This window comes from Streptomyces sp. SID5464, assembly GCF_009862985.1.
Classification (GTDB): Bacteria; Actinomycetota; Actinomycetes; order Streptomycetales; family Streptomycetaceae; genus Streptomyces; species Streptomyces chartreusis_D.
Map to the genome: position 1 here is coordinate 193,907 of NZ_WWIQ01000020.1, position 57,671 is coordinate 251,577.

Below are 57,671 nucleotides of genomic sequence, written 5' to 3' on the forward strand. Positions count from 1 at the left end.
TCATGGAGTGGCCCATGACGTCGCCGACGACCAGGGCGACCCGGCTGCCCGGCAGCGGGATGGCGTCGTACCAGTCGCCGCCCACCCGGGCCGATTCGGCGGCGGGCAGGTAGCGGGCGGCGAGACGGATGCCGGGTGGGCTGGGCAGGGTCTCGGGCAGCATCGTGCGCTGGAGTTCGTCGGCTATGTGGGCCTCGCGGCCGTAGAGCACGGCCTTGTCGATGCCGAGGGCGCTGTGGGTGGCGAGTTGCGCGGCGACGAGGAGGTCGTTGATCTCGAAGGGCCTGCTCTCGGGGCGGCGCAGGAACAGGGCCGCGCCGATGACGCGGCGCCGGCCGCGCAGTGGGGCGAGGATCGCGCGCTGCCCGTCCGGCAGGGCGAACGCGCCGCCGTCGCCGACCAGTTCGGACAGTGCGCCGCGGCCGGCGGGGGAGTCGGTGAACACCGGGCGCACGCCCCGCAGCACCTCGGCGAGATCGCTGCCCGGCCGGACCTCGCACAGTTCGGGCGCGGGCAGTCCCGGCTCGGAGGACGGGAGGGCGCCCGTGTCCTCCTCCGCCGGGGCGCGGTCGGCCCGGTGCAGCCGCAGGACCAACGGGCCGGTGGGCCGCTCGTCGCCGACCGGCAGCGGCTCGCGCAGACAGACGAGGATCCCGTCCGAGAAGCTGGGCAGGACGGCCCGGCACAGGCCCGCCACGATCTCGTCCAGATCCATGGCACGGCTGATCCGCCGCGTCGCGGCGCCCACGAACCGCAGCCGGTCCGCGTCCTGCCGCACCGGTCCGGCGGCGGCTCGCGAGGCCGGGGGCGGCGCCGGGTGCGGGACCGGCGATGCCCCGCGCACGCCGAGCGCGGCATGAGCCGACAGCTCGCCGAGCACCTGCCGGTCCTCCGCACGGAAGACGTCCCGTTCGGGACGCCGCAGGAACAGGGCGGCGCCCACCGTGCCGTCGGGTCCGACCAGCGGGACGAGGAGAACCCGGTCCCCCCGCGGCACCCGGGAGTCCGGCCCCAGCAGCTCGCGCAGGGCAGGATCCAGATCACCGGAGTCCCTGCCCAGCGCCTCACCGGCGTCCAGGACCTTCGCCAGGACACCGGACGGCGCCATCGGGACGGTGACCGGCGCCGGCCCGCCCAGCACTCCGCCGAGCCCGTCCTGCGGGCCGGGATGCCACAGCGCACCGGTGTCGTCCGGCCGGCCGTCCACCGGGGACGAGGCCGGGCCGGAGGGCTGGGCGGGGATGGGGGACCGGCGCAACCCGGTCCCGCTCAGCCGCAGTTGCGCCTGCGAGGCCGTCGGGTCCGCGGGGCCCGGCGCGGCGTCGAGATACACGACGAGGGCGTCCGCGACGGACGGCACCGTCGCCCCGCAGAGCTCCTCCAGTACCTGCGCCGGATGCTCGGCGCGCGCGACGCGACGGACCGCGTGGGTGAGAAAGCGCTTGGGGTCGGGCCGCATCGCCCACATCCTCCGCGAGGCCCCGGGTTCTGTCCAGCCGCACGCGGCAGCAGCCGAGGAAGTCGCACAGCCCGAGCGCCGTGCGCGGGGAAACCGGCTCCGTCCGGACCATTGACGCGGCGGTGGAGCGCCCCGACACTGGCGTGACTACGTAGTCATACCCGGCCCGTTCATCCACGGTGCCGTCCCTGACTACGTAGTCCACCCCCTTGTCACTCCCGGGAGCGCGCATGACCACGAGCGGAGCCGAAGGCCAACCGGCCGCCGGTGGGCGCCGGCGACGCGGCCCCGGGATGACCGAGGTCGCGCGGGCCGCCGGGGTGTCGCAGAAGACCGTGTCGCGGGTCGTCAACGGCGAACCGCACGTCAGCCCGGAGGTGCGCGACCGCGTCCTGAGGGCCATCCGCGACCTGGCCTACCGTCCCAACACCGCCGCCCGGGCCCTGCTCCTCGGCCGCTACCGCCGGATCGGAGTGGTCTCGCTGGGCAGTTCGCTCTACGGCCCCTCGACCCTGCTCATCGCCCTGGAGCGGGCGATGCAGCGCGCCGGCTACTCCGTCGCCCTGGCCAGCACCCTGGAGGGGCAGAGAGTCTCGGTCGCCGTGGACGCGTTGCTCGAGCAGGGCGTGGACGGGATCGTGCTGTCCGAGCCCATCGACGACGGCACGCCGCTCAAGCTGAGCGCGGACGTGCCGGTGGTCAGCCTCGGCGAGGGCGTCGAGCTGACGCCCGGGACCAGTGCCGTGGTCGGCGGCGACGGTGTCGCGGCGGCCCGGATCGCCACCGAGCACCTGCTCTCCCTGGGGCACCGCACCGTCTGGCACCTGCCCGGCCCGCAGAACTGGTGGGCCGCCCGCGACCGCCTGCGCGGCTGGCGCGAGGCCCTCGCCGCCGCCGGCGCACCCGAACCGCCCCTGCCGTCACCGGGCGACTGGAGCCCGGCCTCCGGCTACGCCGCGGGACGGCAGCTCGCCCGACTCTCCGACGTCACGGCCGTGTTCGCCGCCAACGACGACATGGCCATCGGCGCTCTGCGCGCGTTCGCCGACGCGGGCCGCGCCGTCCCCGGCGACGTGAGTGTCGTCGGCTATGACGACATTCCCGCCGCCGCCTACCTCGCCCCGCCGCTGACCACCGTCCGGCAGAACTTCGCCGCCGTCGCCGACCGCGCCGTCGACGTACTGATCGCCCTGATCGAGGGCCGCCCCGCCCCGGCCGGACAGCCGGGCCAGGCAGTCGAGTTGACCGTACGGGCCTCCACCGGGCCGGTACGCGACCAGGGGCCCGCGCACGCCCGCCCGTAGCCGCACCACGTGAGGAGTCACGTGTGTACACCCCCATGCCCCCCAGCCCTCCGACCCGCCGCGCCCTGCTGCGCGGTGCCCTCGGCCTCGGTACGGCCGCCGCACTCTCCGCCTGCGGCGGCGCCGGCACCACGCCCCGCACCTCCGGCGACGTCACCCTCTCCCTGTGGACCCACGACCCGGGCTACGAGGAGTTCTTCGTCAAGGGCGTCCCGGAGGCCGACCGCGCCACCGACTTCCGCTACCACCTGAAGGTGACCCGCTCCGGCCCCCCGGACATCGTCACCAAGCTGCTCGCCCAGGCCGTCGCCGGACGCGGCACCCCCGATCTGGTGGGCTTCGAGATCGGCAGCTTCCCGCGCATGCTGCGCGGCGACATCTCCGAACGGCTGCTGCACGACCTCACCGCCGACGTCGAGGCCGTCCCCGGCCTCAAGGACGACCTGCTGCCGGCCCGCACCGCCCCCTTCAGCAAGGACGGCCGCCTCTACGCCTTCGACTCGGACACCCCGATGGTCGTCTACTTCTACCGCGACGACCTCTTCGCCGCATACGACCTCCCCGCGGACGCGGCGACCTGGGAGGAGTTCGCCGAGGCCGGGGCCCGGGTGTACCGGGACCACCGCGCCTCGCTGTGCGTCGTCTCCACGGCGGGCAGCGACCCGACCCAGGTCGTGCAGTCCTTCCAGATGCTGCTCTACCAGCGCGGCGGCGCGTTCTTCGACGCCGACGGGAAGCTGCTCCTCGACTCGCCGGAGGCCGAGGAGGTGCTGCGGTTCCTCTGCGAGGGGCTGCGCAGCGGCTTCGTCATCGACGTGTCCGACTACTACGGGGCCGCCATGCAGGCCGCTCTGAAACGAGGCCGGGTCATCGGCCTGCCCATGGCCATCTGGTACAAGAACTACGGCCTGGCGCCCAACGTGCCCGAGCAGAAGGGCAGGTGGCGGGTGCGCGACCTGCCCCGGTTCAGCAAGGGCGGCGGGGTGACCGCCGCGCTCGGCGGCACCGGCTTCGGCGTCGTCAAGGACAAGGCCAACACCCGCGCGGCCACCGAGTTCCTCTTCAAGACCTGGCTCACCCACGACGGCCAGGTCCGCCGCTTCACCGAGACCGGCTACCTGCCCACCCGCCGGTCCGTCTACGAGGATCCGCGCCTGGGCGCCTACACGGACGACTTCTGCGGCGGGCAGCGGCTCTTCGGCCTCTACCGCTCCCTGCTGCCGGACGTACCGCCGTTCCACCAGAGCCCGGACCAGTCGATCCTCTACGACGTCCTCGCCGGCAACCTGCTGCGCGCCTACCGCGGCGGCATCACGCCGCGTCAGGCCCTGAAGCAGACCGCGGCGGACTACCGCGACCAGGCCGGCCGATAGGAGTGCGACCGACATGACCACCACCGTCGCCGGCCCACCCGGGACGACCCGCGACCACACCGGCCCGGACCGGGAAGCACGGCGCCCCCACCGGACCTGGGCGCCCTACCTCTTCATCTCGCCCTTCTACCTCCTCTACGTCCTGTTCCTGCTGATCCCGGTCGGCGCCTCGCTGTGGCTGAGCCTCACCGAGTGGGTGGGGCTCGGCACCCCGCGCTGGGTGGGGCTGCGGAACTACCGGCTGCTCGCCACCGACATCAGCTTCCACCGGGCCCTCGGCAACACCGCCGTGTTCGTGCTGGTCGCGGTGTGTGTCGTCGTTCCCCTGGCGCTGCTGATCGCCCAGGCCCTCAACACCCGGGGCCTGCGCGTACGGGACCTGTGGCGCACCGCCTACTTCGTGCCGATCGTGGTCTCGCCCATCCTCGTCGCCCTCGTCTTCGGCCTGATCTTCGACCGGCAGTTCGGGCTCGCGAACGCGGTGCTGCGCGCCCTGTTCGGCACCGGCGGCGTCGACTGGCTCGGCGATCCGAGCCTGGCGAAAGCGAGCATCGCCCTGGTGATGCTGTGGCGCTGGACCGGCTACCTCACCGTCTTCTTCCTCGCCGGGCTCCAGAACGTGCCCCGGGAGCTGTACGAGGCCGCCGCCCTCGACGGCGCCGGGCGGCTGCGCATCTTCACCACCGTCACCCTGCCGGCGCTGAAGCCGGTGACGGCGTTCGTCGTCGTCACGTCCTTCATCGGCGCGGCCCAGATCTTCGAGGAGCCGTACCTGCTGACCGGCGGCGGGCCGGCCGAGTCCACCCTCTCCGTGACCATGTTCATCTACCGGGCGGCCTTCCAGCGCCAGCAGTTCGGCTACGCCGCCGCCGCGGCCGTCGTCCTCTTCGTCCTCGTCTTCGGCCTCAGCCGGCTCTTCAACCGTCTCCTCGGCATCGGGAGGGCCGCCTCATGACCCGCACCCGCGCACCTCTCTACGGCGCACTCGTCCTGCTGCTCCTGGGCTTCCTCGCCCCGCTGCTGTGGGCGCTGAGCGGCTCGTTCAAACCGCGCGGCGACATCTTCGGCTACCCGCCGGAGTTCGTCCCCGACCCGTTCACCCTCGACAACTACCGGACCCTGCTCACCGACCAGCCCTTCGGCCGCTGGTTCCTGATGAGCACGGTCGTCGCCGTCGTCGCCACCACCGTGTCCGTCTTCGTGTGCGCGCTGGCCGGCTACGGCTTCGCCAAGTTCCGCTTCGCCGGCAAGCGGCTGCTGTTCGACGTCATGTTCAGCTCGTTGTCGATCCCGTTCGCGGTGATCCTCGTGCCGCTCTTCGTGGTCCTGGTCAAGACCGGGCTCGGCAGTCCGTGGTTCGCGCTGATCGTGCCGTGGGTCGCGCCCGCGTTCGGGATCTTCATGATGCAGCAGTACATCGTGCAGTCCATCCCGGACTCGGTGCTGGAGGCCGCCCGGATCGACGGGGCGAGCGAGTTCGGCATCTTCCGGACCATCGTGCTGCCGCTGCTGCGGCCCGCGCTGGGCGCCCTGGCCGTCTGGCAGTTCCTCCAGAGCTACAACAGCTTCCTGTGGCCGCTGGTGCTGGTCTCCGACAGCTCCCAGTACACCCTGCCGCTCGGCCTGCAGACCCTGTTCGTGTCGGAGCAACGGCAGTACGACCTCGTGCTCGCCGGAGCCGTCCTCGCCGTCCTGCCCGCCGTCGCCCTCTTCGTGCTGCTGCGCAAACAGCTGCTCGAAGGCCTGTCCACGGGCGCGGTCAAGGGCTGACGCCCGCTCGGTCCAGCTGAAGGAGAAGAATGTTCGAGCTGCCTCGGCGCGTCCTGTTCGGCGCCGCCTACTACCACGAGTACCAGCCCTGCGATCGCCTCAAGGACGACCTCGACCTGATGGCCGAGGCCCGCTTCTCGGTGATCCGCGTCGGCGAGTCCGTCTGGTCCACCTGGGAGCCCGAGAACGGCCGCTTCGACCTCGACTGGCTCCAGCCGATCCTGGACGGCGCCCACGAGCGGGGCATCTCCGTCATCCTCGGGACGCCCACGTACGCGGTACCGCCCTGGCTGGCCCGGCAGTACCCGGAGATCGCCGGGGAGAGCCGCACCGGTGAGCGCATCGGCTGGGGCGCCCGGCAGGAGGTCGACTTCACCCACCCGGCGTTCCGCTTCCACGCCGAGCGGATCATCCGCAGGATCACCGAACGGTACGCCGACCACCCGGCGGTCATCGGCTACCAGGTCGACAACGAACCCGGCCTGCACCTCTTCCACAACCACGGCGTCTTCCAGCGCTTCACCGACGAACTGCGTGAGCAGTACGGCGACGTGGAGACCCTGAACCGCGAGTGGGGCCTGGTCTACTGGTCGCACCGGCTGTCCACCTGGGCGGACCTGTGGACCCCGGACGGCAACGCCCAGCCGCAGTACGACCTGGCGTGGCGGCGCTTCCAGGCCCGGCTCACCACCGAGTTCATCGCCTGGCAGGCCGACATCGTCCGCGAGTACGCCCTCCCCGGCCAGTTCGTCACGACCTGCATCTCCTACGACCGCCAGGGCGTCGAGGACGACCGGCTCACCGACCGCCTCGACGTCACCGCGGGCAACCCGTACTACACGATGCAGGACGCCCTCGCGCTGCCCGACCCGGGCGGCGCCGGGCAGAACTGGACGACCAACGGCACCTGGGCGCTGTACCGCAGCGCCGACCGCATGTACTCCTCACGCCAGGAGCCGTTCCTGGTCACCGAGACCAACGCGCAGGCCATCAGCGGGCCGTGGGACAACCGCCCGGCCTACGACGGCCAGTGGCGGCAGGCCGCCTGGGCGCTGATCTCCCGCGGCGCCTCGATGATCGAGTACTGGCACTGGCACACCCTGCACTTCGGCACCGAGACCTACTGGGGCGGCATCCTCCCGCACAACGGGCGGCCCGGCCGCGTCTACCGCGAACTGGCGGCGCTGGGCGGGGAGCTGGAGAAGGCCGGCGACCTCGTCGCGTCCCTCACCCCGGACGCGGACGTGGCCTTCCTCTACGACGGGCCCAGCAAGTGGGCGCTCCAGGGCCAGCCGCCGCTGGCCGGTCCCGACGGGGGCCCGGACGGGCGGTCGTACGAGAGGATCTTCGACGCCTTCTACCGCGGTGCCTTCGACGCGGGCCTCCAGGCGCGCGTCCTGCACCCCGGGCAGCTCCCGGACGCCGATCTGCCGCCGCTCCTGGTCGTCCCCGCCTACTACGCCGCCGACGACACCGTCCTGGACCGGCTCCGTGCCTACGCCGAGGCCGGCGGCCATCTCGTGCTCGGGCCCCGCACCGGTTACGGCGACACCGAGGCCAGGGCCCGCACCGACCTCCAGCCCGGCCGGCTGGCCGAGGCGGCCGGGGTGACGTACGACGAGTTCAGCAACCTCGGCGATCCGCTGCCCGTCACCGGCACGGAATCCCTCCCCCTCCCGGCCGACGCGCACGCCCTGCACTGGGCGGACGGGCTGCAGCCGCAGGGCGCCGAGACGCTGGCGGCGTACGTGCATCCGCACTTCGGACGCTGGCCCGCGGTCACCACGCACCGCCACGGCGCCGGGCGCGTCACCTACGTCGGCACCGTCCCCGACCCGGTCTTCGCCCGGGCCCTGTTCGACCGGTACGCCCCGGAGGGCGCCTGGCGCCCCGCACACCCGAGCGTCACGGCCACCTCGGCGACCGCCCGGGACGGCCGCCGGGTGCGCTTCCTGCACAACTGGTCGTGGGAGGAGGTGTCCGTGCCGGTGCCCACCGCCCTGCGGGAGGTGCTGTCGGAGACGGTGTACGGCGACGCGGTACCGCTCGGACCCTGGGACGTGAAGGTGCTGGTGGAGGAGGCGGTGCTGACGGACAGCTGACCGCCCGGGGGCCGTCCCCGGGTGCCGCCGGGGCACCTTGCCGTCAGAGGATCCTGCGGTGCACGAGGGTCGACAGGACGAGGGCGCCCGGCAGGAGCGGGAGCCACACCGTCAGAACGCGGTAGCCGATGACGGTGGCCGTGGCCGTGGCCACGGGGGCGCCGAACGCGGCCATGGTGAAGACGAGCGCGGCGTCCACGGGGCCGATACCGCCCGGCGCGGGCACGGCCCCGACCGCGGTGCCGGCCACCAGCAGCGCGAGGATCACCTGCGTCCACGACAGGGGCAGCCCGAGCGAGAAACCGACCGTGGCGATCACACTGCCCTGGAGCAGCGGGGTGGCGGCCGCTCCGCCCCACAGGGCGAGCACACGGCCGGGCCGGGTGTGCAGCTCGCGGGCGTCGGTCAGCGCGGTGCGCAGGAAGCCGACGACGGGGCGGCGCAGCGCCCGTACGGTCACGAGCGTCACGGCGGTCGCGGCCAGCGCGAGCAGCGCGCCGCCCGCCGCGAGGAGCAGGGTGTGGTCGTCCGGGACGAGTGCACCGAGCCGCAGTACGTCCGGGAACGCCACCAGGAACGTGAACAGCACCACCGTCCTGGCGACCGGTTTGGCCAGGGAGTACAGGGCGAGGGAGGCGGTGGCCCGGGGGAGGGGGATGCCGCGGCGCTGGAGGAAGCGCAGGGTGACGGCGTGCGCGCCGAGGCCCGCCGGCAGCACCTGGTTCGCGGCACCGGCGGCGAACTGCGAGGCCACCAGCAGCCCGGGCGGCAGCCGCTCCGGCAGGGCGCCCTGCCGGACACAGGCGGCGGCCACCCACGTCAGACACGTGCAGGCGAACGCGGCGAGCAGCCACCAGGGATCGGCCGAGGCCAGCCGGGCAGCGCCCTGGAGCGCCGCCCGCCGGTCGGTCAGGGCCCACCCCCCGACCAGCAGCAGCGGAAGCAGGGCCAGGGCGGGCCGGACGAGCCGCGCGGCGGCGGGGGAGCGGCGGGGCGGTGCGACGGGGAGCGGGGCGGGGAGCGTTTCGAGCCGAAGCCGGGACACGGCGTACGTCGTCCTTCCGCGTCACGCCCGGGGACGGGGCGGACGATGCAGGGCGAGTCAGGGGACGCCGGAAACGTGCCCGGCCGGCGTGACGCCCCGGTGTCAGGCAGCGGAAGCGAGAGGGGCGGGAGAACGACAGGGCCGATTCCGCGACAGCGGAGCCGCCTACGCGGCGACGGCCCCCGTCCCGGCCACCGGGAACCCCGGGCTCCGCAGTACGCGCCCGGCCGCGTCCACCGCGAACACCTCGCAGTTCTCGCGGGCCGCCGCCCACTCGACGCCCTGGGTGCCCAGGGCGAACGCCGCGGTCGCGACCGTGTCCGCCTGGGTCAGGGTGGGGGCCACGACGGTCATGCTGAGGAGACCGGTCGCCGGCCGGCCCGTGCGGGCGTCGAAGATGTGGTCGCCGCGTTCGTAGCGGGCGGAGGTCGCGACGGCCCCGTCCGTGAGGTCCAGGACCGTGCAGAGCCGGTCGGCGCGCTCGGGGTGGCGTACGCCGACGCGCCAGGGGCCGCCGGAGGCGATCACGTCGCCGCCCGCGTTGAGGCAGAAGCGCCGCGCCCCGGCCGTCCGCAGCAGCTCCGCTCCCTTCTGCACCGACCAGCCCTTCACCACGGCGCAGGGGTCGAGGCCGCGGCCGGGCAGCCGGACGTCGAAGGCGCCCCCGGTCGCGATCCGGTACTCCTCGCACAGGTCCAGGACCTCGCGGAGCGCAGGACTGGGGTCCGGGACCTCGCCCCGGTCCAGCCGTGCCACCTCGCTGTCCGGGCGGAACGGGCTGAACCGCGCGTCCACCTCGCGCAGCCAGGCGAAGAAGCCGTCCACGGGCGCCCCGGGGAAGCCCTCGTCGTCGATCCGTACCGACACCGGGAACCCCATGACGTGCTCGACGCGCCGCATGCCGTCAGCCCCTCGCGTCGATCGCGGCCTGGAGCGACTCCTTGTAGCCGTCGCTGGTGATGGTGGCACCGGACACCGCGTCGATGTCGGCGCTCTGCGCCTGGAGCGTCTCCTCGATCAGCTTCGGCACGGCGGCCCTGGTCTGCGGATGGTTCGGCTGCTGGAGCATCCGCACCGAGGCGATCCGGTCGCCGGAGAAGGTGACCTGGACCTGCACCGGACCCTTCTCGGTGTCGAGCGTCGAGCCCGACACGACCGTGGTCGTGGTGCCGCCCGACGAGGAGACCGAGGGGGTCGACGCGGGCGCGGCGGCCTCCGTGGTGGACGACGACCCGGTGTCGTGCGACGGCGCGTACCGCCAGACGGGGATCAGGCCCGCGACGCTCAGGACGAGGACGGGTAGGGCTCGCTTCACGGTGTTCTCCTCGTTCCCGTCAGCCGGCCAGGCTGAAGCGCTCGAAGTGGGTCTGCGTCCTGGGCACGCCCAGCTCGCGCAGGCTGCCGAGCACCGCGTTCATCATCGGCGGCGGGCCGCACAGGTACACGTCCCGGTCGGCGATGTCCGGCACCAGACGCGCCAGCTCCCGCGGCGCCAGCCGGTCGGGCACCGGAGGCCCGGTGACCAGGTGCAGCTCGGCACCCTTGGCGAGCGCGAGTTCGCGCAGTTCGTCGTAGAGGACGGCGTCCCGGTCCGTGGCCACCCGGTAGATCACGACCGCGTGGCCGTGCAGTTCCTCCAGCAGGGCCCGGATCGGGGTGACACCGACACCACCGGCGATGAGCAGGGCGTCCGGGCGGGTGCGGTGCAGGGTGGTGAAGGCGCCGTAGGGCCCCTCGGCGAACACCCGCGTGCCGGCCTTGAGGTGCCGCAGGGCCGCGCTGCCGTCGCCGGCCCGCTTGACGGTCAGGCGCAGCGTACGGCCGTCCGGCGCGGCGGACAGCGAGAACGGGTTGGCCTGCCACCAGCGGTCCCTGGTCAGGAACCGCCACAGGAAGAACTGTCCGGCGCGGGCGGGCAGCCGGTCCAGGTCGCGGCCCGTGACGTAGACCGAGACGACGTCGTCGTTCTCGGGGACGACGGCCGTGACCCGGAGCCGGTGGCGGAGGTTGCGCCACAGCGGCAGCACCAGCCGGCCCGCGAACACCGAGGCGAGGGCCACGCCCCACACGGCGTACCAGTAGGTCCTCGCCACCGACGACGAGGTGAACGTCGTGCCCGCCGCGACCTGGTGCGTGAACGCCAGCACCACCGCGACGTAGGTGTACAGGTGGATGAAGTGCCAGGTCTCGTACGCCAGCCGGCGCCGGGCGTAGCGGGCCGAGACCACGCCGACCACGATGATGATCGCCAGGGCGGTGATCGCGCGCAGCACGCCCTCGACGGTCTCCGCGAGATCCACCAGCTGGTTCACCGGGTCCAGGGACGAGGACTGCGCGTAGCCGAAGACGATGAACACGACGTGGGCCAGCAGCAGCCACAGCACCGAGAAGCCCGTCCAGCGGTGCCAGGACGTCAGCCGGTCCATGCCGATCCGCCGGTCGAACCACGGCAGCCGCGCCACCAGCAGCAGCTGGAACGCCATGAGCAGCGCCCCGTACAGTCCCGCCAGCCGCCCCAGCACGATCAGCGTGTTCGAGGCGAAACCGGCCTGGACGAAGAAGACGGTCACGACGACCGCGTTGGCCAGCAGCACCGCGTACAGGCCGGTGCGGCCCAGCACTCCGGGGCGCACACCCGGGCGGGACGCCGCGGGGCGTTCTTGGAGGGTCGTCACGTTCGGCAGCTCCTTGATCGGATCCTGGGATACCGAGCTTGTCGCGGGGGAGCTGTCGGAATGCTGTCGCCCAACTTTCAAGTATTTATCGATCCGGCGGCGAAGGGGCGGACGGCTATGGCGGCACCGGACACGTGCAGCACTATGAGCGGGTGGAAAAAGTACGACTCCTCGTCGTCGACGACGACCCGCCCATCGCCGACCTCGTCGCGACCGTCGCCCGCTACGAGGGCTGGGAGGCGGTCACCGCGTACTCCGGCGAGGACGCGCTGAAGCGGGCCGCCGAGTTCCACCCGGACATCGTGGTGCTCGACCTGATGCTGCCCGGCGTCGACGGCTTCGGCGTCCTGGACCGGCTGCGCGCCTCCGGCACGATGGTGCCGGTGGTGTTCCTCACCGCGCGCGACGGCGTCGCCGACCGGGTCGCGGGCCTGACCCGGGGCGGCGACGACTACCTGGTCAAGCCGTTCGCCGTGGAGGAGCTGATGGCCCGGTTGCGGACCGTGCTGCGGCGCAGCGCCGGCCCCGCCTTCCAGCGGTCCGTGCTCCAGGTCGGCGATCTGACCATGGACGAGGACACCCGCGAGGTGCGGCGCGGCGAGAACGCGCTGTCGCTGACCCCGACCGAGTACGAGGTGCTGCGCTACCTGATGCGCAAGTCGCCCACCGTGCTCACCAAGGCGCAGATCCTCGACCACGTGTGGGAGTACGGCTTCGGCGGCCGTTCCAACGTCGTCGAGCTGGTCATCAGCCGGCTGCGCCGCAAGCTCGACGAGACGGACGACGGCGGCGCGCCGCTGATCCACACCGTGCGGGGATTCGGGTACGTACTGCGGCAGGCCTCCGAGTGATCACCCGGCTGCGGCGGGCCTACCGCAGGATGCGCCTGGGCACCCGGCTGGCCCTGGGCCTCGGCGCCCTGTCGCTGGTCGTGTTCGCCGTCGTCGGCACGGCCCTCACCACGTACATGCGGGACTACCTGTCGGCCCAGCTCGACACCCAGCTGGCGCAGGCCCAGATCGCCCAGTCCAAGAGCATCGCCGACTACGGCACGCTCTCGGGCAAGAAGTACTACAGCTGGTTCTACGCCGTGTACGACGTGTCCAACGGACCGCCCGAGCTCCGCAGACCGGAGGATCCGGCCGATCTGCCGAAGGACGTCGACGACTTCGCCGCCCTGGCCTCGGCCCAGACCGCCGCGCACAAGGAGCTGTTGCGCACCGAGCACCTCAGGGGCGCGGGCACCTACCGGCTGCGCGCCTGCGAGGTCGAGCCCGGGGTGGTCCTGGTCAGCGCCGCGCCCATGGCGGACATCGAGGACACGGTCGGGCAGCTGATCACCATCCAGGTCGTCACCTTCGCGCTCGCGCTGCTCGCGCTGGTGGTCTTCGGCCGCCGGATGCTGCGCCGCGGGCTGAAGCCGCTCAGCGACATGGCGTCCACCGCGCACGGCATCGCCTCGCACGACCTGACCGAGTCGGCGGCCCGGCTGCCGCTGCGCGCCGACGGCCGGGACGGCGGCCCGGAGGTGGACGAGCTGCGGACCGCCTTCAACACGATGCTGGAGCACATCGACGACTCCCTCGCCGTGCGCGCGGAGGCCGAGCAGCGGCTGCGCCGGTTCGTCGCGGACGCCTCGCACGAGCTGCGCACCCCGCTGATGTCGGTACGCGGCTACGCCGACCTGTTCCAGTACGCCGCCGCCAACGCCCCCGAGGAACGCGACCGGCACCTGGCCAGGCTGCGCGCCGAGGCCGCCCGGATGGGCATCCTCCTGGACGACCTGCTGCTGCTCGCCCGGCTGGACGCGGCGGAGGCGGAGGCGCCGCTGCGGCTGGAGGACGCCGACCTGGTGGAGCTGGTCCAGCAGGCCGCCGACGCCTTCCGGGCCGGCCGGCCGGACCACCCGCTGACGGTGACCACCGGCCCGGCGGCGCTCACGGTGCGACTGGACCCGCAGCGCGTCCGGCAGGTCCTGGACAACCTGCTCGCCAACGCCGCCGTGCACACCCCGCCCGGAACGCCGGTGTCCGTGGACGTCACCGTCGCCTCCGACACCGCCCTGGTCCGGATCGCCGACGCGGGTCCCGGCATCCCGGCCGAGGACCAGGAGCGCGTCTTCGACCGCTTCTACCGCGTCGACAAGGCCCGCAGCCGCGACCGCGGCGGCAGCGGTCTCGGCCTCGCGGTCGCCCAGTCCCTGGTCCGGGCCCACGGCGGCCGGATCGAGCTGAACAGCGAACCGGGGGCGACGGTGTTCACCGTGCGCCTGCCGCTGAAGGAGACGGGTCTTACGGACCGTTGAGACGCGCCCTCTAGACTCGACCGGCAACAGCCCGTACGACCATGGCCAAAAGTCTCCGCCAACCGAAGGGCCCCGGCGTCTTGATACGGATCGATTCAGTCACCAAGCGGTACCCGGACGGCACGGTGGCGGTCGACCGGCTCTCGCTGGAGATACCCGACCGCTCGATCACCGTCCTCGTCGGACCGTCGGGCTGCGGCAAGACGACCACCCTGCGGATGATCAACAGAATGGTCGAACCGAGCGAGGGAACGATCCTCCTCGACGGCGAGGACATCCAGCGGCAGCCCGTCACCACCCTGCGCCGGTCCATGGGTTACGTCATCCAGAACGCCGGCCTCTTCCAGCACCGCACGATCGTCGACAACATCGCGACCGTGCCCCGCATGCTCGGCTGGGGCAAGCAGAAGGCCCGGGCACGGGCAGCGGAGCTGATGGAGCGGGTCGGGCTCGACGCCGCGCTCGCCAAGCGGTACCCGTACCAGCTGTCCGGCGGCCAGCAGCAGCGCGTCGGCGTGGCCCGGGCCCTGGCCGCCGACCCGCCGGTGCTGCTCATGGACGAGCCGTTCTCGGCGGTCGACCCGGTGGTGCGCAAGGGACTCCAGGACGAACTGCTGCGCATCCAGGACGAGTTGGGCAAGACCATCGTCTTCGTCACCCACGACATCGACGAGGCGATCAAGCTCGGCACGATGGTCGCCGTGATGCGCACCGGCGGCCACCTCGCCCAGTACGCGCCCCCGGCCGAACTGCTGTCCAGCCCCGCCGACGCCTTCGTCGAGGACTTCCTCGGCGGCGACCGCGGCATCCGGCGGCTGTCGTTCTTCCCGTCGGCACCGCTCGAGCTGACGAGCGACCCGGTGATCCCGCTCGACGCCACCGCCGAGCAGATCGCCGCCCCCGACGCCCCCTACCTCCTGGTCACCGACGCGGACGGCCGGCCGCTCGGCTGGAGCGCCCCGCGTGACCTGGTCGCGGGGGAGATCCGGCCGGACCGGCTGCTGTCCCACGGGCGGCCGTTCGTGCCCGGCACCGACTCGCTGCGGGTCGCCCTCGACTGCGCGGTGCTGTCGCCGACCGGCTGGGCCGTCGCCGTGGACACCGGCGGGCGGGTGACCGGCGTCGTCTCGCAAGCCACCATCGGCGAGGCGATCCGCACCGCCCACGCGGCGGGGCGCGACGACGAGAAGGTCGCCGGATGAGCGACTTCCTCCACGACTTCTTCGACATCCCGAGCGACCTCCAGCACAGCTGGATCGGGCTGGTCGGACTGCACTTGAGAGAGGCCCTGCTGCCGGTCGCCGCCGGACTGCTCCTCGCGCTGCCGACCGCCCAGCTCTGCGTGCGCTTCCGCTGGCTCTACCCGCCCGTCCTCGGCGTCACGACCGTGCTGTACGCCATCCCGTCGCTGGCGTTCTTCGTCGTCCTCATCGACTACACCGGGCAGACCGAACTCACCGTGATGATCCCGCTGGCCGTGTACAGCCTGGTGGTGCTCGTCCCGGCGATCGTCGACGGGGTGCGCTCGGTGCCGCAGGAGACCCTGTCCGCGGCCACCGCCATGGGCTTCGGGCCCGTACGGCGGTACTTCCAGGTGCAGTTGCCGATCGCGGTCCCGGCGATCATCGCCGGCCTGCGGGTGGCGACCGTGTCGAGCATCTCCCTCGTCAGCGTCGGCATGCTGATCGGCAACCAGGGCGCGCTCGGCAACCTGCTGCACGACGCCCAGATCTACAACCGGCCCGAACTGACCTGGAACTCCGTGATCACCACGGCCCTCCTGGCGATCCTCGTCGACGCCCTGCTGGTCCTCGTGCGCGTGCTGCTGACGCCCTGGATGCCCAGCGGCACGGCCGGCCGCAAGCAGGCGCCCGCACTCAAGGACGCAGACCGGTGAACGTACTCAACTTCGTCAACTCCTTCTTCAGCGACAGCGCCCACTGGCAGGGCTACGACGGCATCCCGGCCCGCCTCGGGGAACACGTCCAGTACACCTTGGAGGCGCTCGCCCTCGCCGCCGCCATCGGACTGCCGATCGGCCTGGTCACCGGCCACTACGGGCGCGGTGGGAACGCCCTGTCCCTGGTCGCCACCGCCGGCCGGGCCCTGCCCAGCTTCGGCCTGCTGGTGCTGATGACGACCCTGCTGGGCTTCGGGATGCTGCCCGTGATGATCCCGCTGGTCGTCCTCGCCGTCCCGCCGATCCTGGTCACCACCTACGAAGCGATGCGGTCCGTCGACCCCTCGCCGGTGGACGCCGCCCGCGGCATGGGCATGCACGAGTCCCGGATCCTCTTCCAGGTCGAACTGCCGGTCGCGCTGCCGCTGATCCTCAGCGGCCTGCGCTCGGCGGCCATCCAGATCGTGTCGACGGCGACCATCGCCGCGTACGTCAGCCTGGGCGGCCTCGGCAGGTACATCGTCGACGGCCTCTACCAGCGCGACTACGAGAAGGTGGTGGGCGGCGCGACGCTGGTCGCCGTCCTGGCGCTGGTCACGCTCGCGCTGTTCTGGGCGGTGGCACGGGTCGCGGTGTCGCCGGGCGTGCGCAGGAGTTGAGACGCACGGGGACGCGGGCTGCCGCAATCCGCCGCACATCGACGCCGATTGGTGACCAGGCTGCTCTTGACTGACCGAATATGGGCTGGCTTGGATCAATGGGTGATTACTACGGCGAAGAGCAGCACCCGGTCCATCACGAGGCACCCCGGCGCGGCCGCAGTCGCGCTCGCCGCGACGGCAGCTCTTCTCGGAGGCTGTTCCTCCGGAGGCACCTCCGACGACCCGCTCAAGGGCGGCGGAGCGGAGAGCGGCACCGTCGTGGTCGGCTCCAACAACTTCGCCGAGAGCATCCTGCTCGCCGACATCTACGGCGAAGCCCTCAAGGCCAAGGGCATCAAGGTCACCTACAAGCCCAACATCGGCAGCCGTGAGACCACGTACGGTCTGATGAAGAACGGCACCATCACCGTGCTGCCGGAGTACAACGGCTCCCTGCTGGCGTACCTCGACGCCAAGGCCAAGCCGAAGACGGTCGAGGAGACCACGACCGCGATCAACGGCAAGCTCGACTCCGAGCTGGAGCTGCTGAAGCCCTCGGCCGCGCAGAACAAGGACTCCGTGACCCTCAACGCGCAGACCGCGAAGAAGTACGAGCTCACCTCGGACTCCTCCATCGGCGACCTCAAGGACATCGCCAAGGACCTGGTCTTCGGCGGCTCGCCGGAGTTCCAGACGCGGCACCAGGGCCTGGCGGGCCTGAAGTCGGTGTACGGGCTGGAGTTCAAGTCCTTCAAGTCCCTCGACGCGGGCGGGCCGCTGACCCAGGCGGCGCTGAAGAAGAACACCGTGCAGGCCGCGGACGTCTTCACCACCGACCCGACCATCGCCCGGGAGAAGTTCGTCGTCCTGAAGGACCCGGAGAACCTCTTCGGCTTCCAGAACGTGCAGCCGCTGGTCCGCAAGGGCGAGCTGTCCAAGGAGGGAGTCGAGGCGCTCGACGCGGTCTCGGCGAAGCTCGACACGAAGGCGCTGCTCGAACTGGACGCGCAGGTGCAGCTGGAGAAGAAGGACCCGCTGGACGTGGCCAAGGCGTGGCTGAAGTCGGCGGGCCTGGACTGACCCTCCCCCAGGGGGTGTCCGCAAGGTCCCGCCTGCCCCGCGACCTTGCGGACACGCCCTAGCCCTGCACCGCTGTTGCGATCAGCTGGTCGATCAGGGCGATCAGCACGTCCCGGCAGGACTCGCGGTCCCGCGCGTCGCACAGCAGCACCTGCACGTGCTCCGGCACCGCGAGTGCGTCCCGGATGTCCTCGGCCGGATACGGGTGTTCCCCGTGGAAGCCGTTCACCCCGACGACGAACGGGATGCCCCGGCGTTCGAAGAAGTCGATCGCGGCGAAGCTGGACTCGGGTCTGCGGACGTCGACCAGGACCACGGCACCGAGCGCGCCGAGGGCCAGGTCGTTCCACATGAACCAGAACCGCTGCTGCCCCGGCGTACCGAACAGGTACAGCACCAGGTCCCGGCTGATGGTGATCCGGCCGAAGTCCAGGGCCACGGTGGTGGCCCGTTTCTCCTCGATACCGTCCAGGTCGTCGACGCCCAGACCTGCCATGGTCAGGGGTTCCTCGGTGCGCAGCGGGGCGATCTCGCTGACCGACCCGACCATGGTGGTCTTGCCCACGCCGAAGCCGCCGGCGATGAGGATCTTGACCGTGTCGGGTGCCGAGGACGCGTCGGTGGCGACGTCAGAGCCGGCCAAGGCCGTCCCTCACTTTCTTCAGCAGGTCCAGGTCCGGAGTGGTACGGGATACGAGGCGGGGCGGACGGACGGTGATCCGGCCCGCCTCCAGCAGGTCGCAGAGCAGGATGACGACCACGCTCACCGGCAGGTCGAGCCGGGCGGCCAGCTCCGCCACGGCCATCGGCTCGGCGCACAACCGGAGGATCCGGGTGTGCTCGGGCTGGCACCGGGCCGCCGCCGTGGGCTGCGGATCGACCGCGGTCACCGTCGCGATGAGCGTGAAGTCGGCGCGGCTGGGCCGGGTCCGGCCACCGGTCAGCGCGAACGGCCGTACGAGCCGCCCCGCCGAGTCGCCTCCGGCCACCTCACACGCCTGGGTCGACGACGGGGCCGGCCACGCCCCGCGGTGCCGCGCTGAGGTGCTCGCCGATCTTCTTCACCAGCATGTTCATCTGGTACGCCACCACACCGACGTCCGCGCCGGGCCCGGTGAGCACGACCAGGTGGGCGCCGGGACCGGCGGAGGTGAGGATCAGATAGCTGTTGGCCATCTCGATGAGCGCCTGGCGCACCGGACCGCCCCGGAAGTCCATGCTGACGCCCTTGCTGAGGCTCATCAGGCCGGACGCCGTCGCCGCGAGCCGCTCGGCGTCGTCGCGCAGGAATCCGGTGGACTTGCTGACCACCAGGCCGTCCTCGGACAGCACCACGGCCTGGTTCACGTCGGCGACCCGCTCCACGAGTCCGGTCAGCAGCTGGTCGAGCTGGGTGTGCGTGGCGGGGATGGGGCGTGTCATTGCGGTGTCCTTCGTCAGCGGTCGGCGGGCGGAGTCGAGGGGACGGGTTCGGCCGCGGCCTGCCGGGGTGGTGCGGCCGCGTCCTCGTCGTACGGCGGCTCGGCGTCGTCGTCACGGGCCCGGAGCGTGCCGCGCTGGAAGCCGGCCAGGGACGATGCGGCTGCCTCCGCGGTGAAGTCGTCGGGGGAGCCGTCGTCGCCGACGGGCGCGGACTCCTCGCGCAGTTCCTCCACCAGGCTCGTCTGCGGCACCCGGCGGGGGAGCGGGGCGAGACCGTCCCGGCGGGGGATGACCTCGCGGGCGGCGGGCGCGGCGGCAGGGGCGGTGGCGGCCCGGACCGACACGAGGGGCCGGGGCTCGCGCGCGGTCCCGGCGGCACCCTCCGGCTCCTCGGCGGCCGTGGCATCGTCGGCATCTTCGGCCTTCTTGGCGTCCAGCGGGCTCCGCCCGTCGACCGGACCCGGTTCGTCCACAGCACTCCGCCCGTCCGTCCCGTCCTTGGCGTCCCGCGCACCGGCCTCCGGGACCTCCCGCACCACGACGTCGTGCGGTATCAGCACGATCGCCGTGGTCCCGCCGTACGGCGACGAGCGCAGGGTGACGGCGATGCCGTGCCGGTGGGCCAGCTGGGCTATCACGAACATGCCGAGCCGCAGGTCGTCGGCGAGCGCCACCACGTCGAACTGCGGGGGGACCGCGAGCTGTTCGTTGAAGGACGCGTAGTCCTCCTCCGACATGCCGAGGCCGCGGTCCTCGACCTCGACGGCCAGGCCCTTGGCGACCATCCCGGCCCGCACCGTGACGGGGCTCGGGGCCGGCGAGTACGCGGTGGCGTTGTCGATGAGCTCGGCCAGCAGATGGATGACGTCGGCCACCGCGGGCGGTGCGACGTACACCTCCTCCTCGGTGTGCACCTCCACCCGCTGGTACTCGGCGACCTCGCCGACCGCACTGCGCAGGATGTCGATCAGTGCGACCGGCTCGGTCCAGCTGCGGCCGGGCCGTTCGCCGCTGACGATGACGAGGTTCTCCTCGTAGCGGCGCAACTGGCTGGCCGTCGAGTCCAGTTCGTACAGGCCCTTGAGGATGTCGGGGTCGGTGTGCTCGCGCTCCAGCGTGTCGAGCTTGCTGAGCTGGAGGTTGACGAGGTTCTGGCTCTGCCGGGCGATGCCCAGGATGATCTTCTGGAAGCCGCGCCGGGTGTCGGCGAGTTCGACGGCGGTGTGCACGGCCGTGCGTTGGGCGGTGTTGAACGCCTGGGCCACCTGGCCGAGTTCGTCGTGCCCGTAGTCCAGCGGGGTCGTCGCGGACTCCGGGTCGACCGTCTCGCCCCGGTCGAGGCGGGCCACCACGTCGGGCAGCCGCTCCTGCGCGAGGCTGACGGCGGCCCGGCGCAGGCCGCGCAGCCGCCGGGACAGCGAGCGGGTGATCCGCCAGGACATGCCGACGCACACCAGCAGCGCGAGCAGCCCGCCGGCGCTCAGGATCCCCGCCTTGATCAGCAGTGCGTCCGCCTTGTCGGCGCTGCGTTCGAGCAGGCCCGTCGTCTGCCGCTGGATCAGGCTCGCGTAGTGCTCGGACAGCTTGTCCATGGCGGCGTTCCACCGCTTCTGGCTGTTCGGCAGGGCGATCCGGTCCGCGGCGGCGCTGGAGTTCCGGGCCGCCAGCACCTGGTCCTCGACGGACTGGAGCGTCTGCCACTCCGGGCTCGCCAGGATCCGCTCGGTCTGTGCCTTGGCACTGCCGGTCAGCTGGGGCACGATCTGGTCCTGGACGAGCCAGCGCCGGGTGTTCACCAGCTCCGTGAACTGCACCCAGGCCTTGTCGTCGAGGTGCCCGGACGGCCAGGCCAGGGTCAGCTGCGCGTCCTCGCGGGAGACCAGCTCCGCCGCGTGCTCCAGGGCGACCAGCGGACCGGCCTGCGAGGTGAGGTCGCCGTCGTCGACCTGGGAGAGCTCCTGGAAGGCGTGGATCTGGTCGTCGATGATCGAGGAGTACTGGTCCAGCGCCTGCTGCGCGGTGATGTCGGTCGGGTGGTCCACCTGGTCGCGGTAGTACTCCAGGCTGCCCACCGAGCCCAGCACCGAGTACAGCCGGTCCGATATGCGGGAGGGCGCCTTCTCGATCGCGTCCGCCTGCCCGACCAGCTTCGCGACCGCCGCGTCGGTCTGCTCGCGCTGCGCGTCGAGGGCGGCCCGGGAGCCGCGCGGCGAGGCCAGCCAGGCCGCCGACAGGCTGCGTTCCCGCTGGAGGGCGAGCGTCGCGTCGGTGCCCATGGCACCGGTCGACCGGCTCAGCTCCGTCTGGTCACGCAGCCGAAGCCCCTCCGAGAACATCTGGATGGTCGTCACGCCCCACATGGCGGCGAGGGTGACGCTGGGCACCAGGGCCAGGAGCACCAGGGAGAGGCGTATGGAACCGAGACGGCGCCGGGTACCTGTCCGTCGAGACATCGTCGTCCTAGGGCGATCAGCGGGGAGCGAGCAACGGGGAGGCGGAACGGTCGGGGAGGGGGGTGGGGGACGGACGCGGGGGAGTTCGTGTGCCGGTTACGGCACATGGGATGCGCAGGATGTTATCCGTACAAGTGACCGCAGGGGCCGGGCCTGACCGAATCTTTGGCGACACCGTCACAGGAAGTGCCCGGTCACCGGGTCCCGGCGGCGGCGAACCGTGCCACCGCGGACACGTTGGACCTGGTCACGAACGCGGGGCCGGTGAGCACCGGGGCCGCCCCGCCGCCGCTGATGTTGCCGTTGGTCCGGTACAGCCACAGGGCGTCCACCGCGAGGTAGCCCTGGAGGTAGGGCTGCTGGTCCACGGCGAACTGCACGTTGCCGCCCTGGACCGCCTTGACCACGTCCTTGTTGAGGTCGAAGGTGGCGACCTTGGCCCTGCTGCCGGCCTGCTTGACGGCGTCGACCGCGCTGAGCCCGTACTGGGCGCCCAGGGTGACGACCTCGTCGATGCTGGAGTCCTGCCGCAGCCGGGACGCGATCGTGGCGGTCACCGCCTTCATGTCGGTGCCGTCCACGTACAGGTTGTCGGTCTCGCCGTCGAAGGTCTTCCGCACACCGGCGCAGCGGGCCTCCAGCGCGACGTTGCCCCGCTCGTGCACGACGCACAGGGCGTGCTTGGCCCTGACCTCGTCCAGCTTGTCGCCGACGGCCCGGCCGGCGACGGACTCGTCCTGGCCGAAGTACTCCAGCAGGCCCGCCGGCCGCCAGGCGTCGATACCGGAGTTGAGCCCCACGACGGGTATGCCGGCCGCCTTGGCCTGGGCGATCGGGCCCCGCATCGCCGCCGGTTTGGCGAGCGTCACCGCGATGCCGTCGACCTTGTCGCGGACCGCGTCCCGCACCAGCGTGGCCTGCGCGGCCGGGTCGGCGTCGCTGGCGTAGGTCAGGTCGACGCCGTCCTTGGCGGCCGCCGTCTCGGCGCCCCTGCGCACCAGGTCCCAGAAGGCGTCGCCCTTGCCGCCGTGCGTGACCAGGGCGACCTTCATCCCGCCGCCCGCACCGCCCACCGGGTCCGCGTCCGACCCGTCGTCGGTCGCGCCGAGGACGGAACAGCCGGCCACCAGCAGACACACGGCGGACACCAGGGCCGCGACACGGGTGAGTCTCGCGGAGGTGTGCGGCGGGGGAGGAGTGTTCATGAGGGGCGGACCTCGCTGTGCGGCCGAGCAAGAGCAGGGTGAGAGCACAGACGGGCCGTGAGCACGGACCGGATGACTCTCGCTGGCCCGGAGCCAACCGTGTGTGACCACTGGGCGTCAAGTGAGCAGCCACCTGCCGTGAGTTGATGGTGCCGCATCGTGATGATCTGTCCGACGGGTCGAACAGTGGAGGTCATCCCCTGGTTTTCCATACCGTCCATGCGGTTCGGGGCCGACGTCATCCATGGGAAGGACCTCCCGAGGCGGCTGCCGGGGCCGCCTAAACTGGTGCGGCTCGCAGGACGACGGAGGCGACGGAAGGGACGGCGACGGTGGCGGCAGCCGGCAGTGGCTTCGAGGACCCGCCCGCCGACGTGCTCGCCCAGGCGGCCGCGGCCTTCGGGCTGCTGGCCTCGCCCGCCCGGCTGCACATCGTCTGGGCGCTGGCCCAGGGCGAGAGCGACGTGACCGGGCTCGCCGAGCGGGTCGGCGGCGCGCTGCCCGCGGTCAGCCAGCACCTCACCAAGCTGAAGCTGGCCGGACTCGTCCGCTCCCGCCGCGAGGGCCGCCGGCAGGTGTACTACGTGGACGACCCCGACGTCGTCGACGTCGTACGGCTCATGGTGGGCCGCCTCACCGACCGCGCGGCGCCGCCGCGCCGCCGCCTCCATGGCCTCTGAGACCCCCGGGGGCACCACCCTGGAGGTGCTGCGGCGGCTGGAGTCGGGGCCCCGGGGACTGACCGAGACCGAGGCCACGGCCAGGCTGATCACCCAGGGCGAGAACACCCTGCCGGAACGGCGCACGCCGTCCTGGCCCCGCCGGTGCGCGCACGCCCTGCGCGACCCCTTCACCGCCGTCCTGCTCTGCCTCGGCCTGGTGTCCGCCGCCGTCGCCTCCTGGGGCACCGCGGTGGTCATCCTCGCCCTGGTCGCGGTCAGCTGCGTGCTGCGCGCGAGCGGGGAGCACCGGGCCGACCGTGCCATGACCGCCCTGCGCGAACTGGTCGCCGGCACGGCCACGGTGCTGCGGCGCGACACCGCCGGGGAGCCGCCCCGGCCCCGCGAGGTGCCGGTCACGGAACTCGTCCCCGGCGACGTCCTCCGCCTCGGCCCCGGCGACCTCGTCCCGGCAGACGTACGACTGCTGCGTGCCCGCGGGCTCACGGTGCATCAGGCCGCCCTCACCGGGGAGTCGGCGCCGGTGGACAAGCGGGCGGTGGAGGGGTCGGCCGGATCCGGCGCGGCCGACGACTCCCCGCTGTGCTTCCAGGGCAGTACCGTCGCCACGGGCAGCGCAACCGCCGTCGTGGTCGCGACCGGGGGCGACACCCGGTTCGCCGCCGCTCACCGGCAGCCGGCCGCGCGCCGGGACGGCGGGGCCTTCGACCGGTCCGTGCACGGCATCTCCTGGGTGCTGATCCGCTTCATGCTGCTGACGCCGCCCCTCGTGCTGATGGCGAACGCCGCACTGCGCGGCCGCGGCCTGGAGACCCTGCCCTTCGCCGTCGCGGTCGCCGTCGGGCTGACGCCCGAGATGCTGCCGGTGATCGTCACCACCTGCCTGGCCCGGGGCGCCGCCCTGCTCGCCCGTACCCACGGCGTCATCGTCAAACGGCTGCCCGCGCTGCACGACCTGGGCGCGGTCGACGTGCTCTGCGTCGACAAGACCGGCACCCTCACCCAGGACCGGCCGGTCGTCGAGCGGTCCCTCGGCCCGGTCGGCCGGGACGACCCGGAGGTGCTGCGCTGGGCCGCCGTCGGTGCCTGGTGGACCCTGCAGCTCGCGGAACTGCCCGCGCCCGACGCCCTCGACGCGGCCCTGCTGGAGGCGGCCGGGCCGGTGGGCGAGGAGCACGACGGGGTGGACGCCGTGCCGTTCGACCCGGTACGGCGCTTCTCGACGGCGGTGGTACGCGGCTCCCTCGGACGTCAGACCGTCGTCGTCACCGGCGCCGCCGAGGCCGTGGTGGAGCGCTGTACGACGGAGCCCGGCGAGCGCGACCGGCTGCTGGCGCTCGCCGCCCGGGAGGCGGACGCCGGGCTGCGGGTGCTGGCCGTCGCCACGGCCGACCGCCCTGCCGGTGCGCCCGGGCCCGGCACCCGGGGTCTGACCTTCCGGGGCCTGGTGACCTTCCGGGACGCCCTCGCCCCGACCGCCGCCGAGGCCCTGCGCGGCCTGGCCGACCGCGGCGTCACCGTGAAGGTCCTCACCGGCGACCACCCCGCCACCGCGGCCCGGGCCTGCCGGGAACTCGGCCTGGACCCGGGGCAGGTACGGACCGCCGCACAACTGGCAGACGCCGAGGCCGCCGGCGAGGCGACCGTCGTCGCCCGCTGCACCCCCGAGGACAAGGCCAGGGTGGTCGCCGCCCTGCGCGCCGCCGGGCACACCGTCGGGTTCCTCGGTGACGGGGTGAACGACGTGGCCGCGCTGCGTGCCGCCGACGTCGGCCTCGCGCCCCGCTCCGCCGTCGGTGTGGCACGGGAGAGCGCCGACCTCGTCCTCGCCGAGAAGGACCTCACGGCGATCGGCCACGCGATCACCGCCGGCCGGCACGCGAGCGGCAACATCGCCTCGTACCTGCGCGTCACGCTCTCCTCCAACCTGGGCAACGTCGTCGCGATGCTCGCCGCGGGCCTGCTCCTGCCCTTCCTGCCGATGCTCCCCGCCCAGGTGCTCGCCCAGAACCTGTGCTTCGACGCGGCCCAGCTCGCCTTCGCCCACGACCGTCCCGGCGCGGCGGCCCTGCGCGGTCCGGCCGTGCTGCGGCCCCGCTCCTTCCTCCGGTTCGTCACCGGCTTCGGCGTGCTCAACGCGGTCGCCGACCTCGCGACCTTCGCCGTGCTCGCGCTCGCGCTCGACGGCCCCGACGCCTTCGACGACGAAGCCGTGTTCCACTCCGCGTGGTTCACCGAGAACCTGCTCACCCAGGCCCTGGTGATGCTGCTCCTGCGCACCGGCCGGCGCGCCGAGGGGAGCCGTGCCCCAGGCCCGGTCGGCCTCGCGGCGGCCGGCCTCGCCGCCGTCGGCCTGCTGCTGCCGCCGAGTCCCCTCGGCGCGGCCCTCGGCATGACGGCCCTGCCCGCCGCGTACTACCTCCTGCCGGCCGTTGTCCTCTGCCTGTACGCCCTGGCCCTGACGGCGGCCCGGGTCCGGTACCGGCGGCGTCAGCCATAGGTGAGGTTCGAGCAAGGGTTGTCGTCCGCGGACCGGGCCCCGTCGGCGACCTCGGACGGTACGGCGGTCGGAGCCGGGGACGCGGACGCGGCCGCCGCCGGGCCGTCCGCGTACGACTGTCCCAGCACGACGCTGATTCCGCTGCCGGTCACGGGCTGGAGTTCCGCGCCGGGGAAGGCGGCCGCCACCGTCCGGGCCCGGTCCTCGAGGCCGGGGCCGTACTCGACCAGTGTCGTGGTGTGGTCCTGGGCGGACGCCGTCGCCGTGCCCGTGACGGTGAAGCCGTCCGCGGTGAGAGCGGCGGCGGCGCGGGCGGCCAGGCCGGGGACGGAGGTGCCGTTGTAGACGGCGACGTCGATGCCCTCACCGGAGACCGGCGTGGGGGAGGCGGACGCCTCAGATCCCGATGCTCCGGTCTTCTTTCCGCCGGCGTTCTTGCCGTCGATCGTACGGTCGGCCCTGAGTGCGGCCCACAGGGCGTCGGCGTCCGGCTGCACGATCGCGACCCGGGAACCCTCGTAGCGCCAGGGCAAGGTCACGAACTTGGTGTTGTGCAGGTCGATGTCCTTCAGGGACATCGCGAAGGACATCAGTTTGTCGGCGGAGCCGAGGCCGGGGTCGACGGTCAGCGACTTCGTGGCGGCCTCGGCCAGCGGCAGCAGCCGCGTCGGGGTGAGGCCCTTGCTCTTCACCTCCTTCAGCAGGCTCGCCACGAACGCCTGCTGGCGCTTGATCCGCCCGATGTCGGAACCGTCGCCGATGCCGTGCCGGATGCGGACGTAGTCCAGCGCCTTCTGGCCCGCGACGGTCTGCTCGCCCTTGTGGAAGAGCAGCTTGCCCGGGGCGGTGAGGTGCGGGTTGAGGTCGTTCTCGTAGACGTCCTGCGGCAGGCACACCTTGACGCCGCCCACCACGTCCGTCAGCCGGGCGACGCCCTTGAAGTCGACGACGACGGTGTGGTCGACGCGCAGCCCGGTGAGCTGTTCGACGGTGTTCTGCGTGCAGGCGGGGTTGCCCTTGGCGGTCTGGCCGACCGAGTACGCCGCGTTGAACATCGTGTCCGGCTGGGCCTTCGTCCAGCTGCCGTCGGGCAGCTTGCACGGCGGGATGGTGACCAGGGTGTCGCGGGGGATGGAGACGGCGATGGCGTGCCGGTGGTCGGCGTAGACGTGCAGCAGGAACGCGGTGTCGGAGCGGCCGACGTCGTCCTTGTCGCCGCCGCCCAGGGCCTCGTTGCCGCCGGTGCGGGTGTCGGAGCCGATGACCAGGACGTTCTCGCCCTTCGACGAGCCGGCCTCGGGGCGGTTGTCGGAGAGACCGCCCGAGTCGAAGGTGCTGATGTCGCCGTCCAGCTTCAGGTACAGCCAGCCGGCGCCGCCCGCGGCGAGCACGAGCAGGGCCAGGCAGACGACGAGGCCCACCCGTATGCCGCGGCCGCGGCCACGGCGGCGACCGCGCCGTCGCCTGTGCTCCCGCGCGGCGGCCCTGGCCCTGTGCCGCGGCGGCTCCGTCCTCCGGTTGCTGGTGACCGTCATCGGCGTCTGCTTGCCTCTCGCCCGGGGGTTGTACAGTTGCGCAATGTAGCAACTGTTGAAGAGAGGGAGGGCATGACGTGCTGCGCAACGGACTGGAGCCCTGGCATCTGCTGATCGTGGCGATCGTCGTGATCGTCCTGTTCGGCTCGAAGAAACTGCCCGACACGGCGCGTTCACTCGGCCGCTCGATGCGGATCCTCAAGAGCGAGGCGAGGGCGCTGAAGGAGGAGGGCGCGGCGGACCCGGCCGCCGGAGGTCCGGCCGGGCCCGCCGCGCAGCCCGTCAGCCCGTCAGGACCGGCAGCGACCGATGGCCGTGGGAGATGAACGAGTCCACCGGCCGCAGCTCGTCCGCCGGTACGGCGAGGGTGAGGCCGGGGAACCGTTCGAAGAGGGCCGGCAGGGCCACGCGCGCCTCCAGCCGGCCGAGCGGGGCGCCCAGGCAGTGGTGGACGCCGTAACCGAAGGCCAGATGATCCTTCACGGCGCGGGTGACGTCGAACGTGCCGGCGTCCGGACCGTGCTGCTCCGGGTCGCGTCCGGCGGCGGCGTACGCGGCGAGGATCGCCTCGCCCTTGCGGATCACACTGCCCTCCGGACCGCCCAGCTCGCCGAGGGGCAGGTCCTCGACGGCGTACCGCAGCGGCAGGCTGGCCACCGGTGCCTCGGCCCGCAGGGTCTCCTCGATCACATCGTCCCAGGAGGCGCGACCGCCGCGGACGTGCGCGAGCTGGTCGGGGTGCGTGAGCAGCGCGTGGACGGCGTTGTCGAGCAGGTTGACCGTCGTCTCGTGACCGGCGCTGATCATCAGCATCAGCGTGTCGAGCAGTTCCTGCTCGCTGAGCCGCGTGCCGCTCTCCTCCTCGCGGGCCGCGATCAGCGCGCTGGTCAGGTCGTCGCCGGGCGCCGCCCGTTTCACGGCGACGAGTTCACCGAGAACGGCGTAGAACCGGGCGTAGGTGTCGGCGACTTCGGCCGCGTCGGCCGAGGTGTGGAAGACGCCGTCCACCACGGCGCGCAGCTCGGGTCCCAACTCCTCGGGTAATCCGAGCAGTTCGCCGATGACCTGGATGGGCAGCGGATAGCAGAACTCCTCCCGCAGATCGACCGCGTGGCCGTCCGCCCCACCGCCCGCCCCGGCCTTGGCGACCCGGTCGAGCAGTGCCGCGGTGATCTCCTCGATCCGGGGCCGCAGCGCGGCGGTGCGGCGGGCGGTGAACGCCTTGGAGACGAGGGTGCGCAGCCGCTTGTGTTCGGTGCCGTAGGCCGTGAACATGTTCCGCACCGCGACCCAGGTGTACAGCGGCCAGTCCGGTGAGACCTCGCCGTCGAGCCAGCGGTGCCAGTGCCGGCGCGCGTCCTTCGACACCCGTGGGTCGGTGAGCAGCCGCTTCAGCAGCGGGGCGCTGCTGACCGCCCAGGCCGGGACGCCGTGCGGGAGTTCGACGGGGGTGACGGGTCCGCGCTCGCGGATCCGGGCGGCCTCGCCGTGGATGTCTCGGCCGGTCGGGTCGATCACTGTCGGGTGCGTGAACTCCATCGGACTCTCTCCCTGGGCTTGGCGGCGGTTCGCAGGGCACGCGGACCCGTCGTGTGCGGGTGCGTGCCGTGTCCAGCCAAGTCGTCGCGGCCGGGCGGCGCCAGGGGGTCCAGGATCACTGGCCTGTTTCAGGCGGTCTGGCCGGCCTCCCGCTCCACGGGCTGTGCCACCGCCTCGGCGGCCCGGGCCTGCTTCCTGCGCTGCCGCCGGCTGACGCGCGGCTCCTGGTCCGGCAGCCAGCCGAAGGTGAGGCAGCTGCCGACCACGCCCAGGAGCAGACCCACGAAGAAGCCGCCCAGGTTCGAGGTCAGCCAGGTCCCCAGGGAGACCAGCACCCCGATGACCGAGTAGAACAGGCGCTGGGAGGGGTTGAAGAGGATCAGCACGCCGCACAGCAGCATCACGGCCGGAAGCAGATAGCCGGCCAGGCCCTGCATGCCGACGTGCAGGATGACGTCCAGGGACGCCTTCAGGGTGAGCAGGACCTCCGCCCCGCCCAGGGCGAGCAGCAGCCCGCCCCAGAAGGGGCGGCCCGCCCGCCACTGGCGGAAGGCGGGCCGGATCTTCCCGCGTGGAGCGCCGGGCATCAGCAACCCGACCCGCTGAAGCCCAGTTTCAGTCCCGGCAGCTTGAACACACCGGCTGTCGTGGCGTAGTTGGTCTGCCGCAGGTTGGCGATGTGCACGGTGTCGGACTGCTGGCTGAACACGCCCTTCGGTCCGCGGCCCATCGGCCCGGCCTTGTCGAGCGTGCTGGCGTCGTTGCCGATCTCGATGTTGTTGAAGGCCGCGTCGCCCGAGAGCTCCGTGGAGTCGGTGGTCAGGTCGCTGGCCCGGACCTTCTCCGCACCGCCACCGGCCCTGATGACCAGGTTCGTGCCACCCAGGTCCACGCTCTGGCACAGCTTGGTGAGCGTCGCGTTCTTGATCACGGACGTGACGACCAGCACCTGACCGCCGGTGTCACCCGCGTTGGGGCTGCCCTCGGCCATCTCGTCCAGACCGCCGAACTGTGCGAAGCCGGTGCCGTTCAGCTCGGTGGCGGTGACCGTGAACGGCATGCCGGAGATGGCGAACTGCACGCCCAGCGCCCCCTCGGCGGTGAGGATCGCGAGGCCGGCGGCGACTGCGGCGGCCGGCACCGCCATCACGGCGGCCCGGCGTGCCCGGACCCGCCCGCGGCGCGCGGGGACGTCACCGGTGTCCGCGGCGGCGGGACCTTCCGGTCTTTCGGAGGTGTGCTCGGCGGAGGAGGTCATGTCTGCTCCAGGTGCATGTCGGTGCGGATCGGACTTCGGTGGCACGTTGCCCTGGCGCGGACACCGACCGCGTACGTACGTCCCCCCGCAACTCCCGGCGGTTGCAAGGGCTTTCTCGTTACGCCGCAGTAGCCGACTCGGAAGTTACCGGGGGTTACATGAAGGGTCAAGGGAAGTGTGAACAAAGAGTGTCGAATGTGCGCCGCATGTGAGTCACTGTCCTTCGGGAAGTCTCAGCGAACGCACAACTCCCCTTCCAAGCCTTGACGTTGACTGAGCGGCAGGTCTACAACTCTCCTCGTCTCACCGGATCCGTGGCGCCGGATCCGCCGCGCGGCAACCGTCCGCGTGTCCCGGAACCGCTCGTCCCGTACGGGCAGCTCGCCGCCCGGTGCGTCCGCACGGGCTTTCCACCGGCCGGGTCCGACCCTCCACGGCACCGGCACGGGCCCTTCCCCCGGAACGCCGTACCACCAGCCACCCCCCGCCCGGCCCGGCCGGCGGCCCGTCCCCGTGCGTGCCTCCGGCCGGCACCGGTCTGCCGTTGCCGGTCCGTCACGTACGGAGAAGGCGTAACGGGCCGGCAACGGCGGACGCCGAACCGCGTCCCCCGCACCTCACCCCGCTTCAGAGAAGAGGTACACCCGCATGCGTACGCGCACCCTCCTCACCCTCACCGCCGCCGTCGCCGCCCTGGGGCTCGCCGCCCCCGCCTCGGCGGCCGACACCCCCGTCCTGACCACCACCGACGGCGCGGCCGTCGCGGTCGGCGACGTCCTCGACGCGTCCCTGGCCGGCGGCACCGCCGCCACCTTCTACTCCAGCGCGACCGGCACCAGCGGCATCTCCTGCACCAAGTCGGCCTTCGCCGCCACCGTCACCGACAACCCGGCCGCTCCCGGCACCGCCACCGAGTCCCTGACCTCGCACACCTTCGACACCAGCGGCTGCACCGCCAACGTCGTCGGCGTGCTCGGCGTCAGCGGCATCACCGTCGACAACCTGCCCTACACCACCAGCGTGTCCTCGGACGGCACCGTCTCCGTGACCCCTGGCGCGGGCTCCGCCATCCAGTCCACCGTCAAGCTGCGCACCCTGCTCGGCACCATCAACTGCGTCTACCAGGCCCCCAGCCTGACCGGCAAGGCGAGCAACGCCGACAACAGCATCTCCTTCAGCAACCAGCAGTTCACGAAGACGTCCGGCTCGTCGCTGTGCTTCGCCAACGCCTTCTTCACCGCCAAGTACGCCCCGGTGACCAAGGGAGGCGTCGCCGTCAACGTCAACTGACGGCGGATCAGCGTCGGTTCAGCGCCGACGCAGCCGTGCCGCCAGGGCGGCGCCGCCGGTGAGCACCAGCACCGCCGCGGCGCCGCCCGCCAGCACGGGCGTGGACGGGCCGGTGGCGGGATCGGAGGCGGGATCGGAGGCGGGTCCAGAGGCGAGTTTCGAGGGGGAGGCCGGCGGGGCACTCTCCTTCTCCCCTCCCTGAGCCTCCTTCTTCTCCGGGAACACCACGTCCGAGCACGAGTAGTACGTGTCCGGCGTACTGCTGTTCTGCCAGACCGTGTACAGCACGTGCCGCCCGGTCCGGTCGGACGGCAGGGTCGCCTCGACGCGGTACGCGCCGTCCGTCAGGGCCGGGTCGGTCACCTCGGCGAACGGCTTCTCGGGCAGGTCGGACCAGGACAGCGGCCCGGTCGGGTCGTAGCCGGGTTTCGTCAGGTACATCCGGAACGTGCCGGTGTGCGGGATCGTCGAGACGTACCGCATGGTCAGCGTCCCGCCGGGCGTCATCCGGGTCGCCGGCCAGTCGGCGCGGGCGAGGTCGAGACCCCGGTAGCCGGGCAGGCCCCCGCTGCACAGCTTCCCGTCGGGGACGACCTGCCGGTCCCGGCCGCCCACGTCGGCCACGCGCAGGTTGTCCCACGCGGTGAAGGGCGCACCGTTCGCGGCGACGGCCGCGCGGCAGGCCGCCGAGCCCGCGCGGTCACCGCCCTCGGGGGAACAGGCCACCACCCGGCTCACCGGATCCGTCGGAGCGCCGTGCGCCCGCGCCGGCCCCGCCGCCCACAGCGGCAGCAGCAACGGGGTCACGAGGGCGGCCGCGAGTGCGGTGCGGTGTGCGGTCGTACGGGACATCCGTCTGCGTCTCCTCGGCCGGGCCGGAGCGGTCGGTAGTGCCATACGGACAACCGGCTCGGTGCGTTCACCGCGCCACGACCTGTTCGAAAAGGGGGTCATTCGCGCCCAACTGCCCGCCATAGAGGGTGGGTTTCCGGCCGGATCGAGGGTTTCCCCCGTATCCCGATGACCTGCCCTTTGCCTATCGTTCGACCACAGCTGACCCACAGGTAACCCCGAACGGGTCGCTCCCCACACGCCTGGCCGGCCACCGCGTCGCTCTTTCGAACCACCCCCCTCCGCTTCGGCGACGAAGCGCATCCACCGCCGCTCCGCCCAGCCCGGAGTCCGGCCACGAAAGGCAACGACCGTGCGTATCTCCCCAGAGTTCAGACGGAAGCTGATATCCGTCGCCGCCGTCTCCGCCGCCCTGCTGACCGCCGCCCCCGCCTCGGTCGCCGTCGCCCAGGAGACCGCCCCCGGGCCCGCCGTCCCGGCCGAGCGGACCGAGGCCGCCCCCGGCACCCCGGCCGAGCGGCTCATCGTCGGCTACAAGTCCGGCGCTTCCGAGGCCAAGTCCGACAAGGCCGCCGCCGCCGACGCCGCGGCCAAGGCGCAGAAGACCGGCGAGGACGTCGACTTCCAGCGCCGCCTCGGCACCGGCGCCGCCCTCGTCGACCTGGGCACGAACCCCGCCCGGGCGGCCGTCGCCGACGTCGTCGCCCAGTACCAGGCCGACCCGCAGGTCGCGTACGTCGTGCCGGACCGCCTGAACAAGCCGACGGCCACCCCGAACGACACCGACTACGGCAAGCAGTGGGACCTGTTCGAGTCCACCGCGGGCATGAACGTCCCGGCCGCGTGGGACACCACCACCGGCAGCGGCGTCACCGTCGCCGTCATCGACACCGGCTACGTCACCCACTCCGACCTGGCCGCGAACATCGTCGGCGGCTACGACTTCATCTCCGACACCGCCGTCTCCGTCGACGGCAACGGCCGTGACAGCAACCCGGCCGACCCGGGCGACTGGTACAACGACAACGAGTGCGGCCAGGGCATCCCGGCCTCCAGCTCCTCCTGGCACGGCACGCACGTGGCCGGCACCATCGCCGCCGCCACCAACAACGGCAAGGGCATCGCCGGCATCGCCCACGGCGCGAAGATCTCCCCGGTCCGCGTCCTCGGCAAGTGCGGCGGCTACGACTCCGACATCATCGACGCCATCACCTGGGCGTCCGGCGGCACCGTCTCCGGTGTCCCCGCCAACACCAACGTCGCCAAGGTCATCAACATGAGCCTCGGCGGGAGCGGCGCCTGCTCCAGCGCCACCCAGAGCGCCATCACCGGCGCCGTGAACCGCGGCACCACGGTCGTCGTCGCGGCCGGCAACGAGAACCAGAACGCCAGCAACTCCTCGCCGGCGAACTGCAACAACGTCATCACGGTCGCCGCGACCAACCGCGCGGGCAGCCGGGCCTCGTACTCCAACTACGGCTCGATCGTGGACATCTCCGCCCCCGGCGGCGAGACCCGGACCTCCACCGCCAACGGCATCCTGTCCACGCTGAACTCCGGCACGAAGACGCCGTCGAGCGAGAACTACGCCTACTACCAGGGCACCAGCATGGCCACCCCGCACGTCGCGGGGCTCGCCGCCCTGGTGAAGTCGGCGAACTCCGCCCTCACCCCGGCGCAGATCGAGTCGGCCATCAAGGCCAACGCCCGTCCGCTGCCCGGCACCTGCTCCGGCGGCTGCGGCGCCGGCCTCGCGGACGCCGCGAAGACGGTCCAGGCCGTCAAGGGCGGTTCGTCCAGCGGCACGACCTTCTCCAGCACCACCGCCGTCGCCATCCCGGACAACGGCGCGGCCATCGAGTCGCCGATCAGCGTCACCGGCCGCAGCGGAAACGCCCCCTCCGCCCTCCAGGTCGGCGTCGACATCACCCACACCTACCGCGGCGACCTCGTCATCGACCTGGTCGCACCGGACGGTTCGGCGTACCGTCTGAAGTCCGCCGCCTCCGACTCCGCCGACAACGTGAACACCACCTACACGGTGAACGCCTCCGGCGAGAGCGCCAACGGCACCTGGAAGCTGCGCGTCCAGGACACCGCGGCGCAGGACACCGGCACGCTCAACGGCTGGAAGCTGACGTTCTGATCCTTCTGAATCTCCCGGTCCTCCTTCGGCGAGGACGGTGAACGGGCAGCTCACGAGCGGGCGGGCCGGCCGGTGCGGATGGGGCACCGGGCCGGCCCGTCTTTACGTCCGGCCGCACAACCCCCACAGTTAGATACCGAACGCGCTGTTTTCTTTCACCGGTTGCGATTGTTTTGCCGGATGTGCACCCGCACTCCGGCACACTGGTGTGGTGAACGCCGTCTGAGGGTGAGTTATCGTGTACGGGGGGTAAAAACAAACGGCATGACCCGTTCATTTCTGTCCCGGGAGAGTTCAGTCGATGGCGAGGCAGTTGCGAGCCGAGCAGACCCGCTCGACGATCATCACGGCCGCCGCTGACCTGTTCGACCGTCGCGGCTACGAATCGACCAGTCTCAGCGACATCGTGGAGCACGCTCAGGTCACCAAGGGCGCCCTGTACTTCCATTTCGCGGCGAAGGAGGATCTCGCCCACGCGATCCTCGAACTCCAGTCGCACACCGCCCGCCGGCTGGCGGCGGAGACCGACCATCGCGGCCATACGTCCCTGGAGGCGCTGATGCGCCTCACGTTCGGCATCACCCGCATGTCGGTCGAGGACCCGGTGCTCAGGGCCGGACTGCGGCTCGCCACCGGTGGGATCCGGCCCCGCCCGCCGCTGAGCCATCCGTTCACGGAGTGGCTGGACATCGTCACGGCCCGGCTCGTCGGCGCGGTCAAGGAGTCGGACGTCCACCCGGACATCGATATCGACGTGGTGGCCCACTCCCTGGTCTGTTTCTTCGTCGGCACCCGGGTCGTGGGCCGCTCCCGCGAGCCCGTCGCACGCCAGCCCCGCCGCACGGCCGAGATGTGGAACATACTCATCCGCGGCCTGGTCCCGGTCACCCGCCGCGCCCGCTACCTGAGCCTGGCGGCCCGTCTGGAACGTGAACTGGCACCGGTCTGACGGGGCTTTCGGCGGGGGAGATCCGGACGGTCTCGGCCGGGGCGATGCGGCCCGAGCCCGCCGGGGCTGCGACGAGACCGGCCCGGGCTGCGGTGATCGGCCCGGGCGCCCGCCAGTTCGACAGGGGTGGGGCGCACGCGCGCTACGGTGAGCCGCATGCCCGACACCCCATCCGCACCCGTGCTCCTCGGCGACCAGCCGGGCTCCTTCCCCCACAGCGTGCTCGCCGAGCGGCACCCGGCCATCATCCGGCAGGTGCGCGAGGCCTTCCCGTACGAGCCCTGGCAGCACCGCGCGCTCGACGAACTGCTGGCGAACTGCACCAAGGGCGAGATCGAACCGCTCCCCGCCGACGCGCACGACCGCGACCTCTGGGAGACCTGGGGGCTGCGCGAGTACGCCGGCCGGTCCTGGTTCGACGTGCCGTGGCTCTGGTCCGAGAGCTGGTTCTACCGCCGGCTGCTCCAGGCCGTCGGCTACTTCGGCCCCGGCCCCTGGCAGGGCATCGACCCCTTCCGCCCCTTCAAACGGGACGAACTCGACTCCCACGAGACCGACGAGGAACTGGCCGCGCTCGACGACCTCGCCGGCCGGCCCGCCGGAGACGTGGCACAGGCCCTGCTGCACGGCTCCCTCTGGGGCAACCGCGCCGATCTCGGCTTCCGTCTCTCCGCCGAGGGCGCGCGTGCCGCCGACGCCGCCCCCGGGCTGGTGGCCGACGACAGCGACCGCCTGTGGGCCCTGCTCGGCGGCACCGGCACGGGCACCCTGTGCCTCGTCGCCGACAACGCGGGCCGCGAACTCGTCCCCGACCTGCTCCTCATCGCCCACCTCCTGGCCCACGGGCGGGTCGGACGGGCCGTCCTGCACGTCAAGCCCTACCCGTACTACGTCTCCGACGCCACCACCGCCGACGTCGTCGACGCGCTGCGCCGGCTGACCGGTGCCGGGGGAACGGCCGCCGAGTACGGACAACGCCTGTGGTCCGCCCTGGCCGACGGCCGCCTGACCCTCCGCGCCCACCCCTTCTCCTGCGCCCCGCTGCCGTACGAGGAGATGCCCGGCGACCTGCGCGCCGACTTCGCCTCGGCCACGCTCACCGTCGTCAAGGGCGACCTCAACTACCGCCGCCTGGTGGGCGACCGGCTCTGGGCCCCGACCACGCCGTTCCCGGACGTCACCGCGTACTTCCCCGGCGCCGTCGCCGCCCTGCGCACCCTGAAGTCCGACGTGATCACCGGCCTCGACGCCCGTACCGAGGCCGAACTCGTCGCGGCGGAGGACCAGCGCTGGCGCACCAGCGGCACGCACGCGCTGATCCAGGTGCGGACGCCCGGGTAGGTCAGATCACCCGCACGTCCTGCCACACCAGCCGGTGGTCCGACGTCGGAACCGTCCTGCCGTCCCCCACCAGCATGTACAGCGGGTCGCCGGACGTCGGCCAGAACACGCCGTTCGCGCGCCGCCCCCGCGAGCGAGGTGAGCGCGGCCCGGCGCGGCAGGGCTCGGGACTGCTTCATGGTGGACTCCGGTGAACGAGAGGGACGTGAACTTCCGGGGTGCGGGCGTAAGTCTGCGCGCGTAGAGGTGAACGCCACAAGGTCCGGCGAGAACTCCCGCATTCATTCCCGATTCACGCGATAGTGTGATCATGTCCGGCCCGGCGGATGCCGCAGCGAGGCGCCGGGTAGGGCCCGGCCATGACGCAGCCGTTCGAACTCCCGCACTTCTACATGCCGCACCCCGCGCGGCTGAACCCCCATGTCGACGAGGCTCGGGCCCATTCGTCCGAGTGGGCACGCGAGATGGGCATGCTGGAGGGATCCGGTGTCTGGGAGCAGGCCGACCTCGACGCGCACGACTACGGCCTGCTCTGCGCCTACACCCACCCCGACTGCGACGGACCCGCTCTCTCCCTGATCACCGACTGGTACGTGTGGGTCTTCTTCTTCGACGACCACTTCCTGGAGATGTACAAGCGCAGCCAGGACCGCGTCGCCGGCAAGGCCCACCTGGACCGGCTGCCCCTGTTCATGCCGCTGGACCTCTCGACTCCCGTACCGGAGCCGGAGAACCCGGTCGAGGCGGGCCTCGCCGACCTGTGGGCGCGGACGGTGCCCAGGATGTCGCAGGACTGGCGTCGCCGCTTCGCCGTGGCGACCGAGCACCTGCTGAACGAGTCCCTGTGGGAGCTGTCCAACATCAACGAAGGGCGGATCGCCAATCCCGTCGAGTACATCGAGATGCGCCGCAAGGTGGGCGGCGCCCCCTGGTCGGCGGGTCTCGTGGAGTACGCGACGGCCGAAGTGCCCGCGTCCGTCGCCGAGTCCAGGCCGCTCAGGGTACTGATGGAGACGTTCTCCGACGCCGTGCACCTGCGCAACGACCTGTTCTCCTACCAGCGGGAGGTCGAGGACGAGGGCGAGAACAGCAACGGCGTGCTCGTCCTGGAGACCTTCTTCGGCTGCACCACCCAGGAGGCCGCCGACACCGTCAACGACGTCCTCACCTCCCGGCTCCACCAGTTCGAGCACACGGCGTTCACCGAAGTCCCCGCGGTGGCCCTGGAGAAGGGACTCACCCCGGACGAGGTCGCGGCCGTGGCGGCGTACACCAAGGGCCTCCAGGACTGGCAGTCCGGCGGCCACGAGTGGCACCTGCGCTCCAGCCGCTACATGAACGAGAACGCGCGCGGCAGCAAGCCCTGGCCGGGCTGCAGCGGCATGGGCACCTCCGCCGCCGACGTCCGCGCCCTGCTCGCCACGGCCGGAGCGGAGCGGCTGCGCGCCTACACGCACGTGCCGTACCAGAAGGTCGGACCGTCGCAGATCCCCGACATCCGCATGCCGTTCCCGCTGGAGCTCAGCCCGCACCTGGACAACGCCCGCCGGAGCCTGCGCGACTGGGTGGACCGGATGGGCATCCTCGCCGAGGGCGTCTGGGACGAGGACAAGCTCCGGGCCTACGATCTCCCGCTCTGCTCGGCGGGCCTCGACCCGGACGCCACGCCCGAGGCCCTCGACCTCAGTGCGCAATGGCTCGCCTGGGGCACCTACGGCGACGACTACTACCCGCTGGTCTACGGCCACCGCCGCGACCTGGCCGCCGCCCGGCTGACCACGGCCCGTCTGTCCGACTGCATGCCGGTCGCCGGCGAGGCGCCGCTGGCCCCCGCCAACGCCATGGAGCGTGGCCTCGTCGACCTGTGGCTGCGCACCACCGCGGAGATGACGCCCGAGGCGCGGCGCACCCTGAAGGACGCGATCAACGTCATGACCGAGAGCTGGGTGTGGGAGCTGTCCAACCAGCTCCAGAACCGCGTGCCCGACCCGGTCGACTACCTGGAGATGCGCCGGGCGACCTTCGGGTCCGACCTCACCCTGAGCCTGTGCCGGATGGGCCACGGCCCGGCCATTCCGCCGGAGGTCTACCGCAGCGGCCCGGTCCGCTCCCTGGAGAACGCCGCGATGGACTTCGCGTGCCTCCTCAATGACGTCTTCTCCTACCAGAAGGAGATCGAGTACGAGGGTGAGATCCACAACGCGATCCTCGTCGTGCAGTCCTTCTTCGGCTGCGACTACCCGACCGGGCTCGGCATCGTGCACGACCTGATGAGCCAGCGCATGCGGCAGTTCGAGCATGTGGTCGAGCACGAACTGCCCATCCTGTACGAGGACTTCCGGCTCACGGACGAGGGCCGCGCCGCCATGCAGCAGTATGTTGCGGACCTCCGGAACTGGATGGCCGGCATCCTCAACTGGCACCGCGAGGTGGACCGCTACAAGGCCGACTGGCTGGCCTCGCGCGCCCACGGCTTCCTCCCGGACCGGCCACCCGCCGTGCCCGTGCCCGCTCTCGGCTGAGGCGACGCCGACCGCTCGGGCGGGCAGGGCATGATGCGGCCCTTCGTCGTCATGCCCGCGCAGGTGCTGACGTTTCGACCACGGCTCGCACCGCATCCGGCACGCCGGGTGCGGTGCGAGCCGTGCCGTCGTTCCGGCCCCTCCCGGCGGCATGCCCGCCCCGACCGGCGCCCGGTCAGTCTCACTCGTTCGTGGCTCATCGCGCGCCGGAGTGCCGGGTAGAGCACCAGCCGTGATCGTTCCGCATCCGACGGGGGCGGTCCGCACCATCCGGAGGCGAGCCATGGAACAGACCGCGCTGCGACCCAAGCCGATGCCGGGTCAGGAGCCCGACGCAGTGGCGCCGGCGACGGGGTCCGGCCCGTCGCGGCCCCGTCTGCACGCCGCCCGGCGCCGTGGGCGGCGGCTGCTCAACGTGCTGTTCGCCGGGTTCGTCGGTGCGGCCCTGGTCCTGTCCGGGATCGGCCTGGGGGCGATGGGCGCCACGGTGATCGGCCAGGGCGGAGGCATCGATCCGCGGGGGTGGCACAGGCCGTCGCTGACCGGGCCCCCGCCGTCCGCCGCTGTGTCCGCGCCCGCTGCCGTGACCCTCGGCGTGGAGGTCATGGACACCGGGAAGCCGGGGGCCCTGGTCGTCGGGCTCCACGTCCCCGGGCCGGCTCAGGAGGCGGGCCTGGTGCGCGGTGACGTGCTCCTCGTCTTCGGCACGACCCGCATCGACACCGCCGCCGACCTGGCCCGGGCCGTCGCCCGCGCCCGCCCCGGCGCCAAGGTGAAGCTGACGGTGCGGCACCGCAGCGGCGGCTACGAGCAGGTGACGGTCGTACCGTCCGTCGTCACGTGACCACCCGGAAGTGGCTCGTGAGCCGCCCCGTGTCGTCCAGGACGTGGAAGGCGATCCCGGGCGGCGCGTCCCGGTCGGCGATCTGCTCGCCCTCCCAGGGCAGCCGCAGCGTCCACGTCACACCGGGGCCGACGACGAGCGGCCGCCCCGCGAACGAGGTCGCGGCGGGCGTGTGCGCGTGGCCGGTGATCAGACCGGCGATCTCGGGCCGGCGGGCCAGCAGTCCGGCCAGTCGGCCGGACTCCCGCAACTGGTACGAGTCGGGCAGTGGGTGGTGCAGCGCCACCGGCGGGTGGTGGAAGGCGAGCAGGGCCGGAAGGCCGCCGTCGAGTTCGTCGAGGGTCGTCTCGATCCAGTCGTACGTCTCCTCGTCCAGCTCCCCGTCGTCGCTGCCGGGGACGCTGGAGTCGCACATCAGCACGGCACCGTCGTCGAAGACCTGCACGCTGTTGACGGGCTCCTCCGCCCCCGGCAGGCCCAGCAGCGCCTTGCGGTAGGGCGCGCGGCTGTCGTGGTTGCCCGGGCAGGCCAGTACCGGGAAGGGGGCGTCGCCGTCGCGCAGCCCCAGGATGCGTGCGGCCTCCTCGTACTCCGGCTCCGTGCCGTGGTCCGCGATGTCCCCGGTCACCAGCAGCGCGTCCACCTGCCCAGGCAGCTCCCGCAACCGCTCGCACACCCGCTCGGCGCGCTCCGTCGCCCGCTCGCTCCCGTCCAGATGCAGATCGCTGATGTGCGCGAGTACGAGCACGGTCGTACGCCCTCTCGATCGAACAATTAATGGATGCCGAGCATCTAAGCATTAGATCTAACGTCTGAGCAATCCTCTGCCGTTAGCGGCAATGCTCAGGTGAAGTGCAGCAGACGGCTCGCGCCGCCCCCTCCGGCCGGGCAGGATGCTGCCCGTAGCCCCTTCGTCCGTCCCCTGGGAGGCCCGGATGACCGGAAGCACGGCCGCGTCCTTCACCGCCGACGACTACAGGGCCCGCATGGAGCGCGCCGCGCGGACGGCCGCCGAGGCCGGTCTCGCGGGCCTGCTGGTCGCCCCGGGGCCGGACCTGGTGTGGCTCACCGGCTACACGCCCCCGGCGGTCACCGAACGGCTCACCCTGCTGGTCCTCGCCGCCGGACAGGACCCCGTCCTCGTCGTCCCCGCGCTGGAGGCCCCGGACGCGCAGCAGGCGGCCGGCGCGCCCGCCCTGGCCCTGCGCGACTGGACCGACGGCAAGGACCCCTACGCCGCCACCGCCGCCCTGATCGACGCCTCCGGCCGGTTCGGCATCAGCGACAACGCCTGGGCGCTGCACCTGCTGGCGCTGCAGCAGGCCCTGCCCGGCAGCTCGTACACGTCGCTCACCGAGGCCCTGCCGATGCTGCGCGCCGTCAAGGACGCGGCGGAGCTGGAACTCATGACGGCCGCGGGAGCAGCCGCCGACGCGACGTTCGAGGAGATCCGGAACGTCCCCTTCGCCGGCCGCCGGGAGTCGCAGGTGGCCGCCGACCTCGACCGGCTCCTGCGCCGGTACGGACACGAGCAGGTCGACTTCACCATCGTCGCCTCCGGTCCGAACGGAGCCAACCCCCACCACGAGGCAGGCGACCGCGTCATCGAACGCGGCGACATGGTCGTCCTCGACTTCGGCGGACTGAAGGACGGCTACGGCTCCGACACCTCCCGCACGGTCCACGTCGGCGAACCCACCGACGAGGAGCGCCGCGTGCACGACATCGTGCGCGAGGCCCAGGAGGCGGGGTTTAGCGCCGTGCGGCCGGGCGCCGCCTGCCAGGACGTCGACCGGGCCGCCCGCGCGGTCATCGCCGACGCCGGCTACGGCGAGTACTTCATCCACCGCACCGGACACGGCATCGGCGTCACCACCCACGAACCGCCGTACATGATCGAGGGCGAGGAGCGGCTCCTCGTGCCGGGCATGTGCTTCTCGGTGGAACCCGGCATCTACCTGCCCGGCCGGTTCGGCGTGCGCATTGAGGACATCGTGACGGTCACCGAGGACGGCGGGCGGCGGCTGAACACCACCTCCCGCGAGCTGGTCATAGTGGAGTGACGGCACCGATGTCCACCACACGCCTCCCGAACGGCAACGGCGCGACCATGACCCAGGCACCGACACCCACCGCGGACACCGTCCGCCGACTGGTCCGTTCCCTGCTGAAGGACGGCACGGACGGCGGCACGGAGGGCAGCGGCGGCAAGGGCGGCAAGGAACCCAGGCAGGGAAGGGGCCCCGCCGCCGGACCCGACGTCCGGCCCGTGACCGAGGGCGCCGACCCGGCCACCTGGTGGGTCGGCACCCGCCATGTGCTGCGCCTCGCCCCCGACCGCGAGGCCACCGTGCGACAACGCCGCGAACTGCGCCTGCGCGACCTCGTCCGCCCGCACGTCCCGGTGGCGGTGCCGGTCAGCGTGGCGCACGGCGAGTGGGCGGCCGGGCTGACCTACACGCTCGACACCAAGGTGCCGGGCGGCTCGGGCGAGGAGCACGACGTGTCCGCCGTCGGCGAGGCCGACCTCGCGGGACTGCTCTCGGGGCTGCGCGAGGTGCCGGTCCGGCAGGCCGAGACCCTCGGCGTGCCGCGTACCGCGCCGCGCTCCCTGGAGGCGCTGCGCCGGGCCGCCGTACGCGCCGCCGAACGCCTCGCCGACGCCGACGAGTTCGACGCCGCCCGTCTGAACCAGCTCACGGCGCCCGCCGCGGCCCAGCTCGCCGCGCAGTCCGGCTCCGCGGTCCTCACCCACCACGCGCTCACCGGCGGCCATCTCGTGGTCAGCGCCGACGGGCGGGTGCGCGGGGCCCTCGGCTGGGCCGACGCGGTCGTCGGCGACCCGGCCGAGGACATCGCGGGCCTCGCGCTCGCCGTCGGCTCACCCGCCGCCGTACGCGCCGCCACCCTCGCCGGCTACGGCGCCCGCCCCTGCCTGCGCGGCCTGTGGCTGGCCCGCTGCGACACAGTCGTCGACCTCGCCGGGGCCCTCACGAGCCGGGACACGGGCCGGCTCACCCTGCTGCGCACGCAGCTGCGCCGGGCCTGGGAGCCGATCCTGCTGGAACGCGTGACGGACCTGCGGGACACGGACGACGCCCTCTAGCGGGCCTCACTCCTGCAACAGCACCACGCCCGACTCCCCGGGCACGTGCAGCACCCCGTCCGCCCCGGGGTCCTCCACCGGCTCCCACGCGGCCAGCACGCGCGCGTGCGGGACGCCGAGCGACAGCGCGGCCGGTTCCGGCGCCAGGTTCACCGCCACGAGGACGTCCCCGCGCCGGAAGGCGATCCAGCGGCGCTCCTCGTCGAAGGCGACCTTGGTGTCGGCGAGGTCGGGATCGGTCAGGTCCGGCTGCTCGTGGCGCAGGGCGAGGAGCTGCCGGTACCAGGCCAGCACGCGCGCGTGGGGCTGGCGTTCCGGCTCGGACCAGTCGAGGCAGGAGCGGTCCCGGGTCGCCGGGTCCTGCGGGTCGGGCACGTCCTCCTCCTTCCAGCCGTGCGCGGCGAACTCCCGTCGCCTGCCCCGCCGTACGGCGTCCGCCAGCTCCGGGTCGGTGTGGTCGGTGAAGAACTGCCAGGGTGTGCCCGCCGCCCACTCCTCGCCCATGAAGAGCATCGGCGTGAAGGGGGCCGTCAGGGTGAGCGTGGCCGCGCAGGCCAGCAGCCCGGGGGGCACCAGGGCCGAAAGGCGGTCCCCCTGGGCGCGGTTGCCCACCTGGTCGTGGGTCTGGCTGTAGCCGAGGAGCCGGTGCCCGGCCACCCGCGTACGGTCCAGGGGTCGCCCGTGGTGCCGCTCCCGGAAACTGGAGTACGTCCCGTCGTGGAAGTAGCCGCCGGTGAGGGTCTTGGCGAGCCCGGCGAGGGGAGCGCGTGCGAAGTCGGCGTAGTAGCCCTGCGACTCGCCGGTCAGCGTGGTGTGCAGGGCGTGGTGGAAGTCGTCGTTCCACTGCGCGTGCAGCCCGAGACCGCCCTCGTCCCGGGAGGTGATGAGCCGCGGGTCGTTGAGATCCGACTCGGCGACCAGGAACAGCGGCCGGTCCACCTCGGCGGCCAGGGCGTCCACGGCCGTCGACAGCTCCTCCAGGAAGTGGAACGCGCGCGTGTCCACCAGCGCGTGCACCGCGTCCAGGCGCAGCCCGTCGATCCGGTAGTCACGCAGCCAGGCCAGCGCGCTGCCGACGAGGAACGCGCGCACCTCGTCCGAGCCGGGCGCGTCCAGATTGACCGCGGCGCCCCAGGGCGTGTGATGCCGGTCCGTGAGGTACGGCCCGAAGACGGGCAGGTAGTTGCCGGACGGGCCGAAGTGGTTGTGCACCACGTCGAGGACCACGCCCAGGCCGAGTTCATGGGCCTGGTCGACGAAGCGTTTCAGCGCCTCGGGCCCGCCGTACGGCTCGTGCACGGCCCACAGCGAGACGCCCTCGTACCCCCAGCCGTGCGTGCCGGGGAAGGGGCACAGCGGCATCAGCTGCACGTGGGTCACGCCCAGTTCGGCGAGATGACCGAGCCGCTCGGCGGCCGCGTCCAGGGTGCCCTCGCGCGTGTAGGTCCCGACGTGCAGCTCGTACAGCACCGCGCCGGGCAGTGGCCGCCCCCGCCACTGCGCGCGCCACTCGTACCGCTCGTGGTCGACGACCGCGCTCAGCCCGTCCGGGCCGTCCGGCTGCCGGCGGGAGCGCGGATCGGGTCGTACGGGACCGTCGTCCAGCGCGAAGCCGTACCGGGACCCGTCGCGCGCGTCCGCCTCGCCCCGCCACCATCCCGCCCGTTCCGGATCGCGCTCCAACGCGCGCGTGACGCCGTCGCACCGGAGCGTCACACGGCCTGCCTGCGGTGCCCACACCTCGAACTGCACGGACGGTTCCCCTTCGTCTGCTCACCGTGATGTAGCCCGTCCATGGTGCGTCAAACGCGATCAATCCGCTGGTGCATCCACCCATTTGCGGCGGGTGTCGCCCCGGTACGCGCGCGTGGCGGGCGTTTTCCCGTTTTCTGGACAGCCCGGCCGCACTGCCCGACAATCACGAGCGTGACGTCGTCCTTCGAGTTCAACACGTACCCCGCGCGGCTCTCCGACGTGGAGCGCGACAGGGCGCTGAAGGTGCTCCGTGACGGCGTCGCCATGGGCCGCCTGTCCCACGACACGTTCATCCGCCGCATGGAACTGGCGCTCGCCGCCCGCCGCCCGGACGAGCTCGCCGTGCTCACCGCCGACCTGCCCACGGAGAGCCGGTTCTCCCGCCTGGTGTTCGGCACCGTCGAGGCGGTCTCCGGGTTCACCGTACGGCTGCGCAGAGCCTGGCAGGCCGAGCGCCTGCCCAAGCTGCTGCTGCCGCACCCGTCGCACAGCCATCCGCTGCGCATAGGCCGCGACCCCGCCAGCGGACTGCGCCTCAACCACGAGACGGTCTCCCGCGTCCACGCCGAACTCCGCCACCAGGGCGGCATGTGGGTCCTGCGCGACCTCGGCTCCACCAACGGCACGACGGTGAACGGGCGGCGCGTCGTCGGCGCGGCCGTCGTCCGCGAGGGCGACCAGGTCGGGTTCGGGCGCATGACGTTCCGGCTGTCGGCAGGCTGACCGGGAGCGGCTCCACGGTCGCCTGGCCGGAAACCGAGCGATGCCTTAGCTCTGGCCTTGGATTTACCAGGTGTCGCTCCCTGGGGAGTGGCTCAAAACCCATCGCGCCCCACGGTGTTGACGTACCCCTGAAGTCGTGACTGACTGTGCGTACGCCATGTACAGCTGGTGAAGCGACGGCACCGCATCGGGGAGGTGTGCCCTGCCGCCCCTCCTGCGTTACCCGACCGTCGACGAACTGGGCGCCCGGGCCGCCGCACTCGTCGCACGCCACCCGCGAGACGCCCGGCTGCGCCGGATCGGCACGTCCCGCGCGGGCACACCCCTGTGGCTGCTCTCCGTCGGCCACGGCAGCCGTCAGGCCCTCGTCGTCGCCGGCCCCCACGCCAACGAACCCGTGGGCGGCGCCACCGTGCTGCGCCTGGCCGAGCGGGCGCTGGCCGACCCGCGGCTCACCGAGGGTGCCGACGCCACCTGGAACCTGCTGCTGTGCCTCGACCCGGACGGGCTGCGTCGCAACGAGGGCTGGCTGACCGGCCCGTACGCACTCGGCCAGTACTTCCGGAACTTCTTCCGGCCCGGCTTCCTGGAACAGCCCGAGTGGCTGCCCGACGGCGCGGCCGGCGCCGCCCTGCCGGAGACCCGCGCCCTGCTCGAGGTCCAGGACGAACTGCGGCCGTTCCTCCAGTGCTCGCTGCACGGCGTCGATGTCGGCGGCGGCTTCGTCGAGCTCACCGACGACCTGCCCGGCCTCGCCCAGCGCCTCGCCCACATCGCCGCCCGGCTCGGCATCCCCCGCGAACTCGGCGCGTACGACGCCCTGTACTGGCCCGGCCTCGGGCCCGCCGTCTACCGGATCCCGCCGCCGCGCCGGGCCGGCCTGGCCGCGGCCATCACGGAGGCCGCCGTCGAGTCGACCTGGTTCCACCCGCACCCGCACGGCACGATCACCGCGGTCGTCGAGGCGCCCATGTGGGGCGTGGCGGCCGTGACGGACGGCTCCCCGCCCGCCGACCGGGAGGCGGTGCTGCGGGCCGTGAGCCACACCCTGCGCCACGACACGGGGCTCCTGCGGCACCTCCTGGCCCGCGTCCGGCCGTACCTCGCCGCCGTGCCCGACGCGGCGCGCCTGCTCGCCCCGGTCGACGACTACGTACTGGTCTGCCCCGGCCTCGCCGACGCCTGGGACCCCGACACCGGCGACGGCGCGGCCCATCCCCTGCCGCCCCTGAGCACCGCCCACCTCGCCGCCCTGCGCATCTCCGGGCGGCGGCTGGCCCTGCGCACAGCCGGGCTCCTGCACCAGCTCGTGCGGGCCGCCGGAGACGACCCGGCCGGGGCACTGCCGGAGCTGGACCGGCTGATCGACGCGTGGTGCGCCGACTACCGCGACGGCTGCGGGGCGCGCTGGATCCCGGTGGCGCGCCAGGCGGAGTACCAGGCGCGCGTGGTGCTCGCCGCTTTCGACCTGGCCGTGCGGGACACGCCCGCGCGCTCCCGCCCGGGCGAGCCGGGGTGGGAGTCGGGGGCGGCGCTGCCGATGCAGCGGGAGTGACGCCCGGGGCGGTGCGGCACCGGGGTCCGTGACGCCGCAGGTGTCTACGACGCGCCCTCGCGCGCGTGCAGCGCCGCGGCGACCACCGTGCGGGACTGGTGCTCGACCTGGTGCTCCAACGGCACCCAGCGGGCGCGGAAGCGTTCCGCGAAGGCGTCGCTCCAGGTCGCCACGAGTCCCTCCAACTGCTCGGCCGCCCGGTCGTCGGTCCCGCGCAGCACCCGCCGCAGCATGGCCGCCGCCCGCAGCGGCACCCGGCGCGCGAACGCGTCCACGCTGCCCACGTACGCCCTGGTGCGGTCGGCGGGCGGGGTGTGCACCAGGTCGTCGGCCAGCCCCGGCACCAGCTCCAGCCCCCACCGCGCGGCCCGCAGCAACGGCCCGTCCAGGTCTTCGAGCCGGGGCAGCGCGCCGTCGAGCACCCGCGTCACCTCCAGGGCGTCCCGTCGCAGCCGGCGCGCGAGCCGCCCGATCGCCGCCGCGGGGGCCGGATGCGGAGCCGGGTCGTCCACCAGGTCGCTCGCCCACATCGGCACCTCGACGACCGCGGTCAGACCGCCGTACCGGTGGGCGTGGTACCAGGTGCTGTGCCGCGCGTCGTCCGGCAGGCTGGGGTACGCGGGCCCCGCCCCCGGCGCGGGCATGACGTGCACCCCCGGCCCGGACGCGGGCCAGCCCGCGGCGTCCGAGGCGCCGGTCTCCACCGGGATGTGCAGCTCCGCCGCGGACTTGGCGAACGGCTCGGCCAGCCCGGGCACGTCCTTCGTCAACTGCACCCAGCTGCCGCCCAGGTCCGTGCCGTGCAGGGTCACCTGGAGGTAGGGGCGCAGCTCGTCGATGACGCCGGTCAGGGCCCGCGTCTCGGGCGGCAGCCGGTCGGGCGGCAGCACGGACGGCGCCCACTCCGGCTGTTCCGGGCCCGCCGGGCGGAAGAAGCCGAGGTGGTAGTCGAACAGGCTGCGCGGCGCCGGCGTCACGTGCAGGCTGGCCCCGTCGGGGTCCGCGCACAGCAGGAAGTGCCAGGAGATGCCGTCGCGCAACTCCCGCTGTTCCAGCACCCGTCGGGCGAGCGCGAGCAGGGTGCAGGAGCCGGTCGGCTCGTTGGCGTGGGCCCCGGCGACCACCAGCACGGCGCGACGGGCGCGGCCCACCGACAGCAGGTGCAAAGGCCTGCCCGCGCGCGAGGCACCCACCTGCCGCAGGGTGCACACCCCGGGCCGGTGAGAGGTCAACGCCCGGGCGGCTGAGACCTGTTCGGCCACCGTCGGGTAGCGCAGCTCCGGCAGGACACTCACCCCCGTCACATCCGCCCGAGTTCGCAATCGCAGTACCCCACGGCCTTGGTGCGGTGTCAAGGGCGCGATGGGGGAGGTCCCAGGGGGCGCCCGGAAGCATTGCCGGCCCGTGCGCGGTGGGCGCCCTGGCCGGTGTGCTGTCACCGCCGCCGGCGTCACGTCACCGGCGCGGGGTCACTGCCGGTGCAGCCCGCGTCCGGCCAGGGTCAGGAACACCTCGCCGACCGCCTCCGACAGGGTCGGGTGCGGGTGGACGTGCCGGGCCACGTCCAGCGGCTCCGCGTCCCAGCCGACGATCAGCTGGCTCTCCGCGATCATCTCCGACACGTGCGGGCCCACCAGGTGCACGCCCAGCACGCGTCCGCCGCCGGCCTCGGTGACGACCTTCACCATGCCGCCCTGCCCGTGCACCATGCCCTTCGCGACGGCGGTCAGCGGCATGCTGTCGGCCACCACTTCGTGCCCCCGCGCGCGTGCCTCGGCCTCGGTCAGACCGACGGCCGCGGTCTGCGGCGACGAGTACGTGACCCGGGGCACGGCCGCGTAGTCCACGGGTGCGGACGGCACGCCGGCCAGCGTCTCGGCCACCAACAGCCCTTCGGCGAACGACGCGTGGGCCAGTCCGAGCGACGGCGGCGGCAGCAGGTCGCCCACGACGTGGACACCGGGCACGGCCGTCTCCAGCCGGTCCCAGTCGGCCGGTACGACGAAACCGCGCTCGTCCGTGGAGAGGCCCGCGGCGGCCACGTCCAGGCCGTCGGTGACCGGGGCCCGCCCGACCGCCACCAGCAGCCGTTCGGCCTCGACCGTGAGGGTCTCGCCCCGGGCGGTGCGCAGGTGTGCGCGCACCCCGTCGTCGAGGACCTCGGCGTCCAAGAGCCGGGTGCCGGACCTCACGTCGATGCCGCGCTTCTTCAGACCGCGGGTCAGATGCCGGCTCACGTCGGCGTCCTCCAGCGGCACGATCCGGTCGGCGGCCTCCACGAGGGTGACGTCGGCGCCCAGGGAGCGGTGGAACGAGGCGTACTCCACGCCGATCGCACCCCCGCCGAGCACCAGCACGGACGCCGGGAGGCCCGGCGCGAAGAGCGCGTCGTCACTCGTCACCACGCGCCGCCCGTCCGGTGCGAGCCCCGGGAGCGTGCGCGGCCGTGAGCCGGTCGCGAGCACGAGGCCACGGCGCGCGGAGAGGTCGTACCCGCCGGGTTCGCCGTCCACGCCCGCCACCCGCACCGAGCGGGATCCGGTCAGCCGTGCGCTGCCCCTCACCACTCGCACGCCCGCGTGTGCGAGATGGGCCTCCACGCCCCGGTGGTTGCGGGACACGATGTCGTCGCGCGTGGCGACCAGGGCCGGCCAGTCCACGGTGTCCAGCGTCGCCTTCACGCCCCAGCGTTCGCGTGCCTCGGCGATGCCGTCGACGAGTTCGGCCGCGTGCAGCATCGCCTTGCTCGGGATGCAGCCGCGGTGCAGGCACGTCCCGCCGACCTTGTCCCGTTCGACGAGCACGACGTCCAGACCGAGGGCCGCGGCGCGCAGGGCGGTGCTGTAACCGCCCGTGCCGCCGCCGATGACGATGGCGTCCGGTGAGTTCATGCCCTCAGCGTCCGCCCGGCCCTTGCCATGAGTCCAAGGCAATGTTCTTGTGGAATCGATGCAGGGCGTTTATGGGAGGGGCGGCCGTTCATGAGCCTGCGGCAGATGGAGTACTTCCTGACGGTCGTCGACGAGGCGTCCTTCACCCGCGCGGCCGAACTCCTGCACGTCTCGCAGCCCGCCCTCTCCCACCAGATCAAGGCCCTGGAACGGTCGGTCGGCGGCGCGCTGCTGGAGCGCATGCCGCGCGGCGTGCGCCTGACCCCGATGGGGCGCGCCTTCCGGCCGCACGCCGAACTCGCCGTGCGCAGCGCCGCCCAGGCCCGCCGCGCGGCCCGTGCCGCCGCCGGTGCCGAGGGCGGCGAACTGCACATCGCCGCCGTGCACTCCGTCGCGGTCGGTGTCCTCGCGGACGTCTTCGCCCGCTGGCGCGCGGCCCACCCGCGCGTGCTGCTGCACCTCCACGAGTACGCGACGTCGGAGGCCCTGGAGGAGCAGGTCGAGCGCGGCACCGCCGACCTGGCCGTCGGCCCGGCGCCCGCCGACTGGCCGGGCACCGTCGTGCCGGTCGGCCAGGAGGACATCGTCCTCGTGGTGCCCTTCGACGACCGGTTCGCCGGCCGTACGACGGTGACGCTGCCGGAGCTCGCCGACCGCCCCTGGGTGCGCTGCGCCATGGAACCCGTCGTCCACGGCGAACGCTTCCTCGACTGGGCGTGCGGACGGGCCGGCTTCACGCCCCGCACCGCCGTGTTCACCGAGCACACGTCGACGGCGGTACGGATGGCCGCCGCCGGTGTCGGCGTCTGCGCCGCGCCCGCCCACCTGGTCCGCGACGCGGTCGGCGACGGCTGCGTCGTCCTCACCCCCGACCCGCCCTGGAAGCGCACCCTGACGGTCTTCTCCCGGCTGCCCCCGACCGGGGCGGCCGAGGCCTTCGTGACCCTGCTGCACTCGGCCTGGCCCTACCCACGCGTCCCCTCCACCGCATCGCTGCGCGCGTACGGGGACTGCCCCGAGGACGGCACGGCGGCGGCCTGACGACCAGCCGCCCCGCCTCACTCTCCGACCCGCTCCAGCAACGCCACCGGCAGCCGCTCGAACAGTTCCTCCACGCGTGCGTGCCCCGTGAACTCCCGTCCCGGCTCCAGCACGTCCGCCCAGCGCCCCGGCGGCAGCGGCAGACGGGTGTCCCGCCAGCCGCCCGCCTCCGCGAGCCGGAGCGACAGGCGGGTCACGGCCGTCACCACCTCACCGGAGCGGGCGAACGACAGGCAGTGGGCCGCCGCCGCACCTTGCGCCGGCAGCGGCATGTACGTCGCCGTGTCGCCGAAGGCGTCGGGACGCCGTGCCCGCAGCCCGAGCGCCGCCCGCGTCACCGCGGTCTTCTCCCCGGACGTCCCGCCGGACTCCTCGGGCGGGAAGCTCACCGGCCGCCGGTTGTCGGGGTCGACCAGCGCCCGGTACTCGGCCTCCGTGCCCTGGTAGACGTCCGGCACACCCGGCATCGTCAGCTGGACCAGGGCCGTGCCCAGCACGTTCGCCCGGATGTGCGGCCCGAGGGAGTCCCGGAACGCGGCGACCCGCTCACCCGGCGCCCCGCACGGCCCGGCCGCCACGAACCGCGCCACCGCCTCCTCGTACGGCGGCTCCTGCTCGGTCCAGCTGGTGTACAGGCCCGCCTCGCGCACGTGCTTCAGCAGTGCCCCCTGCACCCGCTCCGGGGCCCCGGACGCCGGGCCGAGCCCGAACACCGTCTGCCAGGCCGCCCAGGCCAGTTGCGCGTCCGGCACGCCCTCGCCGGTGCGGGTCACCTCGGCGAGGACGTCCGCCCAGCGGTCCGGGCACTCGGTGAGCACGTGCAGCGCCGCCCGGACGTCGGCACTGCGCTTCGTGTCGTGCGTCGAGGCGACCGTGCCGGTCACCGGCCAGTCGCGCTGCACGCGCGCGCAGTACGCGTGGAACTGCTCCGGCGACAGCGCCGGACCGCCCGGATTCCCGCCCACCTCGGTCGCCGACAGCAGCGGCACGTAGCGGTAGAACGCCGTGTCCTCCACGGACTTCGCCCGCAGCGCCGACGAGGTCTGCGCGAACCGCGTCCGGAACTCCACCTGCGCGGGCCCGTCGCCGTACCGTCCCAGCACGAGGTCCCGTACGACGTCCACCGCACCGGCCTCCTCGGGCACGGCGAACGCGAGCCGGGCCTCGGCCGCGGCCTCCTCGGTGACCACGGTCGCCGCGTCGACGGACTCGTAGGGCCGGTAGACCTCCATCCGGACCAGCAGCTCCTGGAGCGCGGTGCGCAGCGCCCAGGGCGCGCGGTCGCGCAGCGCCGGCTCCGGCGAGGTCGCGCACAGCCGGGCCGCCACCCGCACCAGCCGGTCGGTCTCGGTCGCCAGCTCGTGCGTGAGGACCTTGTACGCCGCCCGGCGCACCGTCGCCTCCCACTGCCCGCCCCGGTCCGTCTGCGGGGCCGCGAACCGCCGGTACTGCCCCAGGAGCTCCCCGAACCCGGCCGGGTCCGTGAAGAGCCCGTCCACGTGCCGCAGGGCGTCGTAGCCGGTCGTACCCGCGACGGGCCAGGAGGCCGGCAGCCGCTCACCGTCGGCCAGGATCTTCTCCACGACCGTCCAGCGGCCCTCCGCCGCCTCGTGCAGCCGCCGGAGGTAGCCGTCGGGGTCGGCGAGCCCGTCGGGATGGTCGACGCGCAGCCCGTCGATCACGCCCTCGCGGAGCAGCTGGAGGATCTTGTCGTGGGTGGCCTCGAACACCTCGGGGTCCTCCACCCGCACCCCGATCAGCTCGGAGATGCTGAAGAACCGCCGGTAGTTGAGCTCGGTCCGGGCCAGCCGCCACCACACCGGGCGGTACCACTGCGCGTCCAGCAGGTGCGGCAGCGGCAGGTCCTCGGTGCCCTCGCGCAGCGGGAACACATGGTCGTAGTAGCGCAGGACGTCACCGTCGACGCGCAGTTCCCCGAGCACCTCGCCCAGCGGCCCGCCGAGCACCGGCAGCAGCACCTGGCCGTTCTGCGCCTCCCAGTCGATGTCGAACCAGCGCGCGTACGGCGACTTCGGGCCCTCGCGGAGCACCTCCCACAGGGCGCGGTTGTGGCGCGGGGCCATGGCCATGTGGTTCGGGACGATGTCCACCACCAGACCGAGCCCGTGCTCGCGTGCCGTGCCCGCCAGCGCCCGCAGTCCCTCCTCACCGCCCAGCTCCTCGCGTACGCGCGCGTGGTCGACGACGTCGTAGCCGTGCGCCGAGCCCGGCACGGCCTCCAGGACGGGGGACAGGTGCAGATGCGAGACGCCGAGCGAGGCCAGGTACGGCACGACGGCCGCCGCGGCCCCGAACGGGAACTCGGGCTGCAGTTGCAGCCGGTACGTGGCCGTGGGCACCACCGGGTCAGGTCGCTCAGGTGTCATGCAGACCTACGTACCCGCCCTGCCGCCGTTCGTGTCATCGCCCGCGCCAGGTGCGCCGTGCGTCGCCCGGACGAGTGGCCCTTCCTGGCGACGCACCGGGCGGCGCACCGGCCGCCGGTCACACGGGCCGCTGGAGCACGGTCATGCTCCGGTCGGCCAGGGTCAGCCGGTCCCCGGCCTGCACCTTCGGGCCCGTGCCCGGCGGCACCCCGTCCGCGCGGGCCGTGTCGACCACCACCTGCCACTGCCGCCCGTGATTGACCGGGACCAGGAACTCCAGCGGCTTGGGCGAGGCGTTGAACATCAGCAGGAACGAGTCGTCGGTGATGCGCTCCCCGCGCGGGCCCGGCTCCGAGATCGCGTTGCCGTTGAGGAACACCGTCAGCGCCGAGGCCCGTGCCGAGTCCCAGTCCCGCTGGGTCATCTCCCGGCCCTCGGGGGTGAACCATGCGATGTCGGACAGGTCGTCGTGCGTGCCCTCCACGGGCCGGCCGTGGAAGAAGCGCCTCCTGCGGAAGACCGGGTGGTCCCGGCGCAGCCACACCATCGCGCGCGTGAAGGCCAGCAGCTCCCGGCTCAGGCCGCCCTCGGTGTCCTCGCCGTCCTCGCCGTCCGCCGGCCACTCGACCCAGGCCAGTTCGTTGTCCTGGCAGTAGGCGTTGTTGTTGCCGCGCTGGGTGCGGGCGAACTCGTCGCCGTGGCTGATCATGGGGACGCCCTGGGACAGCATCAGCGTCGCGATGAAGTTGCGCATCTGCCGGGCCCGCAGCCGGAGCACGTCGGCGTCGTCGGTGTCGCCCTCGACGCCGCAGTTCCAGGACCGGTTGTGGCTCTCGCCGTCGCGGTTGTCCTCGCCGTTGGCCTCGTTGTGCTTGTCGTTGTACGACACGAGATCGTGCAGCGTGAAGCCGTCGTGGCAGGTCACGAAGTTGATGGAGGCCAGCGGGCGCCGCCCGTCGTCCTGGTACAGGTCGGACGAGCCGGTCAGCCGCGAGGCGAACTCCGCGAGCGTGCGCTGCTCACCCCGCCACAGGTCCCGCACGGTGTCCCGGTACTTGCCGTTCCACTCGGTCCACAGGGGCGGGAAGTTCCCCACCTGGTAGCCGCCCTCGCCCACGTCCCACGGCTCGGCGATCAGCTTGACCTGCGAGACCACCGGGTCCTGCTGCACCAGGTCGAAGAACGACGACAGCCGGTCCACCTCGTGGAACTGCCGGGCGAGCGTCGCGGCCAGGTCGAAGCGGAACCCGTCGACGTGCATGTCCGTGACCCAGTACCGCAGCGAGTCCATGATCAGCTGGAGCACGTGCGGGGACCGCATGAGCAGGGAGTTCCCGGTCCCTGTCGTGTCCATGTAATAACGGGGGTCGTCCGTCAGCCGGTAGTAGCGCGCGTTGTCGAGGCCCTTGAAGGACAGCGTCGGGCCCAGGTGGTTGCCCTCGGCGGTGTGGTTGTAGACCACGTCGAGGATCACCTCGATCCCGGCCTCGTGCAACGCCTTCACCGCCGACTTGAACTCCAGCACCTGCTGTCCCCGGTCACCCCAGGAGGCGTAGGCGTTGTGCGGGGCGAAGAAACCGATCGTGTTGTAGCCCCAGTAGTTGTTCAGCCCCATGTCGACCAGGCGGTGATCGTTCACGAACTGGTGTACGGGCATCAGTTCCAGGGCCGTGACGCCCAGCTCGGTGAGGTGCTCGATGATCGCCGGGTGCGCGAGGGCCGCGTAGGTGCCGCGCAGCTCCTCCGGCAGGCCCGGGTGCCGCATGGTGAGGCCCTTGACGTGGGCCTCGTAGATCACCGTGTGGTGGTACTCGGTGCGCGGGCGCCGGTCGTCGCCCCAGTCGAAGTACGGGTTGACCACGACCGACGTCATCGTGTGCGGCGCGGAGTCCAGGTCGTTGCGCCGGCCGGGCTCGTCGAAGTGGTAGCCGTAGACCTCCTCGCCCCAGCTGATCGAACCGCTGATCGCACGCGCGTACGGGTCGAGCAGGAGCTTCGCGGAGTTGCAGCGCAGCCCGCGCTCCGGGGCGTACGGGCCGTGCACGCGGAACCCGTACCGCTGCCCCGGCATGATGCCCGGCACGTACGCGTGCCGCACGAACGCGTCGCTCTCCCGGAGCTCGATCGCCGTCTCCGAGCCGTCGTCGTGCAGCAGACACAGCTCTACTCGGTCCGCGGCCTCCGAGAAGACCGCGAAATTGGTGCCGGCGCCGTCGTACGTGGCACCGAGTGGATACGCCTCTCCAGGCCAGACCTGCATGGATACGACTCTTTCAGGTGAGCGGCGCCGGTGGGGACGCCTTGGCCCCGAGTCTCCCCGAAAGTGAGGGAACCTCCTATGACTTATGTCCCTCTTACCAAGTGACCAGTGCATACGCGTTATGCCGAACCAGTGGGGCACGGGATACTCCCGGGGCTGTGGGGGAGTACGGGGAAAATATGACACGGGGACCCGGGCGGGGCAGCCCCCGTCCGGGAGGAGGCCGGGCGGAGCCCCGGAGGCGCCGGGGACGCAGCGGAGACGCCGGCCGAAGCCGCGAAGGGCACGGGCCACGGTCCACCGGCCGATGGCGAGACGGAGCGGGTCGCGACCGCCCTGAGCGGGCACCACACGGGCACGACTCTGCCTCGCCGGGCGTGACGTCACGGCTATGAATCCGCTCACTCCCGCCGGGCTCGCCCGGCGGAACGGGCACGCTGCCGAGAACTGTCCTGCCCATCCGGCTGCACCGCCGACCGCTCCCGGAGTACCCTTCCTTGATCGTTGACAAGGGGAGTGCTCGGGGGAGCGGAAGGCGGTGCGCGGGTGGGCTCGGGAGGGCTGGAGCTGCCCCCTGGTGACGAAGGTCACGAGGGGAACTCCACAGACGTCCCGACCGGTGCCGTGTCCCTGGCACGGCCGATGGACGCGACGGGCTCGATCGGCCCGGAGCTGGACTGGGACGCCGACGCCTGGCGCGAGGTGCGCACCCGCGCCCAGCGGGCCGGCCGGGCCTACATCTGGCTGAACCTCGTCGAGCAGCGGCTGCGCGCGGTCGTCGCCGCCGTACTGCGCCCCGTGTACGAACCCGTCCACGGCGAGGACTGGGTCGTGGCCGCCGCCGGACCCGCCGGGCAGGAGTGGGTGCAGCGCGCGGTCGCCGTGCGCGAGGTCAGCCGCCGCAAGGGCTATCTGCTCGACCCGGCCGACGACAACGTCCTGTCCTTCCTCACCCTGCCGCAGCTGCGCGAGCTGATGGTGCAGCACTGGCCCTGCTTCGAGCCCTACTTCGACGACCGCCGGGACGTCGAGCTCGCCCTGGACGAGCTGGAGGTCACCCGGAACGTCGTCTCCCGCAACCGGGCCCTGTCCGAGGCCGTCCTGAACCAGGCCGAGCGCGCCTCCGCCCGGCTGCTGGAGATGCTCGGCACGGGCGGTGACGTGCCCTCCGCGCGCCGGCTGCCCATCGACGCGGTCGAGGACCTGGTCGGCGACCGGTACGCCGACGTGGTCGCCGTCCACTCCGACCGGGTGCGGCTGATGCGCCAGTTCCCGGCCGAGGACATCTTCGGCGGCGCGCGTCGGCTCGACGCCATCGGCATCGGCCTCAACCTGCTCGTGCAGAACTTCTCCGGCCGCCGCCTGGTCCGGCTGGCCGAGTCGGGCTGCCGGGTGCGGCTGCTGTTCCTCAACCCGGCCTCCAGCGCGGTCAAGCGGCGCGAGCGCGAACTGGGCATCAAGCGCGGCGAGCTCAGCCGGGCCGTGGAGATGAACATCCTGCACATGCGCCGGGTACGGGCCCGGCTCCGGGACCCGGGGGCCTTCGAGATCCAGGTCTTCGACGAGACGCCCCGCTTCACGGCCTACCTGGTCGACGGCGACGGGGCGGACGGTATCGCGGTCGTGCAGAACTACCTGCGCCGGACCCGGGGGATGGAAGCGCCGGTGTTCGTGCTGCGCAACAGCGGCAAGGTGGTCAAGTCGGGTGAGATCGACGAAAGCGGCCTCTTCCCCACCTATCGCGAGGAGTTCGAGGTGATGTG

46 protein-coding genes and 1 pseudogene (1 of these 47 cut by a window edge) are annotated in these 57,671 nt (G+C 72.7%); 26 read left to right on the top strand and 21 right to left on the bottom strand.

The window, feature by feature from the left end; all coding sequences use genetic code 11:
* A pseudogene (locus GTY47_RS40830) lies at positions 1-1,459 on the bottom strand (hypothetical protein); the annotation flags it as partial.
* A gap of 293 nt (positions 1,460-1,752) precedes the next feature.
* Between GTY47_RS40830 and GTY47_RS13590 the strand changes: the two are divergent.
* The 5 genes from GTY47_RS13590 to GTY47_RS13610 are packed head-to-tail and all read left to right on the top strand — an operon-like array spanning position 1,753 to position 8,008.
* On the top strand, positions 1,753-2,763 hold the full coding sequence (locus tag GTY47_RS13590; protein WP_010034128.1) for a LacI family DNA-binding transcriptional regulator: 1,011 nt from the start codon (positions 1,753-1,755) through the stop codon (positions 2,761-2,763).
* Between the two features lie 23 nt (positions 2,764-2,786).
* Positions 2,787-4,136: an ABC transporter substrate-binding protein gene (locus GTY47_RS13595; RefSeq protein WP_010034130.1), complete on the top strand. Its 1,350-nt coding sequence runs from the start codon at positions 2,787-2,789 to the stop codon at positions 4,134-4,136.
* A 13-nt stretch (positions 4,137-4,149) separates the two neighbouring features.
* Positions 4,150-5,091: a sugar ABC transporter permease gene (locus GTY47_RS13600; protein WP_010034132.1), complete on the top strand. Its 942-nt coding sequence runs from the start codon at positions 4,150-4,152 to the stop codon at positions 5,089-5,091.
* Positions 5,088-5,906 (top strand): carbohydrate ABC transporter permease, encoded by an 819-nt coding sequence (locus GTY47_RS13605; RefSeq protein WP_010034135.1) that lies wholly within the window; start codon positions 5,088-5,090, stop codon positions 5,904-5,906. The genes GTY47_RS13600 and GTY47_RS13605 overlap by 4 nt, the downstream gene beginning before the upstream one ends.
* A gap of 29 nt (positions 5,907-5,935) precedes the next feature.
* Complete coding sequence (locus tag GTY47_RS13610; RefSeq protein ID WP_010034138.1) at positions 5,936-8,008, top strand: beta-galactosidase; 2,073 nt, start codon at positions 5,936-5,938, stop codon at positions 8,006-8,008.
* A gap of 43 nt (positions 8,009-8,051) precedes the next feature.
* Here GTY47_RS13610 and GTY47_RS13615 read toward each other — a convergent pair whose 3' ends face one another.
* The 4 genes from GTY47_RS13615 to GTY47_RS13630 all read right to left on the bottom strand — a co-directional run bounded on the left by GTY47_RS13615 (position 8,052) and on the right by GTY47_RS13630 (position 11,674).
* Positions 8,052-9,053 (bottom strand): lysylphosphatidylglycerol synthase transmembrane domain-containing protein, encoded by a 1,002-nt coding sequence (locus GTY47_RS13615; RefSeq protein WP_010034141.1) that lies wholly within the window; start codon positions 9,051-9,053, stop codon positions 8,052-8,054.
* 165 nt (positions 9,054-9,218) lie between these two features.
* Positions 9,219-9,953, bottom strand: a complete 735-nt coding sequence (locus GTY47_RS13620) for an FAD:protein FMN transferase (protein ID WP_010034143.1) — start codon at positions 9,951-9,953, stop codon at positions 9,219-9,221.
* A 4-nt stretch (positions 9,954-9,957) separates the two neighbouring features.
* Positions 9,958-10,368 (bottom strand): FMN-binding protein, encoded by a 411-nt coding sequence (locus GTY47_RS13625; RefSeq protein ID WP_010034144.1) that lies wholly within the window; start codon positions 10,366-10,368, stop codon positions 9,958-9,960.
* Between the two features lie 19 nt (positions 10,369-10,387).
* Positions 10,388-11,674 (bottom strand): ferredoxin reductase family protein, encoded by a 1,287-nt coding sequence (locus tag GTY47_RS13630; protein ID WP_040902554.1) that lies wholly within the window; start codon positions 11,672-11,674, stop codon positions 10,388-10,390.
* A gap of 206 nt (positions 11,675-11,880) precedes the next feature.
* Here GTY47_RS13630 and GTY47_RS13635 point away from each other — a divergent pair, with 206 nt between their 5' ends.
* The 6 genes from GTY47_RS13635 (at position 11,881) to GTY47_RS13660 (ending at position 17,654) form a co-directional block, all read left to right on the top strand.
* Positions 11,881-12,579, top strand: a complete 699-nt coding sequence (locus tag GTY47_RS13635; protein WP_010034146.1) for a response regulator transcription factor — start codon at positions 11,881-11,883, stop codon at positions 12,577-12,579.
* Entirely contained in the window at positions 12,576-14,033 is a 1,458-nt protein-coding gene (locus GTY47_RS13640; protein WP_010034149.1) for a HAMP domain-containing sensor histidine kinase, read from the top strand. The genes GTY47_RS13635 and GTY47_RS13640 overlap by 4 nt, the downstream gene beginning before the upstream one ends.
* A gap of 80 nt (positions 14,034-14,113) precedes the next feature.
* Entirely contained in the window at positions 14,114-15,235 is a 1,122-nt protein-coding gene (locus GTY47_RS13645) for an ABC transporter ATP-binding protein (RefSeq protein ID WP_010034151.1), read from the top strand.
* Positions 15,232-15,930, top strand: a complete 699-nt coding sequence (locus tag GTY47_RS13650; protein ID WP_010034154.1) for an ABC transporter permease subunit — start codon at positions 15,232-15,234, stop codon at positions 15,928-15,930. The genes GTY47_RS13645 and GTY47_RS13650 overlap by 4 nt, the downstream gene beginning before the upstream one ends.
* A complete protein-coding gene (locus tag GTY47_RS13655) occupies positions 15,927-16,592 on the top strand; it encodes an ABC transporter permease (protein ID WP_010034167.1) in 666 nt (221 codons plus the stop codon). The genes GTY47_RS13650 and GTY47_RS13655 overlap by 4 nt, the downstream gene beginning before the upstream one ends.
* A 105-nt stretch (positions 16,593-16,697) precedes the next feature.
* Complete coding sequence (locus GTY47_RS13660; protein ID WP_029180763.1) at positions 16,698-17,654, top strand: ABC transporter substrate-binding protein; 957 nt, start codon at positions 16,698-16,700, stop codon at positions 17,652-17,654.
* 58 nt (positions 17,655-17,712) lie between these two features.
* Here the strand turns inward: GTY47_RS13660 and GTY47_RS13665 are convergent, their stop codons facing one another.
* From GTY47_RS13665 to GTY47_RS13685, 5 genes are all read right to left on the bottom strand, one after another.
* On the bottom strand, positions 17,713-18,297 hold the full coding sequence (locus tag GTY47_RS13665) for an ATP/GTP-binding protein (RefSeq protein WP_010034173.1): 585 nt from the start codon (positions 18,295-18,297) through the stop codon (positions 17,713-17,715).
* Positions 18,284-18,643, bottom strand: coding sequence for a DUF742 domain-containing protein (locus GTY47_RS13670; protein WP_010034175.1), 360 nt, complete (start codon positions 18,641-18,643; stop codon positions 18,284-18,286). Before GTY47_RS13670 ends, GTY47_RS13665 begins: the two co-directional genes overlap by 14 nt.
* Position 18,644: 1 nt before the next feature.
* A complete protein-coding gene (locus GTY47_RS13675; RefSeq protein WP_010034179.1) occupies positions 18,645-19,076 on the bottom strand; it encodes a roadblock/LC7 domain-containing protein in 432 nt (143 codons plus the stop codon).
* Positions 19,077-19,090: 14 nt separating this feature from the next.
* Complete coding sequence (locus GTY47_RS13680) at positions 19,091-21,529, bottom strand: nitrate- and nitrite sensing domain-containing protein (RefSeq protein ID WP_029180764.1); 2,439 nt, start codon at positions 21,527-21,529, stop codon at positions 19,091-19,093.
* Between the two features lie 194 nt (positions 21,530-21,723).
* Positions 21,724-22,734 (bottom strand): substrate-binding domain-containing protein, encoded by a 1,011-nt coding sequence (locus GTY47_RS13685; protein ID WP_010034184.1) that lies wholly within the window; start codon positions 22,732-22,734, stop codon positions 21,724-21,726.
* A 332-nt stretch (positions 22,735-23,066) separates the two neighbouring features.
* On the opposite strand from GTY47_RS13685, the gene GTY47_RS13690 reads away from it, so the two are divergent.
* On the top strand, positions 23,067-23,414 hold the full coding sequence (locus GTY47_RS13690; protein ID WP_010034188.1) for a metalloregulator ArsR/SmtB family transcription factor: 348 nt from the start codon (positions 23,067-23,069) through the stop codon (positions 23,412-23,414).
* The gene (mgtA, locus tag GTY47_RS13695; RefSeq protein WP_010034190.1) at positions 23,404-25,914 is read left to right on the top strand and encodes a magnesium-translocating P-type ATPase; all 2,511 of its coding nucleotides are present in this window, start codon (positions 23,404-23,406) and stop codon (positions 25,912-25,914) included. Before GTY47_RS13690 ends, mgtA begins: the two co-directional genes overlap by 11 nt.
* Here mgtA and GTY47_RS13700 read toward each other — a convergent pair.
* Positions 25,905-27,449 carry an LCP family protein gene (locus GTY47_RS13700; protein WP_029180765.1) on the bottom strand — a complete coding sequence of 515 codons (1,545 nt, stop codon included), beginning with the start codon at positions 27,447-27,449 and terminating at the stop codon, positions 25,905-25,907. The genes mgtA and GTY47_RS13700 overlap by 10 nt on opposite strands.
* A gap of 77 nt (positions 27,450-27,526) precedes the next feature.
* Between GTY47_RS13700 and tatA the strand changes: the two genes are divergently transcribed.
* Positions 27,527-27,775: a Sec-independent protein translocase subunit TatA gene (gene tatA / locus GTY47_RS13705; RefSeq protein WP_010034194.1), complete on the top strand. Its 249-nt coding sequence runs from the start codon at positions 27,527-27,529 to the stop codon at positions 27,773-27,775.
* Here the strand turns inward: tatA and GTY47_RS13710 are convergent.
* The 3 genes from GTY47_RS13710 to GTY47_RS13720 all read right to left on the bottom strand — a co-directional run bounded on the left by GTY47_RS13710 (position 27,732) and on the right by GTY47_RS13720 (position 30,246).
* Positions 27,732-28,988: a cytochrome P450 gene (locus tag GTY47_RS13710; RefSeq protein WP_010034196.1), complete on the bottom strand. Its 1,257-nt coding sequence runs from the start codon at positions 28,986-28,988 to the stop codon at positions 27,732-27,734. The two genes, tatA and GTY47_RS13710, sit on opposite strands and share 44 nt — an antisense overlap.
* A 128-nt stretch (positions 28,989-29,116) precedes the next feature.
* Positions 29,117-29,575, bottom strand: a complete 459-nt coding sequence (locus GTY47_RS13715; RefSeq protein ID WP_010034198.1) for a DUF6114 domain-containing protein — start codon at positions 29,573-29,575, stop codon at positions 29,117-29,119.
* Entirely contained in the window at positions 29,575-30,246 is a 672-nt protein-coding gene (locus GTY47_RS13720; RefSeq protein ID WP_010034201.1) for a DUF6230 family protein, read from the bottom strand. Before GTY47_RS13720 ends, GTY47_RS13715 begins: the two co-directional genes overlap by 1 nt.
* Before the next feature lie 648 nt (positions 30,247-30,894).
* Between GTY47_RS13720 and GTY47_RS13725 the strand changes: the two genes are divergently transcribed.
* Positions 30,895-31,536, top strand: coding sequence for a hypothetical protein (locus GTY47_RS13725; protein WP_010034204.1), 642 nt, complete (start codon positions 30,895-30,897; stop codon positions 31,534-31,536).
* Positions 31,537-31,554: 18 nt separating this feature from the next.
* On the opposite strand, the gene GTY47_RS13730 is transcribed toward GTY47_RS13725, so the two are convergent.
* Positions 31,555-32,388: a lytic polysaccharide monooxygenase gene (locus GTY47_RS13730; protein WP_010034207.1), complete on the bottom strand. Its 834-nt coding sequence runs from the start codon at positions 32,386-32,388 to the stop codon at positions 31,555-31,557.
* Between the two features lie 352 nt (positions 32,389-32,740).
* On the opposite strand from GTY47_RS13730, the gene GTY47_RS13735 reads away from it, so the two are divergent.
* From GTY47_RS13735 to GTY47_RS13755, 5 genes are all read left to right on the top strand, one after another.
* The gene (locus GTY47_RS13735) at positions 32,741-34,534 is read left to right on the top strand and encodes a S8 family serine peptidase (RefSeq protein WP_010034212.1); all 1,794 of its coding nucleotides are present in this window, start codon (positions 32,741-32,743) and stop codon (positions 34,532-34,534) included.
* Positions 34,535-34,835: 301 nt separating this feature from the next.
* Complete coding sequence (locus GTY47_RS13740) at positions 34,836-35,483, top strand: ScbR family autoregulator-binding transcription factor (protein WP_020273182.1); 648 nt, start codon at positions 34,836-34,838, stop codon at positions 35,481-35,483.
* A gap of 156 nt (positions 35,484-35,639) precedes the next feature.
* On the top strand, positions 35,640-36,824 hold the full coding sequence (locus GTY47_RS13745; RefSeq protein ID WP_010034217.1) for a damage-control phosphatase ARMT1 family protein: 1,185 nt from the start codon (positions 35,640-35,642) through the stop codon (positions 36,822-36,824).
* A gap of 359 nt (positions 36,825-37,183) precedes the next feature.
* The gene (gene cyc2, locus GTY47_RS13750) at positions 37,184-39,346 is read left to right on the top strand and encodes a germacradienol/geosmin synthase Cyc2 (RefSeq protein WP_010034221.1); all 2,163 of its coding nucleotides are present in this window, start codon (positions 37,184-37,186) and stop codon (positions 39,344-39,346) included.
* A gap of 283 nt (positions 39,347-39,629) precedes the next feature.
* A complete protein-coding gene (locus tag GTY47_RS13755) occupies positions 39,630-40,190 on the top strand; it encodes a PDZ domain-containing protein (RefSeq protein ID WP_010034224.1) in 561 nt (186 codons plus the stop codon).
* Here GTY47_RS13755 and GTY47_RS13760 read toward each other — a convergent pair.
* Entirely contained in the window at positions 40,183-40,938 is a 756-nt protein-coding gene (locus tag GTY47_RS13760) for a phosphodiesterase (protein WP_010034227.1), read from the bottom strand. The genes GTY47_RS13755 and GTY47_RS13760 overlap by 8 nt on opposite strands.
* Positions 40,939-41,125: 187 nt before the next feature.
* Here GTY47_RS13760 and GTY47_RS13765 point away from each other — a divergent pair, with 187 nt between their 5' ends.
* Together GTY47_RS13765 and GTY47_RS13770 are read left to right on the top strand one after the other, a co-directional pair.
* Positions 41,126-42,253: an aminopeptidase P family protein gene (locus GTY47_RS13765; protein WP_010034229.1), complete on the top strand. Its 1,128-nt coding sequence runs from the start codon at positions 41,126-41,128 to the stop codon at positions 42,251-42,253.
* Between the two features lie 47 nt (positions 42,254-42,300).
* Positions 42,301-43,296, top strand: a complete 996-nt coding sequence (locus GTY47_RS13770; protein ID WP_029180766.1) for an aminoglycoside phosphotransferase family protein — start codon at positions 42,301-42,303, stop codon at positions 43,294-43,296.
* 6 nt (positions 43,297-43,302) lie between these two features.
* On the opposite strand, the gene treZ is transcribed toward GTY47_RS13770, so the two are convergent.
* Positions 43,303-45,048, bottom strand: a complete 1,746-nt coding sequence (gene treZ / locus GTY47_RS13775; RefSeq protein ID WP_010034231.1) for a malto-oligosyltrehalose trehalohydrolase — start codon at positions 45,046-45,048, stop codon at positions 43,303-43,305.
* Between the two features lie 174 nt (positions 45,049-45,222).
* Here treZ and GTY47_RS13780 point away from each other — a divergent pair, with 174 nt between their 5' ends.
* Together GTY47_RS13780 and GTY47_RS13785 are read left to right on the top strand one after the other, a co-directional pair.
* Positions 45,223-45,774, top strand: a complete 552-nt coding sequence (locus GTY47_RS13780) for a DUF1707 and FHA domain-containing protein (RefSeq protein WP_010034232.1) — start codon at positions 45,223-45,225, stop codon at positions 45,772-45,774.
* A gap of 202 nt (positions 45,775-45,976) precedes the next feature.
* The gene (locus GTY47_RS13785; protein ID WP_029180767.1) at positions 45,977-47,329 is read left to right on the top strand and encodes a M14 family zinc carboxypeptidase; all 1,353 of its coding nucleotides are present in this window, start codon (positions 45,977-45,979) and stop codon (positions 47,327-47,329) included.
* A 44-nt stretch (positions 47,330-47,373) separates the two neighbouring features.
* Here GTY47_RS13785 and GTY47_RS13790 read toward each other — a convergent pair whose 3' ends face one another.
* A complete protein-coding gene (locus GTY47_RS13790; protein WP_010034235.1) occupies positions 47,374-48,624 on the bottom strand; it encodes a M14 family zinc carboxypeptidase in 1,251 nt (416 codons plus the stop codon).
* A gap of 174 nt (positions 48,625-48,798) precedes the next feature.
* Entirely contained in the window at positions 48,799-50,220 is a 1,422-nt protein-coding gene (lpdA, locus tag GTY47_RS13795) for a dihydrolipoyl dehydrogenase (protein ID WP_010034238.1), read from the bottom strand.
* 90 nt (positions 50,221-50,310) lie between these two features.
* Between lpdA and GTY47_RS13800 the strand changes: the two genes are divergently transcribed.
* The gene (locus GTY47_RS13800; RefSeq protein ID WP_010034241.1) at positions 50,311-51,261 is read left to right on the top strand and encodes a LysR family transcriptional regulator; all 951 of its coding nucleotides are present in this window, start codon (positions 50,311-50,313) and stop codon (positions 51,259-51,261) included.
* A 17-nt stretch (positions 51,262-51,278) separates the two neighbouring features.
* Here GTY47_RS13800 and treY read toward each other — a convergent pair whose 3' ends face one another.
* Entirely contained in the window at positions 51,279-53,648 is a 2,370-nt protein-coding gene (gene treY, locus GTY47_RS13805) for a malto-oligosyltrehalose synthase (protein WP_029180768.1), read from the bottom strand.
* 118 nt (positions 53,649-53,766) lie between these two features.
* Entirely contained in the window at positions 53,767-55,908 is a 2,142-nt protein-coding gene (glgX, locus tag GTY47_RS13810; RefSeq protein WP_010034251.1) for a glycogen debranching protein GlgX, read from the bottom strand.
* Between the two features lie 516 nt (positions 55,909-56,424).
* Between glgX and GTY47_RS13815 the strand changes: the two genes are divergently transcribed.
* Positions 56,425-57,671, top strand: the 5' portion of a protein-coding gene (locus tag GTY47_RS13815) for an SAV2148 family HEPN domain-containing protein (RefSeq protein ID WP_029180769.1). Its footprint extends 25 nt past the window's final position; 1,247 of the gene's 1,272 nt are visible here — the first part of the coding sequence; the start codon lies at positions 56,425-56,427; its stop codon lies beyond the right edge, outside the window.

Coding starts and splice junctions, on each gene's coding strand:
- GTY47_RS13590 (WP_010034128.1), top strand. CDS start 1,753: ATGACCGAGGTCGCGCGGGCCGCCGGGGTGTCGCAGAAGACCGTGTCG.
- GTY47_RS13675 (WP_010034179.1), bottom strand. CDS start 19,076: ATGACACGCCCCATCCCCGCCACGCACACCCAGCTCGACCAGCTGCTG.
- GTY47_RS13765 (WP_010034229.1), top strand. CDS start 41,126: ATGACCGGAAGCACGGCCGCGTCCTTCACCGCCGACGACTACAGGGCC.
- mgtA (WP_010034190.1), top strand. CDS start 23,404: ATGGCCTCTGAGACCCCCGGGGGCACCACCCTGGAGGTGCTGCGGCGG.
- GTY47_RS13800 (WP_010034241.1), top strand. CDS start 50,311: ATGAGCCTGCGGCAGATGGAGTACTTCCTGACGGTCGTCGACGAGGCG.
- GTY47_RS13730 (WP_010034207.1), bottom strand. CDS start 32,388: ATGTCCCGTACGACCGCACACCGCACCGCACTCGCGGCCGCCCTCGTG.
- treY (WP_029180768.1), bottom strand. CDS start 53,648: ATGACACCTGAGCGACCTGACCCGGTGGTGCCCACGGCCACGTACCGG.
- GTY47_RS13610 (WP_010034138.1), top strand. CDS start 5,936: ATGTTCGAGCTGCCTCGGCGCGTCCTGTTCGGCGCCGCCTACTACCAC.
- GTY47_RS13755 (WP_010034224.1), top strand. CDS start 39,630: ATGGAACAGACCGCGCTGCGACCCAAGCCGATGCCGGGTCAGGAGCCC.
- GTY47_RS13685 (WP_010034184.1), bottom strand. CDS start 22,734: ATGAACACTCCTCCCCCGCCGCACACCTCCGCGAGACTCACCCGTGTC.
- GTY47_RS13605 (WP_010034135.1), top strand. CDS start 5,088: ATGACCCGCACCCGCGCACCTCTCTACGGCGCACTCGTCCTGCTGCTC.
- GTY47_RS13715 (WP_010034198.1), bottom strand. CDS start 29,575: ATGCCCGGCGCTCCACGCGGGAAGATCCGGCCCGCCTTCCGCCAGTGG.
- GTY47_RS13680 (WP_029180764.1), bottom strand. CDS start 21,529: ATGTCTCGACGGACAGGTACCCGGCGCCGTCTCGGTTCCATACGCCTC.
- GTY47_RS13620 (WP_010034143.1), bottom strand. CDS start 9,953: ATGCGGCGCGTCGAGCACGTCATGGGGTTCCCGGTGTCGGTACGGATC.
- GTY47_RS13710 (WP_010034196.1), bottom strand. CDS start 28,988: ATGGAGTTCACGCACCCGACAGTGATCGACCCGACCGGCCGAGACATC.
- GTY47_RS13745 (WP_010034217.1), top strand. CDS start 35,640: ATGCCCGACACCCCATCCGCACCCGTGCTCCTCGGCGACCAGCCGGGC.
- GTY47_RS13700 (WP_029180765.1), bottom strand. CDS start 27,449: ATGACGGTCACCAGCAACCGGAGGACGGAGCCGCCGCGGCACAGGGCC.
- GTY47_RS13650 (WP_010034154.1), top strand. CDS start 15,232: ATGAGCGACTTCCTCCACGACTTCTTCGACATCCCGAGCGACCTCCAG.
- GTY47_RS13740 (WP_020273182.1), top strand. CDS start 34,836: ATGGCGAGGCAGTTGCGAGCCGAGCAGACCCGCTCGACGATCATCACG.
- GTY47_RS13770 (WP_029180766.1), top strand. CDS start 42,301: ATGACCCAGGCACCGACACCCACCGCGGACACCGTCCGCCGACTGGTC.
- GTY47_RS13725 (WP_010034204.1), top strand. CDS start 30,895: ATGCGTACGCGCACCCTCCTCACCCTCACCGCCGCCGTCGCCGCCCTG.
- cyc2 (WP_010034221.1), top strand. CDS start 37,184: ATGACGCAGCCGTTCGAACTCCCGCACTTCTACATGCCGCACCCCGCG.
- lpdA (WP_010034238.1), bottom strand. CDS start 50,220: ATGAACTCACCGGACGCCATCGTCATCGGCGGCGGCACGGGCGGTTAC.
- GTY47_RS13720 (WP_010034201.1), bottom strand. CDS start 30,246: ATGACCTCCTCCGCCGAGCACACCTCCGAAAGACCGGAAGGTCCCGCC.
- GTY47_RS13600 (WP_010034132.1), top strand. CDS start 4,150: ATGACCACCACCGTCGCCGGCCCACCCGGGACGACCCGCGACCACACC.
- glgX (WP_010034251.1), bottom strand. CDS start 55,908: ATGCAGGTCTGGCCTGGAGAGGCGTATCCACTCGGTGCCACGTACGAC.